Annotated in this window: 45 protein-coding genes and 1 tRNA gene (2 of these 46 cut by a window edge); 12 read left to right on the top strand and 34 right to left on the bottom strand. The window is 39.9% G+C overall.

What is annotated here, in order from left to right; all coding sequences use genetic code 11:
- On the top strand, window positions 1-802 hold the 3' portion of the coding sequence (locus BRLA_RS04885; RefSeq protein ID WP_003335145.1) for a DMT family transporter. Its footprint begins 155 nt before the window's first position; only the last 802 of its 957 coding nucleotides appear in the window; its start codon lies off the left edge, out of view; it ends in the stop codon at window positions 800-802.
- 94 nt (window positions 803-896) lie between these two features.
- Here the strand turns inward: BRLA_RS04885 and BRLA_RS04880 are convergent, their stop codons facing one another.
- Entirely contained in the window at window positions 897-1838 is a 942-nt protein-coding gene (locus tag BRLA_RS04880) for an alpha/beta fold hydrolase (RefSeq protein ID WP_003335146.1), read from the bottom strand.
- A gap of 155 nt (window positions 1839-1993) precedes the next feature.
- Here BRLA_RS04880 and BRLA_RS04875 point away from each other — a divergent pair, with 155 nt between their 5' ends.
- On the top strand, window positions 1994-2377 hold the full coding sequence (locus tag BRLA_RS04875) for a hypothetical protein (RefSeq protein WP_003339056.1): 384 nt from the start codon (window positions 1994-1996) through the stop codon (window positions 2375-2377).
- Window positions 2378-2430: 53 nt separating this feature from the next.
- Here BRLA_RS04875 and BRLA_RS04870 read toward each other — a convergent pair whose 3' ends face one another.
- The 4 genes from BRLA_RS04870 to BRLA_RS04855 form a co-directional block, all read right to left on the bottom strand.
- Window positions 2431-3192, bottom strand: a complete 762-nt coding sequence (locus BRLA_RS04870) for a hypothetical protein (RefSeq protein ID WP_003335148.1) — start codon at window positions 3190-3192, stop codon at window positions 2431-2433.
- Between the two features lie 132 nt (window positions 3193-3324).
- On the bottom strand, window positions 3325-3528 hold the full coding sequence (locus BRLA_RS04865; RefSeq protein ID WP_003339057.1) for an aspartyl-phosphate phosphatase Spo0E family protein: 204 nt from the start codon (window positions 3526-3528) through the stop codon (window positions 3325-3327).
- Window positions 3529-3705: 177 nt separating this feature from the next.
- A complete protein-coding gene (locus BRLA_RS04860; protein WP_003335151.1) occupies window positions 3706-3927 on the bottom strand; it encodes a hypothetical protein in 222 nt (73 codons plus the stop codon).
- Window positions 3924-5243, bottom strand: a complete 1320-nt coding sequence (locus tag BRLA_RS04855; RefSeq protein WP_003335152.1) for a helix-turn-helix domain-containing protein — start codon at window positions 5241-5243, stop codon at window positions 3924-3926. The genes BRLA_RS04860 and BRLA_RS04855 overlap by 4 nt, the downstream gene beginning before the upstream one ends.
- Before the next feature lie 215 nt (window positions 5244-5458).
- Here BRLA_RS04855 and BRLA_RS04850 point away from each other — a divergent pair, with 215 nt between their 5' ends.
- A complete protein-coding gene (locus BRLA_RS04850; protein WP_003335153.1) occupies window positions 5459-5713 on the top strand; it encodes a YciI family protein in 255 nt (84 codons plus the stop codon).
- A gap of 184 nt (window positions 5714-5897) precedes the next feature.
- Here BRLA_RS04850 and BRLA_RS04845 read toward each other — a convergent pair whose 3' ends face one another.
- Window positions 5898-6377 (bottom strand): MarR family winged helix-turn-helix transcriptional regulator, encoded by a 480-nt coding sequence (locus tag BRLA_RS04845; RefSeq protein ID WP_003335155.1) that lies wholly within the window; start codon window positions 6375-6377, stop codon window positions 5898-5900.
- A 203-nt stretch (window positions 6378-6580) separates the two neighbouring features.
- Between BRLA_RS04845 and BRLA_RS04840 the strand changes: the two genes are divergently transcribed.
- Window positions 6581-8035 (top strand): NADP-dependent glyceraldehyde-3-phosphate dehydrogenase, encoded by a 1455-nt coding sequence (locus tag BRLA_RS04840; RefSeq protein WP_003335156.1) that lies wholly within the window; start codon window positions 6581-6583, stop codon window positions 8033-8035.
- Window positions 8036-8151: 116 nt separating this feature from the next.
- On the opposite strand, the gene BRLA_RS04835 is transcribed toward BRLA_RS04840, so the two are convergent.
- The 11 genes from BRLA_RS04835 to BRLA_RS24160 all read right to left on the bottom strand — a co-directional run bounded on the left by BRLA_RS04835 (window position 8152) and on the right by BRLA_RS24160 (window position 17135).
- Window positions 8152-8982 (bottom strand): aldo/keto reductase, encoded by an 831-nt coding sequence (locus BRLA_RS04835; RefSeq protein WP_003335157.1) that lies wholly within the window; start codon window positions 8980-8982, stop codon window positions 8152-8154.
- A 214-nt stretch (window positions 8983-9196) separates the two neighbouring features.
- The gene (locus BRLA_RS04830) at window positions 9197-9793 is read right to left on the bottom strand and encodes a hypothetical protein (protein ID WP_003335158.1); all 597 of its coding nucleotides are present in this window, start codon (window positions 9791-9793) and stop codon (window positions 9197-9199) included.
- A 587-nt stretch (window positions 9794-10380) separates the two neighbouring features.
- Window positions 10381-10620, bottom strand: a complete 240-nt coding sequence (locus BRLA_RS04825; protein WP_003339062.1) for a hypothetical protein — start codon at window positions 10618-10620, stop codon at window positions 10381-10383.
- 257 nt (window positions 10621-10877) lie between these two features.
- Window positions 10878-11477, bottom strand: coding sequence for an undecaprenyl-diphosphatase (locus BRLA_RS04820; protein WP_003335161.1), 600 nt, complete (start codon window positions 11475-11477; stop codon window positions 10878-10880).
- 56 nt (window positions 11478-11533) lie between these two features.
- Window positions 11534-12268 carry an ABC transporter permease gene (locus BRLA_RS04815; RefSeq protein ID WP_003335162.1) on the bottom strand — a complete coding sequence of 245 codons (735 nt, stop codon included), beginning with the start codon at window positions 12266-12268 and terminating at the stop codon, window positions 11534-11536.
- The gene (locus BRLA_RS04810; RefSeq protein ID WP_003335163.1) at window positions 12261-13181 is read right to left on the bottom strand and encodes an ABC transporter ATP-binding protein; all 921 of its coding nucleotides are present in this window, start codon (window positions 13179-13181) and stop codon (window positions 12261-12263) included. Before BRLA_RS04810 ends, BRLA_RS04815 begins: the two co-directional genes overlap by 8 nt.
- A gap of 89 nt (window positions 13182-13270) precedes the next feature.
- Window positions 13271-14311, bottom strand: coding sequence for a sensor histidine kinase (locus BRLA_RS04805; protein WP_003335165.1), 1041 nt, complete (start codon window positions 14309-14311; stop codon window positions 13271-13273).
- A complete protein-coding gene (locus BRLA_RS04800) occupies window positions 14301-15014 on the bottom strand; it encodes a response regulator transcription factor (protein ID WP_003335166.1) in 714 nt (237 codons plus the stop codon). The genes BRLA_RS04805 and BRLA_RS04800 overlap by 11 nt, the downstream gene beginning before the upstream one ends.
- Before the next feature lie 158 nt (window positions 15015-15172).
- Entirely contained in the window at window positions 15173-15310 is a 138-nt protein-coding gene (locus BRLA_RS24165) for a hypothetical protein (RefSeq protein WP_003335167.1), read from the bottom strand.
- A gap of 18 nt (window positions 15311-15328) precedes the next feature.
- On the bottom strand, window positions 15329-16609 hold the full coding sequence (locus tag BRLA_RS04795; RefSeq protein WP_003335168.1) for a helix-turn-helix domain-containing protein: 1281 nt from the start codon (window positions 16607-16609) through the stop codon (window positions 15329-15331).
- Between the two features lie 361 nt (window positions 16610-16970).
- A complete protein-coding gene (locus BRLA_RS24160) occupies window positions 16971-17135 on the bottom strand; it encodes a hypothetical protein (RefSeq protein WP_003335169.1) in 165 nt (54 codons plus the stop codon).
- Between the two features lie 119 nt (window positions 17136-17254).
- Between BRLA_RS24160 and BRLA_RS04790 the strand changes: the two genes are divergently transcribed.
- A complete protein-coding gene (locus BRLA_RS04790; protein WP_272898005.1) occupies window positions 17255-17506 on the top strand; it encodes a sigma factor in 252 nt (83 codons plus the stop codon).
- Between the two features lie 81 nt (window positions 17507-17587).
- Here the strand turns inward: BRLA_RS04790 and BRLA_RS04785 are convergent, their stop codons facing one another.
- From BRLA_RS04785 to BRLA_RS04770, 4 genes are all read right to left on the bottom strand, one after another.
- Window positions 17588-18760: a hypothetical protein gene (locus BRLA_RS04785; protein ID WP_003335171.1), complete on the bottom strand. Its 1173-nt coding sequence runs from the start codon at window positions 18758-18760 to the stop codon at window positions 17588-17590.
- 224 nt (window positions 18761-18984) lie between these two features.
- Window positions 18985-20010, bottom strand: a complete 1026-nt coding sequence (locus BRLA_RS04780; RefSeq protein WP_371807976.1) for an acyltransferase family protein — start codon at window positions 20008-20010, stop codon at window positions 18985-18987.
- Between the two features lie 187 nt (window positions 20011-20197).
- Window positions 20198-21427: a cation:proton antiporter gene (locus BRLA_RS04775; protein WP_041751958.1), complete on the bottom strand. Its 1230-nt coding sequence runs from the start codon at window positions 21425-21427 to the stop codon at window positions 20198-20200.
- A gap of 7 nt (window positions 21428-21434) precedes the next feature.
- Complete coding sequence (locus tag BRLA_RS04770; RefSeq protein ID WP_003335176.1) at window positions 21435-21932, bottom strand: cation:proton antiporter regulatory subunit; 498 nt, start codon at window positions 21930-21932, stop codon at window positions 21435-21437.
- A 315-nt stretch (window positions 21933-22247) separates the two neighbouring features.
- Here BRLA_RS04770 and BRLA_RS04765 point away from each other — a divergent pair, with 315 nt between their 5' ends.
- Window positions 22248-24266, top strand: coding sequence for a methyl-accepting chemotaxis protein (locus BRLA_RS04765; protein ID WP_236867731.1), 2019 nt, complete (start codon window positions 22248-22250; stop codon window positions 24264-24266).
- Between the two features lie 209 nt (window positions 24267-24475).
- On the top strand, window positions 24476-24814 hold the full coding sequence (locus tag BRLA_RS04760; protein ID WP_003335178.1) for a TM2 domain-containing protein: 339 nt from the start codon (window positions 24476-24478) through the stop codon (window positions 24812-24814).
- Between the two features lie 139 nt (window positions 24815-24953).
- Here BRLA_RS04760 and BRLA_RS04755 read toward each other — a convergent pair whose 3' ends face one another.
- Window positions 24954-26303 (bottom strand): methyl-accepting chemotaxis protein, encoded by a 1350-nt coding sequence (locus BRLA_RS04755; protein ID WP_003335179.1) that lies wholly within the window; start codon window positions 26301-26303, stop codon window positions 24954-24956.
- Between the two features lie 297 nt (window positions 26304-26600).
- Between BRLA_RS04755 and BRLA_RS04750 the strand changes: the two genes are divergently transcribed.
- Window positions 26601-26676, top strand: a tRNA-Ala gene (locus tag BRLA_RS04750).
- Window positions 26677-27084: 408 nt separating this feature from the next.
- Here BRLA_RS04750 and BRLA_RS04745 read toward each other — a convergent pair.
- On the bottom strand, window positions 27085-27741 hold the full coding sequence (locus BRLA_RS04745; RefSeq protein ID WP_003335180.1) for a DJ-1/PfpI family protein: 657 nt from the start codon (window positions 27739-27741) through the stop codon (window positions 27085-27087).
- A 353-nt stretch (window positions 27742-28094) separates the two neighbouring features.
- On the opposite strand from BRLA_RS04745, the gene BRLA_RS04740 reads away from it, so the two are divergent.
- Window positions 28095-28817, top strand: coding sequence for a copper amine oxidase N-terminal domain-containing protein (locus BRLA_RS04740; protein WP_041751957.1), 723 nt, complete (start codon window positions 28095-28097; stop codon window positions 28815-28817).
- A 177-nt stretch (window positions 28818-28994) separates the two neighbouring features.
- Here the strand turns inward: BRLA_RS04740 and BRLA_RS04735 are convergent, their stop codons facing one another.
- Both BRLA_RS04735 and BRLA_RS04730 read right to left on the bottom strand, forming a co-directional pair.
- The gene (locus BRLA_RS04735; RefSeq protein WP_003335182.1) at window positions 28995-29546 is read right to left on the bottom strand and encodes a GNAT family N-acetyltransferase; all 552 of its coding nucleotides are present in this window, start codon (window positions 29544-29546) and stop codon (window positions 28995-28997) included.
- 307 nt (window positions 29547-29853) lie between these two features.
- On the bottom strand, window positions 29854-31872 hold the full coding sequence (locus BRLA_RS04730; RefSeq protein WP_003335183.1) for a serine hydrolase domain-containing protein: 2019 nt from the start codon (window positions 31870-31872) through the stop codon (window positions 29854-29856).
- An 822-nt stretch (window positions 31873-32694) separates the two neighbouring features.
- Here BRLA_RS04730 and BRLA_RS04725 point away from each other — a divergent pair.
- Complete coding sequence (locus BRLA_RS04725; protein WP_022584540.1) at window positions 32695-33045, top strand: BLB8/JUQZ-1 family protein; 351 nt, start codon at window positions 32695-32697, stop codon at window positions 33043-33045.
- 176 nt (window positions 33046-33221) lie between these two features.
- On the opposite strand, the gene BRLA_RS04720 is transcribed toward BRLA_RS04725, so the two are convergent.
- The 3 genes from BRLA_RS04720 to BRLA_RS04710 form a co-directional block, all read right to left on the bottom strand.
- A complete protein-coding gene (locus tag BRLA_RS04720; RefSeq protein WP_003335187.1) occupies window positions 33222-33428 on the bottom strand; it encodes a helix-turn-helix transcriptional regulator in 207 nt (68 codons plus the stop codon).
- A 259-nt stretch (window positions 33429-33687) separates the two neighbouring features.
- Window positions 33688-34725, bottom strand: coding sequence for a methyltransferase (locus tag BRLA_RS04715; protein WP_003335188.1), 1038 nt, complete (start codon window positions 34723-34725; stop codon window positions 33688-33690).
- Between the two features lie 207 nt (window positions 34726-34932).
- A complete protein-coding gene (locus BRLA_RS04710; protein ID WP_003335189.1) occupies window positions 34933-35955 on the bottom strand; it encodes an aminoglycoside adenylyltransferase domain-containing protein in 1023 nt (340 codons plus the stop codon).
- A gap of 42 nt (window positions 35956-35997) precedes the next feature.
- On the opposite strand from BRLA_RS04710, the gene BRLA_RS04705 reads away from it, so the two are divergent.
- Both BRLA_RS04705 and BRLA_RS04700 read left to right on the top strand, forming a co-directional pair.
- The gene (locus BRLA_RS04705) at window positions 35998-36624 is read left to right on the top strand and encodes a YdcF family protein (RefSeq protein ID WP_236867730.1); all 627 of its coding nucleotides are present in this window, start codon (window positions 35998-36000) and stop codon (window positions 36622-36624) included.
- A 489-nt stretch (window positions 36625-37113) separates the two neighbouring features.
- Window positions 37114-37833, top strand: a complete 720-nt coding sequence (locus BRLA_RS04700; RefSeq protein WP_051876104.1) for a thioesterase II family protein — start codon at window positions 37114-37116, stop codon at window positions 37831-37833.
- 116 nt (window positions 37834-37949) lie between these two features.
- On the opposite strand, the gene BRLA_RS04695 is transcribed toward BRLA_RS04700, so the two are convergent.
- The 6 genes from BRLA_RS04695 to BRLA_RS04670 all read right to left on the bottom strand — a co-directional run.
- Complete coding sequence (locus BRLA_RS04695) at window positions 37950-43193, bottom strand: SDR family NAD(P)-dependent oxidoreductase (protein WP_003335194.1); 5244 nt, start codon at window positions 43191-43193, stop codon at window positions 37950-37952.
- Between the two features lie 87 nt (window positions 43194-43280).
- Window positions 43281-44294 carry an aldo/keto reductase gene (locus BRLA_RS04690; protein ID WP_003335196.1) on the bottom strand — a complete coding sequence of 338 codons (1014 nt, stop codon included), beginning with the start codon at window positions 44292-44294 and terminating at the stop codon, window positions 43281-43283.
- Window positions 44295-44428: 134 nt separating this feature from the next.
- Window positions 44429-45910, bottom strand: a complete 1482-nt coding sequence (locus BRLA_RS04685) for a hypothetical protein (RefSeq protein ID WP_003335198.1) — start codon at window positions 45908-45910, stop codon at window positions 44429-44431.
- 19 nt (window positions 45911-45929) lie between these two features.
- On the bottom strand, window positions 45930-46652 hold the full coding sequence (locus tag BRLA_RS04680; RefSeq protein ID WP_003335199.1) for an ABC transporter ATP-binding protein: 723 nt from the start codon (window positions 46650-46652) through the stop codon (window positions 45930-45932).
- Window positions 46653-46712: 60 nt separating this feature from the next.
- A complete protein-coding gene (locus BRLA_RS04675) occupies window positions 46713-54188 on the bottom strand; it encodes a non-ribosomal peptide synthetase (RefSeq protein ID WP_003335200.1) in 7476 nt (2491 codons plus the stop codon).
- A 27-nt stretch (window positions 54189-54215) separates the two neighbouring features.
- Window positions 54216-57671: the end of a non-ribosomal peptide synthetase gene (locus tag BRLA_RS04670; RefSeq protein ID WP_003335201.1), read on the bottom strand. The gene runs 4125 nt beyond the window's last position; 3456 of the gene's 7581 nt are visible here — the last part of the coding sequence; the start codon falls outside the window, past its right edge; its stop codon occupies window positions 54216-54218.

The following is a 57671-nucleotide window of genomic DNA, read 5'->3' as shown; positions in this document are numbered from 1 at the left end:
TGGTTTATTAGTCTGGAAAGAGGGTTTAAAAGCCTTACGTTTGGAAGGTCGTGGATGGTCCTTGTGGTTTTTTGGGACAATGGCTTTCACCGGCTACAATCTATTAGTATTTTGGGGACAAAATCAATTAGGGACCTCAGGGGTCATTCTGGCCTCCGTCATGGAAGCATTGATGCCAATGCTGTCTGTGTTGGTTCTATGGATTTATAAATCAAATAAACCAAAACCGTTTACGATCGGTTGCATCGCAGTAGCTTTAGTAGGGGTATTTATGGTAATTACAAAAGGAGATGTAAAAGCCTTTTTAGTTGGTGGAAGCAGTATTTTCGCTGTCCTCCTTATCTTCATCGGAGTGCTAGGATGGGTAATCTACACAATTGGAGGCAATCACTTTACTACCTGGTCCGTTTTACGCTATTCCACATTAAGCTGCGTTCTGGGCACCTTCACTTCGGTAGTAGTGGTTCTATCTCTAACCGGATTACATTTTATACATGTGCCTACAATGAGCTCAATCCTAGCTGCTAGCAATGAATTTGCTTTTATGATTATTGTTGCTGGTGTGGTTGCTTTGATTAGTTGGAACGCTGGAATTAAGCTGTTATCACCAATTAACGGAACCTTATTTATCAACTTTGTACCTGTTACCACATTTATCATTTCCGTTATGCAAGGCTATAACATGACTATTTATGATGTAGGTGGCACAATGCTAATCATTATAGCCTTAGTATGTAACAACATGTATCAACGTAAGCAAGCAAAAGAGCTAGTGCCTACACGCGCATCCGTAGTAAAATAAATCTAAAAAATTTCCCCTCGAATGCTTTGCTAATATGGCAAAAGACAATCGAGGGGATTTGTGTATAACCAAAAAGGAATAACCTAGTAACTGTTTAACCACGAGTACGCTCCACCTGTTTATTGAGCCATTCTAAGCAATCCTGCATGACTTCCTTTCGATTTATGTCATTTAACAGCTCATGTCTACCTTCTTGATATAATTTATAAGACATTTGCTGTAATTGTAGCTCCTCATACCTTTCTACAAGCTTGCGAACTCCTTTGCCTCGCATTCCTACTGGGTCCTGATCACCTGCAATAATAAAGACAGGCAGGTCTTTCGGTATTTGTTGCAGATATGGCTTTTGTTGAATCTCGCGTAGCATTTTAAAAAAGTCCCGATAAAAGCTGGTAGTCGATACCCCGCCACAGTAAGGATCGTCAATAAATTTATCCACTTCAATCGGATCTCTGCTCAGCCAATCAAACTGTGTACGCGGTGACTGAATATGACGATTAAAGCTACCAAAGGCTAAGGAATCGATCCATCTACTGCGGTATTGATCCCCACGCATAGCTGTAATGAGATGGGTAACCCCTAATCCCACAAGTAATTCTACTCCGCGACTGCCATTACTGCCTGATAAAATAATTCCGTCTATCAACTGTGAAAATTCATACATATATTTTTGACCTAAGAATGAACCCATACTATGAGCAAACAAAAACAAGGGCTGATTCGGTTGTTCATCATGAATGATCTGACTAAGCTGAGCCATATTATTGACCATCCATACAAATCCATCGTGTCCCACATAGCCCAATTTCTCGATACTACCTGCTGTTTTACCATGTCCGCGATGATCATTTGCATACACCATATAGCCTGCATCTGTTAAAAATCTAGCAAAACGTTCATATCGTTGGGCTGTTTCTGTCATGCCATGAGCAATTTGCACGACTCCCTTCACTTCTTCCTGATTGTCAGGAGACCAATGATAAACGAAAAGAGTAAAGCCCTGTTTATCCGTAAAGGTAAAGGTCCTTGATCTCATAACTGATCTTCCTTCCTGTATCTGCCTCACTCCAATTAGTGTATCAGGTTTTTAAGGTAAGCGAAATTAAATAAGGTGAAGGCAATAAGCTGTTATGATCGGCTAATATTTTGACCATACTGAAAAGCAAAACGATGAAAAAGGAGCACTCCGCCATGGCACATTTTCAATTTGTCTGGGATGATCCGCTTGTGAAGACCCATCCACAAATCTGGCAGGGAAATCGCTACCAAATTACTATCGAGCCTTACGAGGACCACTCCTATTTATCATTGTGGGAAAACGGACAAATCGTTCGTTGGATCGATCCGTCAGGGCCTGCTTTTCATTATCAATCATTACATTTTCTCCCCTTTTCATCACAAGTGTTAGCCTGGGGGGAACAAACGGTTACCAAAGGTGTAAAGCCCTGCCTTCATTGTCGTAGATACCACTTATTAGACTCCCTAGCAGCAAGAAAAATGCATCCTTATCCCCCGCTATGTCGCAACTGTCGCTGTGCATCTCTTATAACCAAATCCTACTCTACTTATCATTAGCCTTGTCTATAAAGCAGAAAAAGAGAGGAGACAATTGTCCTCTCTTTTTGATGTTACTTTGTTCCCTCATGCTGAAGTCCATTCTTATCTTTCCATTTTTTATTCAATATCTTTTCGATCTTGCCGCTAACCTTGAGCTTTATTTCATCTGCCTTTTCCTGAGAAAGATGTCCATCCTCTACAGCTTTCTCAATACGCTCCATATATGCTTTTTGTAAAAGAGCTGCCACTGCCTGCGTAGAAACTCCTTGGCTTTGGGCAATCTCATTTAGAGATTTTCCGCTTATCCAAGTTAATTTCAATTGCTCCCTATCCATTTTTAGCAACGTAAGAAGCTCCTGATTCTCCCACGGTGCTAGCTTTCCTCTCCTGATATGCTTTCTCTTTTCATCACGAAAGGTACCTTCTACAAGGCGAGTCGCTCTTTTCGTAGCATGTTCTTTTACTTTCTCAGCACGTTCCTTCGTCATGCGGCCATTCTTTACTGCTTCATCGAGCTTGGCCATGTGTTGCATTTTAAGTAGTTGGATCACCTTTGCTTTATCGACACCGCGACTATTAGCTATGTCAGCCAAACTTTTTCCTTTGTTTAATTCAGTAAGCAATTGCTCTCTAGATAGGTGTAATAGGGATTGCAGCGCAGAGTTATCTATGAAGTGATTTCGATGCATGATCTCAGTAGGAAGGGGGACAGGGGCAGCTACAAAATAAATCGTACTAGATGGTAGCATTTCTTGTGTTGCATCAGCAGAGCTTGTGCTAAAAAGGAACGCAGTAGCAGTAAATATCAAACCCCAGGAAGCTTTATATAGCATAAACAAAAACATCCTCTCTAAGAATCAGTAATGGTCTTTAAAACAATCCCATCATCTGGGTTCTTAGTTAGGAATGTGGAATTATCAGCAAAAATATACGATATGTCAGCTTTGATTTTTTCATGGACAGGATCAACAGTGCTCTCTCTCTTCCATTTGTCTACTCTTCTTATACTGCTGAAAGCGTTGACTTTGTAGTTGGAGCACGTATTCATCCAGTTCCTTGCTTAAAGCCACAACCGTTGGATGAGAAAAACTACCTTTCTCTTGAACTAGAACAACCAGTTGTTGTTGCAATGTGATGACCATGTCTTTGATGGGAGGGGCATGCTTCAATATTCCGCTCACCTTATCTCACAAACCTTTCTCCAGCAATTTAAAATTTTATATAATGATAAAGTAACGTGATAAGTTACAGGTGTTTTCCATTTTTTTATCACTTTTTCTTAAAATAGAAGAAAAAGAGCTGCCACCCAATGTCATGAGCGACAGCAACACCTACTTTCCATTTTTCTATTTTGGTCTAGCTCCGTTATCACAAATTCTACCCTGATCTGTGCCATGATTATCTTTTTCAGTGCTATTCTCAGTACAGTTGTTATCTTTCTCTTTATCGTTGTTTCCAAGTCCTGTACCGCTGCTGTAATCAATCGGTTTAGCGCCATTGTCTGCTAGTGCCGCTGTTGGGGCTGTAAACGCCATTACTAATCCAATAACGATTAACACTTTTTTCATGCGAATTCACCCTCCTTCCATTCTTTTAACAAATTCCAATAGAGACGCTGTTGTTCTTGAGTTGCATGAATTCTATGTGTTTCAAACATATAAAGCAACTCCCCTAGTTCTTGTTGCTTCTGAAGAGAGAGTGCTTTATTTATTGCTTTTAACAATTGATCGATTCCCTCTTTATACAAAGCTAGTTCGAAATACATTTGAGAGGCAACCTGAAAAAGATTAAAACGATATTTGTTAATTAATATATTTTCCTCAGGGGCTAAACGCTTGGCAAACATCTCAAAAATATGACGGGCTAACAGTGCTCGATTAGCATCTAATAGCTTCCTGATGACAATCGACAGACCTGATTCTCGCTGATCCTGCTGAGATAGCCAGCTTACATAGGTCAGAAGGTTGTCCAAATCACCTGAGGTAATTTCGATCATCATACGATTCCCGTATCCGACATTCTGAAACGGTTTATACTTAGAATACAGATCGGTTAGACGCATAGCCTCCTGATAGTCCTCTGTTTCCTTTAGGGCAAAGCTTTTAATCATCAGACAGTGATTATAAATGTCAATATTCTGACCTTTTGCCAGCTTCTCTAAGATATCGGCATAATGCAATACCTTTTCCCAATCGCTAGCAATATAAAAATACATCATTACTCGATCATAGGCTTTGATTTTTTCCTGTAGCGGCAATCGATTAATGACAGATAGTAGCATTACTAATTTTTCATAAGATTCTTTTACATCAAAGCGCATAATATAAAAGATTCGAAAATAGCAAATGGCTAATTGCTCCGAATGATAGTCAGCCTCATTGTTTACATAATAATTATAGAGAAAAAGAGCTTGCTGATACTCTGATTCCTTATAAGTGGGAACTCCAGGATATTTTAACTCTGCTTGTTCAAAAATAGAATCCGCAATCGTATAAATCACATCGAGCTTTTTATTATCCTGCTCCAACAGCATTTCCAATAGCTGAAACGCTATATCATACTTCCCAACCTCTAGGCAACGCCTTAGAAACTTTTCGTATTTGTCCTTAATAAATACCAAATGGACACTTTTGAGCCGCTGTTCGATGCACTCTCCAAAAAACAGATGATAAAAAGCCCCTTCTTCCAATTCAAACACTACGGTCAATTTATCTAAGCTCTCCAGCGTAAACGAATGGTTACCATTAATGGCCTTGGTAAATCCGCTTCTTTCAATGGAAATCAGCTGGGCTGTTTCCGCTTGCGTCAATCTTTTTTGTTTCATATGCTTGCGGATCGTATCGCGTAATTCCTCACGCGTCCATTCCAGTTCGGAACGAAACACTGTTCATCCCCCCCAGCTCTCTTTTCCTCCAACATAAATCTACTAACCTAGCCTTAATTTTACAATATTTTACATGGTTTTGCTACCTTTTTTGATGCATCAAACCTGTTTCAAAGCTTTCTTTGTAAATATAAAAATGAAGCCATTAACATCGCAAACCCTGCTGAATTTTGATACAATAAAAAGAAAACCTGTTAGCTAAAGGAGATTTCAAAATGGCTCACTTCGCTGCAATTTTACATATGAAAAATCCAGAGAAAAATCAAGAATTTCGCCCTCATCATCTTGAATATCTCGAAAAGCTAAAAGCAGAAGGCAAAATCTTCGCGAAAGGGCCTTTTGCCGATGGTTCAGGCGGAATGGTAATCTATATTGCTGATACGTTAGAGGAGGCTACACAAATAGCTGAATCTGATCCTTATGTAGTAGAAGGTGTACGCCGTCTGGAATTGCATCAATGGAATATATAGGAAAAGCTACAAAGAAAAACCGCTCAGCAGTCGTTTGAGCGGTTTTTGTGTATGTCCATAGGTAACAAAAAAACAAATATACATGTAAATCGGGATTCTTTTATTTATTCACGGGTTACTTTTAGACCGCTTACATCTTTTTAAAGGTCATCTAGCTTTTTTGGCAATCTTGTTTTCCTGCCGCTTACTCTTTGTCAGCCTCAATACAGCAGTAGGTTTTGTTTTTATTTAATTCATGGATACGTTCTAGCATCGCTTGCATCTGCTCTAGTAACGGTCCAAATTCCTCCATAGAGATCGCCGTACTTTCCACTAGGGCATTTTTAATCCCATTCGCTCTGCTTTGAAGCTGTTTCCCCTTCTCTGTAATTGTAATATTGACGGTTCGCTCATCAGTGGTAGAGCGCTCCCTTTTCACTAGCTCCATAGCTTCCAGTCTTTTTAGCATCGGTGTCAACGTACCTGAATCCAAATAAAGGAGCTGCCCTAGCTGCTTCACCGTACAGGAATGCTCGTCCCATAAAATTAAAAGCACTAAATATTGTGGATAGGTAAGTCCCATTTCTTCTAAATGCGGGCGATACAACCGACAAATCTCACGAGAACAGGCATAAATCGAAAAACATAGCTGTTGATCTAGCGCTAGCATTTTCTTGTTATTCATGATTTGTCTCCCCTCTTTTTACACTTCCAATTCAATTGTACACAATTTAGTTTTTGACAAATTAATCTTATGTCAAATATAATGAACGTGTCAATTCATTAACAGACAATTGACCGCGTTACTAAAGTGGTTCAATTTGTACATTAACACATTTTTGGTATCAACGTACCAAAATATTCAATACATCATGGAGGGTACAGACTATGACTACAAAAGCAGCACCTGCACATATGCAATTACCTTACTATATCAACGGTGAGTGGAGAAACAGCTCCTCTAACGAAACTGTTAAAATATATTCCCCGTATAAAGACGGAGTCGTTGGCGAGGTACAAGCTATCACTCGCGAAGAAGTAGACGAAGCCATCAAGTTAGCGGCTGAAGCACAAAAAGCTTGGGCTGAATTAAGCATTCGTGAACGTGCTACCTATCTCTATAGATGGATTGACGAGCTTTTGGCTATGAAGGACGAAATTGCTGATATCATGATGCAAGAGGTGGGTAAAACCTTTGCTGATGCCCAGAAGGAAGTGGAACGCTCTGCGGATCTCATTCGCTACAACATTGAAGAAGCTATTCATATGTACAACGAAAGCATGAGTGGTGAAAACTTTCCTGGTGGTTCAAAACAAAAAATCGCTATTGTTGAACGTGTTCCACTTGGTGTCGTTTTGGCTATTTCGCCATTCAACTACCCGGTTAACCTGTCTTCAGCTAAAATTGCACCAGCATTGATGATGGGTAATGCAGTAATCTTCAAGCCTGCAACACAAGGAGCTTTGAGTGGTATCAAAATGATTGAAGCCCTACACAAAGCAGGAATTCCGAAAAACATTGTAAACGTAGTAACCGGACGCGGCTCTGTGATTGGTGATTATTTGGTTGAGCATAAAGGAATCAACATGATTACCTTTACAGGCGGAACAGCTACTGGTTATCACATCGCAAGCAAAGCAAAAATGGTACCACTTGTGATGGAGCTTGGCGGTAAAGATCCTGCTATCGTGCTTCCAGACGCTGATTTAAAATTAGCAACGGGTCAAATTATCTCGGGTGCCTTCTCTTATTCCGGTCAACGCTGCACCGCCATCAAACGCGTGCTAGTTCAGGATGAAGTAGCTGATCAGCTAACGGATATGCTAGCATCAGAAGTAGCAAAGCTATCGATCGGTTCTCCGGAAGACAAAGCAACTGTCGTGCCTGTAATCGACACGAAATCTGCTGATTACATTCAAGGTCTCATTGACGACGCGATCGAAAAAGGTGCTAAAGTTTTGACTGGCAACAAGCGTGAGGGCAATTTGATTCATCCAACCCTGCTAGCAGACGTAACGCTTGATATGCGTGTAGCCTGGGAAGAGCCATTCGGTCCTGTTCTGCCAATCATCCGAATTAAAGACGCAGAAGAAGCGATTGAGATTGCAAACAAATCCGAGTTTGGACTTCAAGCAAGTGTCTTTACGAATGATATTAACAAAGCATTCCATCTGGCGAAAAAGCTAGAAACAGGCTCGGTGCAAATTAATGGACGTACAGAACGCGGTCCAGACCACTTCCCATTCATTGGAGTAAAAGGTTCTGGTGTAGGTGTACAGGGTGTCCCAAAAAGCCTGCAATCCATGACACGTGATAAAGTTACGGTCTTGAACTTACAATAATATCCGCTGCGTTTTTACAATCTAGTTTTCATTAGACGCATACAAAAAAAACGCCTCTTTTTGATGAGACATGCTCATCATAAGAGGCGTTTTTTACTTACTTGATATTAATTCCATCAGACTAAAAAGAATTCATCTGGGTTGGGACCAAAACGTTGATTTTGATTCAGATCATTGATTCTGCCCATATCTTCATCTGACAATGCAAAGTCAAACAAAGCTGCATTCTCCATAATACGATGCTCTTTAACCGACTTTGGAATAATAACAACACCATTTTGCAAATGCCAGCGAAGCACGATCTGAGCTGGTGTTTTTTCGTATTTTTGTGCCAATTTAGCCAAAACAGGATGATCTAAATTTCCTTGCATCAATGGGCTCCAAGCTTCGACCTGAATGTTGTTCTGTTTGCAATATGTAAGCAGTTCCTTCTGGCTCAGGAGCGGATGCAATTCGATCTGGTTGACCATCGGCTTCACTTCTGCCGTTTTCATCAATTCTTCCAAATGATGCTTGTGGAAATTGCAGACACCTATTGCCCGTACCTTTCCATCCTTGTATAGCTTCTCCAATGCCTTCCATGTATCTGCATATTTGTCTGTACCCGGCCAATGGATTAAATACAAGTCAAGATAGTCCAGGCCAAGCTTTTTCAAGCTTTCATCAAAAGCAGCTAGCGTCGTATCGTAGCCCTGATCGCTATTCCATACCTTAGTAGTTATAAATAATTCTTCACGGGGAACTCCAGCTTCAGCAATTGCTTGGCCAACCCCTTCTTCATTCTTGTAGATCATAGCAGTATCAATACTTCTATATCCGTGCTGAATTGCTGTTTTCACTGCGTGAACAACCTGAGCTCCATCATCTACTCTCCATACACCAAGACCAATCCAAGGCATTTTCACTCCATTTTGGAGTACTGTACAATCTGCGAGATGTTTTATCACTGCTGTTCCCCTCCTCAGCTTTTTAAAAGTGCTGTATGTAACAGCAACAGTTTCATTGTAGCATGTAGAGAATCCATTTATCACCTATTGTGTGTGTTACCTTCTATATTTTCATACATCGAAACGTGTTTAGCATAATTGCATAGCAAAAAAAGAACCCATTTATCATGTAAACGGGTTCTTGCAAGTTGTTTTATTCGTCAAAACGTATCTATTATTTAGAAATTAGTTTGGTTAATTCTGTTGTCTCCGTTAGACGAATAGGTTTGTCGGTATAGGTTTTACCATCTTCGCTATAGTACATTCTGTCACTATCGTTTCCAGAGAAGACAAAGATATCGCTCTTAGAAGTAACCTTAACCGTAGTATTTACTTTCTTGTCGCCTTGTTTTTCTTTGGCCACAATTTCATGCTCTACTGGCTTATCATATACATATTCAATCGCTAGACCTAATTTGGTTGCTTTCTCAATGCTTAGCTCTGTTTCCTGGGTAGGAACGATTTCTCCCACGATACCTACACGTTTGTTCGTCAATTCAACAATTTTTTTGAAATCCGCATCCGTAGATTTTAAAGTCTTTTTGTTACCGTATTTATATACGTTAATTTGACTAGGTTCAGGTAAGCCTTTACTGTCCTTTATTGGCTCCCCTTTAAAATCATTATTAGCTTTTGTTTCCGCTGGTGCCGGTGCTGGTGCCCCTTCTGGGTTTACTTTAGTAGGTTGAGCTTTTTCTCCTGAGTTATTGGAGCAAGCTGTAAGCATAGCACATGCTAGTAGGACAAGCAGGGTCCCCTTCATTTTTTTCATCTTCCTCATCACCTTTCTTTGGACTGCAACTTCTATAAAGAAAGCTGCTGAATGAAACATGCCTTCTATTTTAACATTATTAGCCTGTAATGTGTAACCATCCAAAAACTGCCTTCCTGATTATGTAATAAAGCATTTTCTAGTTTTCCGGATTTCCGATTCCATTTATTTGATTTACCACCAAAAAACCCCTTTGAATCTGAAAGATATATTCTCTAATGACAGCAACAGGATGATTGGAAGACAATCGAATCATCCTTCCATAAAAAAATGACCCCAATGAAGAGGGATCATTCGTGATGGTTTTGTAAATAAAGATTGATTAGGAAACAATGAACAAATTTGCGGGAACTGGCACAATGGTTTTTAATAGATGTCCGTTTTGTCCAGGCAATGCTAGGCGGCCACTACTCCCTATTAAATTGTTACCGTTGCTTTCGGACAACAACCTGACCTGTACCGGTTTTATCACATACATCCATTGTATGAATTTTCGTGTTTTATCTTTTCAGGCTTGTCTTGCCTTGTAGCAACTAGGATCACCATGTAGCATTTAGATGTAGACTTACCTCATGCTCTTTATTTGTTTAAAAATATGCCCACATACTTCCCACAACATCTTTACCTTTTTTAGGAAATTCCGTGCTACTCTGTTGCTTTGGAGCTTGTCTGTCCCTTACACTAAGATAAGAGAGCGTTTTTTGTTTAAAACGAAGAGATGTTCCTTGGCTTTGGTCGGCGGAAGGGACCTCTCTTTTTTCATGCTCTTTTGATTTCTGGGAAGTTTTATTCCCATCTGTAGGTTCATCTGCCCATACGAGTGCCATCTTGAAATCCTCCATTCTGTCTTGTGAGTTTCGCATTCCGTTAATTTCTACATACATGCTACACAATACTTCCTGTGATAAATAAGATATTTTCTATTTTATCTTTTTATTCTAAAGAATGTTCCGCCAAGAATATATCAATTGAAAATGTTGAAACGTATGACAAATTGTGCCATTATTCGACAAAGCGACATAATTTTCAGTAAACTGTCTCCATTCCCATAAAAAAACCGCAGGATTAGCTCCGCGGTTTTTGCTTAAAAATTCTTGGATTTGTTTTTGGCCGGTAAGAATTGTTGTTCTATCTTTTCATAAAGTGCAAGTAGCCGTTGTATAAAAGCAAGCCTTGGTACAGCCCAATACACAAACAAGGCCGAGACGATGCCTAATAATGCCCCTGTTATGACATCAACTGGATAATGAACACCTACCCAAACACGAGAGAGTCCTACAAATACAGCGAGGACAAGCCATAGCCAGCCTTCTTTTTTACGCATAAGCCAAAAAGAAGCACAGATGGAAAAGAACAAAATCGAATGATCACTTGGAAACGAATTATCGATCGCATGTTCAACGAGCTGATTGACATCCTGAAGTACCGCAAATGGCTGGTAATGCGAATAGAACAGTCCCGCTAATTTTCCAAGTATTTCGGCAATGATGAAGGTAATCATCGCTTGAATGACCATCATTCGATTTCTGTGATTGCGAGTAAACCAATAGACGAGTAAACCCAATCCTAAAAAATACACCATATATTCTGCAATAAAAACCACACCCGGATTTAAAACAGCATACTGTTTCCCTACATCATTAATGGCTCGAAAAACATCAATGTTTAACTCAGAAACGCTCATTTTTGACATTCCCCCTATATAAAATAGCAATAATAGCACAACAAGAGAGACGATAATCAATGAACATCCACCTTGTTAACATACACCGTGGTTATAATGAATCCAAGAATCGATGTAAGCAAAATAGATAAATAGGAGTATACGGGAGCATATTCAGCAACAAACCGATTAATAGCCACTGCATGTACCGCTGAATAAGGAAACAATACCCGATATTCTGAATTTGCAAGTGCGACGTTTGCCATCGTGATAACGGCAGTAAATATAATGGTAGGAACATAATTTTTAAACAGAAAGGTTACAAGCATAGTTGGCGTTGACAACAGAAACAGTAGAAATCCACCCATGATATATTGGGAAAAGGATTGTATTAATAAAGCGGTACTTAAACCTTCAAACTGTCCAATACATCCTAAAATCAAAGTCAGTCCCCAAGTCATTATTGTTAATAGTAAAATCCAAATCAACAGTAAAACTAATTTGCTTAGAATAAAGCTAGTTCTCGATACGGGGATGGTTAGCAGGTTTTTTAATGTATCTTCCACATACTCCCGATTAAAAAGGTAAGCAGTAATCACTCCATACAGAAGTGTTCCTATGAGTAAAAGTGTATACAAATTCGTATTGTAAAAGGCTTCTTGAAATTCAACAGATGCATGAGGATTTTTCATTTTCATATTTAAAAATCCGATAAATACCATAATCGGAGCTGAAGCCGCTCCTATCATGCTGACAAAAAACATTTTCGCTCTCTTAAGCTTTAGAAGTTCAACATAAAGCAAATTACCCAATAGTCCCACCTCCAATTAACTTCGTGAAGTAATCCTCTAGCTTATCTTCGCTCATCGTTATCTTACTTACTTCAATTCCATTCTCTACAAACAATCTGTTCATCTTCCCCTGTTGGCCAAAGTGTGAATACACCCTGATAATTCCGTCTTCGTGCACCCGGTAATCAGATATTTGAAGCTGGTCCTCCATCAGCATAGCTGCTTTATTATCGTTAGATACCTGGAACTCAAGGTATTTCCGATTTCTAACTCTAAGCTCTTCAAAGGAGATTTCCTCAAGCAGTCTCCCCTCATGAATAATTCCGATCTGATCTGCCAGTTGTTCTACTTCTGATAAAATATGACTAGAAATCAAAATCGTTATATTTCTTTCTTGGGCTAGAGATTTAATCAGTCTTCGTATCTCTTTAATGCCAATCGGGTCTAAACCATTGGTTGGTTCGTCTAATAGTAACAGCTCAGGATGATGCAGAATGGCTCTAGCAATCCCTAAACGTTGCTTCATTCCCAATGAATATTTACCGACCAGCTTTTTCGTCTCATGTTGAAGTCCAACGATCTCTAAGGCTTCCTCTATTGCATTTTTCTTATGAACACCCATGAGCTTTGCATTAATAAACAGATTTTCTCTAGCTGTTAAGTTTTCATAGAATCCTGAGGACTCCACAATAGAACCTATTCTTCTTAAAATCTCTTTCTTTTTTTTCAGTAAATTCTCCCCGAATATTTCAATCGTCCCCCGAGTGGGTTTTATTAAGCCTAACAGCATACGAATGGTAGTCGTCTTTCCTGCACCATTCTGACCGAGAAAACCATAAATCTGTCCCTGCCCTACATTCATCTCAAGGTTATTTACAACGATCTGCGTACCATATGCCTTTGTTACATCCGTGGTTTTAATGATTACACTCATGTTGTCCCCCTGCTATTAAACGATTATCACTAGCATTCATAGTTTCATGATAAGCAGACGAATTTAATTGCCTCTTAATTCGTTCTTAATTAATTCTTAAATTCCATTCCATGCTGCTTTTGCTTGGAAATAGAAAAGCCAAAGGTCGTTTTTATTTCCGGCTCACTCTCGACCCATATCTTTCCTGAATGTTTTTCTACAAGGCTCTTAGCTATAGCCAAACCTAGTCCACTACCCCCATGTAATGAGTTTCTCGCGCGATCTGTACGATACATCCTATCAAATACATGAGGTACGTCTTCCCTAGAAATCCCCGGACCCTTGTCCCATATAGACAACTGGTACTCTTTGTCGTTCTCAGTCAATTCAATGCCTAGCACTTTCCCCTTTTTCCCATACTGCACAGCATTTTTGATCATGTTATTCATAATTCGGAACAGACTCAGACGATCAGCCACGATCAGGCATTTCTCTTCAGGAATGCAGACCTTCAGCTCCATCTGATATGTTTTTAGCTCAGGCAAAAATTCAATTAATGATTCCCTAACCATTTCAGCAAAGTCGAGCAATTCTAGCTGTAAAGGGATTTCATCCGCATCTAATTTCGCCATATGGAACATTTCATCAATTACATGTTTCAAACCGCTCGATTTCTTTGAAATGATCTCCAGATATTCTCGTCTCTCCTTGTCTGAAGTAGCCACATTATCCTTTAGAGCATCAACATATCCAATCATAGAAGTAAGAGGAGTACGAATATCATGCGAAATACTAGATAAAAGACTTCTTCTGGCTGCTTTTGATTTTATCGCCTGAACTTGAACTTTTTCTAGCTGGTCAATTAATTCGTTCATGCAAAAGATCATTTCATTAAATAAGTAATCCTCATTAGCCAATAATCTTGTCTGGAAATTTCCATGAGTCGCACGTCTTAGCTCCTCAATCATCCTCTTTACTTTCGTCAGGAATTCGAGCCTTATGACAATAAGAAGTCCTGTTATTACAAATAAAACAGTAAATAACCCTCCTCTCAGGAAGCCTTCAGTGAGTCCCTTTACATCTATAAATAGGAAGCATGTCATGATGATGAGCTGAAGGAGAAGAAGGAAGGTTATTTTGTCATATCTCATTTTTTTCACCTACAAACTTATAGCCAATTCCCCAAACGGTCTGAATATACTTTGGTTCGGATGGATTCGCTTCTATTTTCATTCTCAGCTTTCGAATATGTACCATAACCGTATTGTCATCTTCTACGTATTCACTATTCCAAACCTGACGAAAGAGCTGTGTCTTCGTAAAAACCTGTTCAGGATGAGAAGCAAAAAATTTCAGTAGTTCAAATTCCTTGGCTGTTAAGCTTATCATTTCTCCAGCTAAATGTACGGTATATTTTTTAAGATCAATTGTAATGCCTTTAAACGTTAGTAATGTGTTTTCCTGAGAACGATCATCGCTACCTAGTATTAGAAATCTTCTCATAATAGCCTTAACTCTAGCCACCACTTCATTTATACTAAAGGGCTTGGTAATATAATCATCTGCCCCCATACTCAGACCCAAAATTTTATCAATCTCATGATCCTTAGCAGTGAGCATTAGAATCGGAATGTTCGTTTTATTTCGAAGCCTTCTGCATACTTCGATCCCATCAATCTTTGGCATCATTACATCTAAGATCAGGAGGTTATATTTCTTTTTTTCAAACATCTGAAGAGCTTCTTCTCCATTTACTGCCACATCAACCTGATATAACTCTCTTTCCAAATATTTGCGTAGTAAATCTCTAATTTCTTTTTCATCATCGACAATAAGAACCCGAATCTCTTCCATATTTTCACCCGCTTCTTTTCTCTTCTACGCATTATACCATCTCCGCAGGCAAAGACCTTACTTTCGAGAGGACGAGAAATACTGCGTGATGACATGATTTTTTGGCCAAAAAAAAGAGCGCCTCATTACGATAGCGCTCTTATCGAAAATTCATAATATTAATGACCAGGATCAACTACAGTTGGAATAACTTTAAAAGCAGTTATGTTTGAGTCCGTTGTTTTGTATAAAGGAACCACATTCATCGCGACTAATAAAGTTAAGGATAATACCGTTGCAACAACCGTCTTTTTCACTCCATTTTCCTCCTCTAGTTACCATTTTTTTCTTACAGCCCCATTATACACTTCATTTAATCTTTTTACATATTCAATATCTACTGACATTAAATTTTTTGCAAAATATTCAAAAATATGTTTCATACACTCTGTTAATTCCTGATAGGCATTCACTTTTTTAAATGTACCTAAACTCAACAAATAGCTTTCTTTTCCTTGCTCAGGAAATCCGCTTTCCATCATAAAATTCCCTTTGAATTGGTAGAATGTTCCGATTGAAATATGCTGATAGGGAGTTTGAGGATGATGAAGCATACATTCCTCTTCTTTGGTCAGCAATTCTGCAATAGAATTCATGTCGCTCGTTTGAAAATATACATCAAATAATTCATTCGCCACATGTATTTTAAGGTCCTTGCTAACCTCAGCTAGACAATCCTTTAACATGGGAATCGCTACATCAAATTGCTTCGTTTTTGCTTTCACAATAGCACGAGTAATTTTCGTAGCATCCGGGACAAAATGATACGGGTATTGCTCGAAAACATCCAAATGATGCTCTACTTCATCATAATTTTCTAAAAATAACAGAGAGTTAATCATAGCTAAGTGGGCTCTCGCCTTTAATTCTGTTCCCGGGGTTCCTTCTTTCAGGCCCAACTTACATAACTCGATGCACTCGGCAAATTTCTTCGTGTTATGAGCATGCAATGTCATTCTAAAATAAAAAGTTATTTTCTCTTCATCAGATAAAAAATCCACATAATATAATGATTCTTCTCCTACTCTAAACGATTCTTCCAAACGTTTCAAATCTTCTCTCTCAATTAAGTATTTTTGATATAATCCTTTTGCAATATACATGGGTACTCCATGGCCTCTGGCATAGGTAATAATGATATTATAGAGGGTTAACCGAATGTCTGTATTCATGTTCTTATTCGCAAGCTGGTATAAATGTTCTAATAGTGTATATGTATCCTCCTGAGGAGACTCAAGAAGTTTATTCGCCACTTTTGTGAGTAAGGAAAGGTTGGAAATTTCAATGGATTCTGATAAAAATACATCCAGCACACTCACTCGTTGTTCCATTTCAATACAACATTCAATGATCTCCTCACAAGGGATTTCTAAAACATCTGCGATTGGTTTTAAGGTTCGTAACTCTGGACGCTTCGTCTCACCACTTTCTATTTTGGAAATAACCCCCTTACTAACCCCAGTCACTCTGGATACCTCTGATAAACTGATGCCTAGCTCTGTTCTTTTTGCTCTTATCAGCTCCCCGATTGTTTGGGTAGTTTTACTGTCGACCATATGAATCCCCTTCCTATATGAATAGAACGTAGCATTTTTTATTAATTTTAACCCTTCTGTATATTTCTGTAAATAACAATAAAAAATAATGGATTGATTAATGGTATTTTATTATGCTTAAAGGATTATCCCTGATAGATTCCATTCCTATGAATTGAAGTTAAAAATTGATCACGATTCACTAGTTATAATTCAGCAGGATTTTGGGGTAATACATGTTGCGCTAACGGAATGTCCTGAAGCACGAAAAGGCTGCCGATAGTCCCCCGCCGACAGCCTTTCATTTCAGCACGAGCTAGTACATATTACGTAGGGTACATTCACTCTACTTTGACTGCTAAAAGATAGGTTCTATGTATATTCAAAACAAATCACCGCTTTTTCCAAATCCCGATCGTTCTGGAAACACACACTGTAAATGAATCGAACAAATAGGCAGGAAATGCTTGCGGTGTTGTTCTATCTCGTCATAAAATACGTCTTCATACGCTGGAAAATCCTTGAAAAACGCTTGAGGAATTTTCATTTGATAACGCCGCTCCCTTTTCAAAGTTTGTTTCTCTAGCCGTATATGTACATAAACACGAAACATTTCATTTATTATAAATTCACTAGAAACCACTAGCAATATTCTGTCTTAACAAATTGTTTACAAATGCGATTCAAGATTTAATTCACCAATATGGGGAAAGCGTCTTCCATCTGGTTTGTATGATTGTCAAAAACCATGCACTGGCAGACGATATTACCCAGGAGGTATTTATCAAGGCTTATGGCAGTGTCGAGAGCTTTCGTGGCGAGCTTCCCTGTTCCGAAAAAGCCTCCTATCAAATGAATGTATTTCGCCGCTTTGAAGAAGAACATACATATAGCGGCTCTATCCCCATCATACCGTAATGACAAAAATGACAGACCAAAAGCCAGATATCCGTTACTGGGGACCTCTGGCTTTTGGTTCATTTTGTATAAGCTAGTCCTTTAATTCTGCTTTTGCTTTAGCTCTGGTAGCAGCTTATACACTTGATATAAAATTTCTGTTCTCACCTTAACTAATTCAGAATATGCATACAACGATTTCATTTTCGCGAACTTCTGCTGGCTCTCTGATGTCGTTTCATTTTGGCTAAAATCATGTAGTGTAAACATGGTAAAGGTCTCTGCCCAGTCCTCTACCACGTTGGTTATGGCATATTCGGATACAAATTCCTGATGATAGGTATCGTAGAAGACCCGTTTAGCTGCTGCATCGGTCTCTACATTTGTCTGTTCCCATTCTTTTTCATACATCGACCAGAATTGCTGATAAAATTTATTTAGATAGGAATCCTTTTTCGTACAGCCTTCTTTCACATGTAGGCTGTCACACTTTACGTTATTTTTTGGCTGACTCTGACTCGCCCGCGCTTTTGGTTTATCATGTTCTATGTAACTTTGCATCTGATCCTCTCCTAGCGAGATCAGGTGGGCAGTCTCATGGATCAGTTCTTTAACTAGCTGTGGATCGGCTTTATGGAAATCTAGCGCATCCATCTCCAATCTCCATTTATTAGAACCATCCTCTGATTGAATTAGATTCGCAAGGACATGCTGTTTCCCATCTGTCATCACCGTGAATTCTGTAAGCTGTTTCCGTTGCTCCTTAGGAATTAACGCCTTATAGAAGTTCCACATCTCATGATGCAGCCGAGTATCTTTTTGCCATTTTTCAAGCTCCTCACGCTTTAGATCAGTTGCAAAAGAGTTGCTCCTCCATTTTTGGGTATCCAGCTTTTGCTGATACGGCTCTACTAATTCATCTTGTGCATTAATCTTGTATTTCATCAGCACTTGTGTTTCAATAGCATTTTGTCTTTGTGCGTCGATGGATAAGCCTTTCTCGTTGGCTTTCGACTCAGCGTTTTTATCCTTCTCATACTCTTCCATCGAAAGTAGCTCGGGTATGTTTACACTGATTTCCTTAACCAGTCTATTGCCTAGCTCTATGCAATCTTGCTCATCAGTACAAATGTTTTGTATGTCTGTTTTATTCATCGATTCTAGCTGTTTGGGTTCAGAGTAGGCTTGTTGGGCTTGCTGTTCCACAGACTGACAGCCCAGCAATAATAGGAGCAAGAACGCGGACAGACAAGCTGCCACTTCTTTTTTATTCATGAAAACCTCCATGTATTTGTCTTAGATGATACCCCGCCTATCACAAGCAGAATGCACGTAGATACAAATCTGCTAAGAAGAAGGGAAACAAAAATCACTTATCTATTATAAACGTTACGAATGAAACAAAAAAGAGACGATGAATTACTGGTTGAATATCAGAACCAAACGTCGGAAAATAAAAAATGGTTGATGCATCCTGAACACATGCATCAACCATTTTTTCACATCGAGCCTTCTATTTGTCTAATCTTCCGCCGTTTATGTGTCTCCATCAGGTTCATCATTTTAGACAAAAGCATGGAAATTCCAAAGGTGATGCAATAAATAATGACTAAATAAACTAGCGTATACCACGTGCTTTCAAAAATCCAAGCAATATCACCTAGATAACCTATCAGTGTCTTATTTACTATAATCGTAACAGCCGAGTGTGTTAGGTATATGAAGAAGGTCAGACCTTTACGAAAGGTCAAAGGAATATACTCTGCCCAATCGAATAGAAAAAGTAAGCCAGTAAGCAACGTAACAAGTGTCGCTAATACAAACCGCATATGAACAGCCACGTAGGTTGTTTCAGATAGAACAAACAATATGGCACTAAATAAGGAGATTCCAGCAAAGCCTACCAGAATAGGCTGATTATTCTTCATGAAGAGAATGATTTCTTCCCTGTACCAATATATGATATGTCCTAAATAAAACGTGAAAATCCAGGTCGGGAAAGCATGCCGTGTACTCAGTCCAAGCCAAGGCTGGTGTAGGTAATTAATATACACATATTGAAATATCATAAAAACCCAGATCAGCACAAGAATATTCTTTTTGTTAATAATATTCCTAAAAATGTAAGCGAATACATAATATTGGCACAGCATGAAGATAAAATAAAGCTGTCCGCCTGTTTTACCAAGTATGATATTTAGAAAATCAGTTCCTTGTGAAGGGAGCTGTTCCGTTAATAAATAGTGATACAAAACACCAAATAAAAGGAACGGGATAAAAATATAAGTAATTTTTCCCGAAAAAAAGCTCCAGCCACTCCCCTTTAATCGTTCTAGGGATCTTGCAGTAAAAAATCCAGTAATAATTGCTAAAAATACAGTTCCATAACGGCTGATTTGATTTAAAGCAATAACCCAGAATGGATCAGTATAGTTGAGCACTAATGCGGTATAATGCCCAGCAAATACTAGAAATGATGAGAGCAACTGTAGTATAAACAACGATTTGACGATTCTCGAATCCATATACATATTAGTCTCCGATTTCTGTTTTTGTATTTGTTTTACTCTTTGTTATTATCATTCTATCAAATAAACGTGGAAATTCTGTGGAAAACCAATAAAAAAAAGAACTTAGTCCAATATGTACTGAACTAAGCCCTATTATTTAGCCTTCTCTATACTTTAAGCCGAAGCCTGTATTCTCTTCTCGTTATGAGTTTTCAATCTTCTTCTCTGCCTTTTTTGCTGTTTTTTGACTCCAGCCAAAAATCTTGTTCATAAACTGATACACATACTTAGATTCTTTGGTGAGTAAAGGTCCCAGTATAGCAAGAATCAACACGTATAAGGCAGAAAACGGTTTTAAAATAGGCATTAACCCGCCTGCAATACCAAGATTCGCTACAATAATAGTAAACTCACCGCGAGCCATTATCGTAAGTCCGATATTACTAGATGCCTTATGAGACAGTCCAGAGCGTCTACCTGCAATCATACCGGCAACGTAATTACTCACTACAGTTAAAATAACAACACCTAACGCAAGCCAAATGGCACCGCCTAGTGTTAATGGATCAATACTGAGCCCAAAGCTAAAGAAAAATATGGCTCCAAAAAAATCACGGAATGGAATAACGAGTTTTTCAATGCGTTTGCTGTGCTCTGTCTCTGATAATGCTAAGCCGAATAATAAGGCGCCGATTGCTTCTGCTACGTGAATGGTTTCAGAAAAACCAGCAACAAAGAATAAAGCTGCAAACACCACAATGATAAAAATTTCATCTGAAGCAATATTAAGTAGTTTATTTAAGATAGGGGTTCCCTTACGTGCAATTACAAAAAACAATAGCATATATCCGATTGAAATGAGGACAGATAGAATGCTTCCTCCAATCGATGTTGCCCCACCTAGCAACAATCCTGACATAATAGAAAGGAATACCGCGAGGAAAATATCGTCAAAGAGAATTATTCCGAGGATAAGTTCTGTCTCTGAGTTTCCCGTTCGCCGCAAATCTACTAAGACTTTGGCTACAATCGCACTGGAAGACACTGACACAAAACCAGCAATAATTAATGTTTCTAGCATTGGGAATCCTGTTATAAAACCATAGAGAAGCCCCAATACAAAGTTAAGAGCTACATATATGGTTCCACTAACGGCTATAGATTTCCCTGATTTGATGAGCTTACCGACTGAGAATTCCAGCCCAAGATAAAACAGTAAAAACAAAACGCCAATCCTACCCATAAAATCAATGATCGCCTGGGATTCAATAAAGGTAAAATCAAAAATCCCAATCGTAGGAGCATGTGGCCCTACTATCATTCCCAAAACAATTAAAAATGGAATAATCGAGAATTTTAATCTTCCCGCCAGCAATGCTGCAATCGCTACCAACAAAAGTGCCGTTCCGACCTCAAATACCAAATGATCCATCTATATTTTAGTCCCCCTCGTTCGATAATAATTCACGAATCGCCGCCTTTAAATGAGTTCTTTCCCCACTTAGGACTAACGTATCTCCAGCTTCTATAATCGCCTCAGGTCCCGGATTCAGAACTTTTTTCAAATTCTTTTTCAGAATAGCAATCACAGTCACACTGTACTTATTGCGAATATCCACCTCCAGAATCGACCGATTAACCGCTAAAGCATTTGGTGATACCTTAAACCATTCAATTACTAAATCATGAAATGCCATTTCTACTGTCTCAAGCGCTTTTGGCTTATAAACGACTCCTCCTAGAATCTCAGCCACTTTTCTAGCTTCGGCATCGTTAAAAATAACACTAGAAATACTCTCGTCGTGATCATCTGCATCGAATTGATAAATCTCTCTTCGACCATCATCGTGGATAACGATAACCACTTTTTCATTATTTCTTGTAATCATTTCGAATTTTCGACCGATGCCAGGTAGTTCAATTTCACGAATATCCATTGCTGTAATGCCCTCCTCGCTACATAAAAAATAATGTAGAATCTGTAATCAGTTTACCCTTTTTATTACGAAACATTACTATTGATCATTTTCTTGGGCTGATTACTTTTTTGGTATACGAATCAAGCCCGAAAAAGTTTCATAATTCCTATAGGTTTACTTATTTATAAATAAAAGCACTTAAATAGCTTGCGTATTTTTTTATTTTTGCTATTTTACACATCTGTAACAAATTGTCCATAAATTTTTTAATGTTAAAGTACGAAAATGTAAAGACATGCTTGTTTTAACAAGTGTAAAAATGGAGGGATTATTTTGAAATTGAAAGGAATCTTTCAGTTTAAATCGATTAAAGGGCAGCTATTATTTATGATTTGTGGCTTGCTGATCATCACCTGCTTAGGACTTACAAGCCTTTCTTTTTTTGAAGCGCAAAAGCAAATGGTCACAAGTGCAGAGGAAATGCTTTTGCCTCTTGCCCAACAAGCAGCGGGAAATTATCAGGCTCAATTGACAGATGACATAACATTTGTAGAAAGTTTAGCAGCTAGAGAAGCAGTTAAAAAATATCAAACAGATTCAGCATCAATTAAAAAGAATCTTGATACCCTAGTAAAAGAGCATGGTGCAATAGATTGGGGTATTGCAGACGCTACAGGTAAGACCGTGATTGGTAGTAATGAAGGGAAAGATGTTAGTAAAAAGGTCTATTTCCAAAAAGCATTGACCGGAGCTTCAAATACATCAGACGTATTTATCGCCAGCCAAACGAAAGAACCTATTATCGTGTTTGCTGCACCTATCCGTACGGGAAATCAGATTATTGGTGTTGTATACGTCGTTCAATCTGCTGATGAATTGGTAAAGTTTTTGTCTACGCTTAGTTTCAGTGAAACAGGACAAGGCTTTGTTGTAGATAAAACCGGAACGATTGTCGTCACTGATGATATTCCAAAAATGAAAGAACAAGAAAACTTGATTGTGATGTCTCAGACCGATGACAGCTTTAAGGAACTCGCTACCATTTTGTCCGATTTGATTACGGGAAATGCTGGTTCTGGCTCTTATCATTATCAAGGAATAAAAAAATATGTTGGATACGCCCCGATCCCTCTTACAGGCGGTGGAATTGTGATCTATATCAATTCCGACGATCTACTTAGTGGCATTACTAGCATGCGAAATTATTTAATGGTAATTTCTTGTTTATTCTTGTTAGCTTCTATTGGTGTTGCCTATTGGTATGCTTATACGCTAAGTCGTTCCATCCACTCCTTTAAAGACATTCTAGGAAGAATGGCACAAGGTGAGCTAAACACATCAATCGATGACAAGCTACTCAAGCGTAAAGACGAGTTTGGTGAGCTGTCTCATATGCTCCAAAATATGAAAAACTCCTTTAGTAATTTAATTGGTGTCGTACAAAAGCAATCGACGGAAATCGATCAATCTTCTCAGAGCTTAAGTAACGTTTCCAATGAAATGAGCACCGCTACGGAAAGTGTATCGATCTCCATTCAAGATGTAGCAACGGGTGTTACTTCCCAAACAGAAGATTTGATTGAGATCGGTGAGACTCTCAGCTCGTATGGTACACAATTAGATGAGATGGTGCATGCGATCGAAGAAGTAGACACTAACGGAAAAAATATTCATACGTTAGCAAATGAAAGTAACGAAAACCTGAATCAGCTCATCACATCGGTCGATGAGGTTAATCTGGTTTTCCAGGATTTCATCAATAATATTGTCACAGCCAACGATAACCTAAAGGATGTTCATCATATCACTACTGTCATTAATCAAATTGCTGAACAAACAAATCTATTAGCATTAAACGCAGCTATTGAAGCAGCAAGAGCAGGGGAATCTGGCAGAGGCTTCGCTGTTGTGGCCGATGAAGTACGTAAACTAGCAGAGCAATCCCGCCAATCTTCTCAAATGATCGCAGACATGATTAGCGCGGTATCTGCCGATTCAGATCAAATGCTTATGAATGCAACATCAATGAAAGAAGCTATCTCCGGGCAAAAATCAGAAATGGACACAGCCACTGCCTCTTTCCGTAACATCATGGCAGAAATTGACGTCATTAATCCTAAGCTGGAGGAACTTAGCTTATCTGCACAGCACATGCAGCAGCAAAAAGAAGATATTATCTCGAAAGTGGAATCAAGCTCCAGTATCTCGCAGGAAGTCGCTGCCTCCTCAGAGGAAATTGCGGCTACGTCCGAGCAAGCCTCCGCTTCTGCTCAGGAAGTACATGCTACCGCTAGTACGTTGGCTAACATGACGAAGCAGTTGCAGGAAGAACTGAAGCGATTTAAAGTTTAATTTGTAATGAAAGCACCATTCCTTATGTATTTTGTGGTTTATTTTGCGATTTTGAATATTTTTAGACATCCACCACAAACAAGCAAATTTATTCATCCCCCCTCATAGAATAGATGCATATGCCCAAAGAATTTGACAGCCACGAGCTGTCTATTCTTTTTGATGTTATAAAAGCTTGGGTATGTGCTCATTCTGTCGGGAGGAATGTCATGGATAATTTGACTGCAAGGCGAAGCTTAACTACCAATCAACAACTTATGGTAAACGCAGAATTTGAAAAACGAAAAAAATCAAAACTGATTACCTATCTTCTGTGGATTTTTTTAGGCATCTTCGGAGGTCATCGATTTTATAGCGGTGACAATGGAATTGCTATTGGTATGCTCGTTGTTTGTGTCATCAGTTGGTTTCTTATGTTTATTCCAATTACTGTTTGGGCCATTATTGATGTTTTTCTCATCGGAAAACGCATTGATAAGCTTAATGAACAGTTGGAAACAACGATTATTCAAAAGGTAAAAATGATTCACATTGTAACAACTACATAAGGTTGTGCAGGCACTGTATAGGAAATGAAGGCAAATAATCAGGTTTAGTGATAATAAAAAGCTCTCTGGACGTTTAATCGGCCTAGAGAGCTTTTTTGAATATAGAGATTTATAATAGGAAAATATGGCGTTTGTGCTGTTACATCATTTTCTCAATAAATTGTACAACTTCACTAGAAGCCCGCTCTAGCTCTACTTGATAAGCTTTAGCTCGATGTTTATCGCCATTCTGAAGTGCGACAGCAATCTCTTTTGCTAAGCGATGGACATTGTGATGCGCTTTCTCAAAACCAGGCTTTAATGCTTTTGGAACACGATCTTGCTCTAGCTTATACCAACGCCCTAATCGACATGCCGTATGATCTATCACTTCATGAGGATTTAATACCTCAAATCCATAAATCGCATTGTATACCTTCCACACCCACCAAAGATGATCTTGAATGACGACCTGCTTTAACAAATCAGGATGGTCATGCCAATCATGTTGCTTCCCATACTCCTCAATGTTGTATAGCCTATTCTGATTTATTTTTTGCGAAAGCGCATTCACTTCTATTCCCATATTTCGCAAGGATTCACTAGATTCTGAAATCTGTTCCACGATATTATGTATATGCTCGTCAATTTCGCGAGTAGCTGCGGCTTGTTCCTCCGTAATGGATGCGATATTACTGGTCTGTGTCTCAATGCTGCGCATCTCCTCAATCATATGCCGCAATGAAACCTCCGCCTCCGTAGCCTGATGAGCCCCTACTGCCACCTGCTGTTGTGTTGCTTGCACCTGTTCACGCATTGTCAGAGATGTTTTCATGACCTCTTCCATATGAGTAGAAATATCCGCCAGAGCACGCTTCGTCTCCTCAGCCAGCTTTCTCACTTCCTGCGCAACGACAGCAAAGCCTCGCCCGTGCTCACCCGATCTTGCTGCCTCAATCGAAGCATTCAGCGCTAGTAAATGGGTTTGGTTAGAAATACTCTGAATGGTATCGACAATTTTATGTGTTGAGATAATACCCTGTTGCAAGCTGTCGAAGGTATTGTTCATAGAACAAACGGAATTTTCTACCTCACGAAAGATAGCCAGAGATTCACTGATACTCTTGCCACTTTGATATGCCTTGTTTGTTGTCTCTTCGGTAAACTGCGCCATTTTGCTTGTACTTTCGGCTACGTCGACTACCGAACAAGCTAATTCCTCGGAGGATTTACTCACGTGAATGGCCCGCTTCGTTGTCTCTTGTAGATCGTCTAAAAGCTTGCCGCTTTGACTTAGCTTCATATTTTGTTCGTAGAGACCAATGCTTGTAAGCAAGTGATTATGTGTATCAGCTTCTATCAATGAATGTGTACAGGAAACAGAATTCATATTGGTAGATGCTATAGCTGGTGAAGTGCCTGAAGAAAAGCGGGTTTTCGTCTGCTGCTTATCTACTTCTGATGATTCATGTGCTGGTGATGGTTTTTTTTTATTCCAAATTGTAAACAAGGTAACTCCTCCTTAGGCTTGTTGGGCTTGGGCATGATCGATATTCGATCGTATAACGGGGTAACTCGTTTAAGTGTTTTCTGGATTGGAAATCGGAATTACTGGTCGATTGTAGCAAATAAGTTAGTAAGAGGTATATTTCCGTTCCTTTCCAGTTGTCATCAATGTTATCGGAATATTTTAGTCTTATATTTATAATATGTACATGTTTGAATGATAAATGGCAAAATTTTAAGTTTTTTTGTTGCATAAGAAGAAGACACTATGCTATACTTTTTCCATAAGTTCACTAAATGTGGGCCCTTAGCTCAGCTGGGAGAGCGCTACACTGGCAGTGTAGAGGTCGTCGGTTCGATCCCGATAGGGTCCACCATCATTTTTTATCATAGCCAAGATTAATCCAGATTCTTATCCTTGGTAATCGCTAAGTTCAGAGGAGAACGATCGGATCATTCAACGGCTTACACGCTTTTATAAAACGTTTCTTTTCGGTGTTAGTTCACTCTCTTCACTCACCCGTGAATATACCGAAAAGGAGCGTTTTTGTTTTGGCAGTAAGGGACTTACTCCTATTGCCCCCAGCTAGGCCAAAAAAGCATCATCCTTTCTATGAGTATAAAGAAAGAATGATGCTTTTTTTGTATGTAGATATCTGTTTTCATGATAATGACGATAAGCTGGAGCTACATCGATACCACTTAACATTGGTATACTTTACACAGTAACTGGCTAAGGGAAAACTCATTAAGCTCAGCTAGATTACTTACGTCTTATATGTGATTTATAATTCAGGCTCTTTGTTTTCAAGCTTTTGAAGCATCGCTCGTAATTGTTCTACCATGGAAGCTGGGGCTTTCTTTAGTGATCCAGTATCAAACGGAGGCATAGGATCGTATTCCATAAGCAGTTGGATTGATTTGCTCATCTCTTCTCCCGATTCCCATGCTACTAGCTGGAGGGCCATGTCGATACCGGAGGAAACACCGGCCGCTGTAACGATTTTGCCCTGACGAACCACTCTCTCATCAGTTGGGATAGCACCAAGGGACTGAAGTAAATCTAAGGAACTCCAATGACTGGTTGCCTTCAATCCCTTTAGCAAGCCTGCCGCACTCAAAATCAGAGAACCGGTACACACCGATGTGGTCCACTTCGTCGTCTTATGTATTTTCCGAATCCAGTTCAATGTGTCTTCGTCATTCATCAAAGACTTATAGTTAGGAGGGCAACAACCAGGGACGACAAGAATATCAGCCGATGTAACCTCAGAAAAACTAAAATCGGCATGCAAATACCCCATTTTAGAATCAAGCTTGATTAAACCCTTATCTTTGGCGACAAACTTCACTTCGTTGCCCTTTACACCAGCAAATACTTCATACGGCCCTATTGCATCTAGCGCAGTAATCCCATTGTAAAGCATAATTGCGACTTTCATGATATCTCTCCCCCAACATAATGATTTATCAACTCAAAATCATTGTACTATACCCCTCTACAGTATATTAGTGTCGGTTTTGTGAAGAGCACATTTCCACGTTTGGGCTTCTTTTGTTGCTGATTACTCAATCCCGACTCCATCATTGTCATAAATTCCCTAAAAAACATTTTGTTTTGACATCTGCATGACTTCTTTCTTTTGTAAAATGACAAGGGTTAGCCAAGGAGTTGAGGTTCTAAATTGTTAGAACCGGAAAGAATTTCAGCATTTTTCTATTCTTACAACAGACAAACTTCTTGCTTTGGTACAAAATTCAGCACTAGAAAGAACGATTACTTGGAGGGATCATGATGTTTAAAAAGAAGGCAATTCTCGTATTATCCTCTGCTCTATTAATTGGAGCACTACCTGCGACAACTGATGCAGCTGTTATGAAAAAAACGGTACAAGCTACGTATAATAATGTAAAGGTAAAACATAACGGCTATGAGGTTTCAACTCCAACCGAACCATTTATTGTGAATGGCACAACTTACATTCCAATTCGTATGATGGCAGATGTGTTCAACAAAAACGTTGATTGGGATCAAGCAACCTACACAGTATCTGTAACAGACCGTGAAGACCCAACCTTCTCTTCATTGAAATCTCAATTGGCTACCAAAGACGCTAAAATTGCTGATTTGGAAAGAGAATTACGGGATGCTCAAGATGAATTGGATAAAAGCAAAAAGAGTAGCAAAAGCGACGATTTAGACGATCTTGAATATGATATCCAGAAAAAATACGCTGACTGGGAAGATATTGACTGGGATATTACCCTATACGGTGATGAAGATGATATCGAAATCACGATTGAGTTCGATAGGGACGCGGACGGAGACCTGTACGATGATCTAGATGAGGATGATCTAAAGGATTTTGTAACAAAGATTTGTAAAATGGTATGGAAAGATTCTACCTTTGAAGATGCAGACATTACAGGTACCATTACTGATACCGATGAAGATGAAGATTTGTATGATTTCAAAGGAAAAGCATCCACTGGTAAGATTACGCTTACGGAAAACTAATAAAGCTAATATGAGAAAGGGCGACCTATTAGGATCGCCCTTTCTCATGTTAATTTCTACTTCCCATTATAATTCCCCTTTAAGTAACAGCAAGGTATTTCTCTTCCTGGTTACGTAAAGGGGATCTTACTCATTATTCAGGATACTAACTATATGCTCTATCTCAAGAGAAATTCTTTATTCCTTTTCAAGATACTCTTTTTTCAGTAACGAAAACATGTGTAAATCAACATACTTTCCTTTTGATTTTTGGTGTTCTCGTAGCAGTCCTTCGTGAACAAAGGAGAGCTTATTTAGAACCATCTTTGAATTGACATTCTCTGGTTCAACCTTTGCCTCAATTCGATTAAGCTTATGGACATCAAATCCATAGCGAACCAGCGCCTCTAGGCCTTCTCTAGCATAGCCCTTCTTCCAAAATGGTCTCCCCAAATCAAATCCAATCTCAGCTCGATTATCTTCACGATCTATATAATTAAACCCGCAAGTTCCAATGACTTGGTTTGTTTCCTTTACTACAATGGAATAACGATATGCTTTCCCTTCCTTCCCTAAATCAAGGAGGAGTTGTATCATTTCTTTAGCTTGATCAACCTGTGTAAAGGAAGAGATGTTCATATGCTTTGTTACTTCGTCATCTGACCAATAGCGATATAGAACCTCTGCATCTTCAAGCGTCATTTCTCTTACTACTAATCTGTCTGTTACAATGATTACTTCTGTTTTCATGGTCTTACCTCCAATGTTTTATACGTTGAGTAAGAAAAGACCATCAGCTACCTGGCATAACTCATTCCCTTCATAAGAAAAATATAAAGCTACAGACATTATTACGTATTTCTTCTTTTATAACAAGATATTTTTCTAAATAATCCCAGCTTACTTCCTGAACTTTCTCATAACCTGACTACAAATAAAACTCCACAGAGAATCCTACTGTTCTCTGTGGAGTCATGTGTATCCTCTGCTCCTTAGACATACAGTCCTTCTTAGGCGTCAAACCTTGCAAAGGTAGCAGGGCTTTATTTCTCCTTTCCTATTCGCTCGAAACAAAGCGTTGTGCAAATAAGCTGATCAGTGCAGCCGCCTCCTGACGAAGCATTGGCTGCTTGGATTTATAATCGATTTCTCCTCGACTATTTGGTTTAACCTCTGGACCGTACAAGCCCTTTGAGACTACATAGTTAACTCCATCCATAGCCCAGGAATCTGTTTTGCCGCTCAAAGACACTTTTGCAGAAGGAGGTACCTGTTTTTTATTGGCCACCCGCCAAACGAGTATTGCCGCCTCTTCTCTGGTAATTGGTCTATTTGGCTCAATTCGTTGATGATTTGGTTTTTCTACGAGCCCGTAATCTAGAGCGCTTTGAATTTCCCCAGCGTATTCATTACCAGGTAAATCCTTAAACATTGGCGGTTTTTTAGAAGGCGGAACTCCTATAACGCGTAGTAATTGAGCAATAAATTCTCCCCGAGTAATTGGCTTTTCGGGGTGAAACTTATTGTCGGGAGTTTCAACTAGATACCCAAGCTGTTTAGCATCGTAAATATATTTGGCAAATTCGTGGTCTTTAGCGACATCACTATATGGTTTTGGCTCTGGTCTCTTTTGCGCCCAGCTATCCACCTTATTGTAATAAAAATAGTCAACTGAGCCATTCGGATTTGCTTTAAACGCAGCTTTCATTCCTTGCTCATCTTCAAACAAAAACGGGTCCTTTTGCCGAAACTTATGATTACCTAAAGGGTCTTTAACCATCAGTTGTCCGTCGTCTAATACATTGACTCGAAACACCCAATACGGGGAGCGTAAATCCTGATAAACGCCGACAAACCGTTGCAGCCCTTTTTTGGTGGTTTGTACATCTACCTTATCTTCTACTGGTTTTGGATAGTAATGATCCATAAACGCTTTGAACAGCTCTTCACGAAAATTCGCCCCATCTCCATTAAAAACAACAAATCCCCCCACCTTCTTTTCGGGTAAAAGCCACATCCAAGAATGGTATCCAGGCAAATCCCCTCCCTTACCTATTACAGCTTGTTGATTGTAATGGTTTTGGAAAAATGTTTCGAATCCGTATGCGCCATTTTGAATTTTTGGGTGAAGATTATGGCGAACCTGATGCATGGTTTTTGCCGTATTTTCCTGCAAAATCTGTTTCCCTGCAAGCTTACCACCATTAAGATGAGCGATCATGAACTTCGCCATGTCACCTGCAGTCGATAGCATACTCCCGTCTGGTGCATCTGTAGGAATCGAACCATATTCAGGAATTGGTTTTTTTGCGCCATCATATGGAGTAGCCAGATTAGCATGTATATCGGGTCTCATGATAAAACTACTGCTATTCATGCCTAGAGGTTTAAAAATATGATTCTCCACATACTGATGAAATGGTACACCGGTCATGCTCTGTACAATGTATCCTAGCAAGACGAAAGCATAATTGTCATACCGAAACACCTCTCCAGGATTGGATACAATGCTTGGAGCATTCTGTTTAACAAATTCATCCAATGGATAATACTTGTTGGGTGATTCTGTATCCATAGAAGGAAGATCGGTATACTCAAAGCCAGTCATATGTGACATTAAGTGATCCAAGGTGAGCTTTTTGCCTGTTTTATTGTTGAGAGTGAAATCCTTCAGGTACTCCTGAATGTCCTTATTTAGGTCTAGCTTATTTTGTTCGACGAGCTGCATGGCTGCTGTGGACGTGAAGATTTTAGAAATCGAAGCGATACGAAATACAGTAGAGTCTGGATCAACAGGCCGCTTCTTCTCCAGATCAGCATATCCGTAGCCTTTCTTGAACAATACTTGGTCATCCTTCACGACAACAAAAGCAGCACCGGTGAGCTTTTCTTTGATTTTGGGACGGTTGAAAAATTGATCAGCAAACTTCTCTACTTCTTTTGCATTCGTGGGCCCAGTCGGGTTTACTTTCGTCTCCGCTGCATAAATCATCGGTGTAGCAATCAGTGAAAAAATAAGCAGGGTCAGACCTAATACCTTACATATTTTTAACCGAAGCATTTCATGGATAGGCATAGATACTCTCCTTTTGGTTTTATTTTCACGTACATGGCCGTTTCGTCCGACATTCCATTCGTTCTGAGTTCGTCTAGAAGATCACAAGATCACTCCTTTTGTAAGAACTGACATGCGTTATCCTTTTGTGAGCTGTGAGATTTCTATCACGAAGCTACAAAAATAGCTGTCGTAACCAATAAAGCTTATTCCCGTTCGTTGTATGCTGATTAGAGTCATAAAAATGTGTTTTATTCTACATCACTGTGGCTTTGGTGAGGTGATGGCATAGGCTTTTTCTTGCCTATCCTACGGGGTATAAGTCGAGGTAAACATTAGGTTGTGCTCCCTGCTCTGTATTCTTAATCTGTTTGAATGCCAGTGAATCACTTTTCCTTTATCGCGAGCACATTAACAAGAAACACTCATGGCAATTCGAGACGAGGAGTCATTTCCCGAGAGGAAGCGAGGGCCACACCCTCATGCTTAAGAGAGACGGCTTCGCAATCAAACGAATGCTTTTATACAAATCAAAAATTCCTCCATCTGTTCTCAGGCTACAGGTCAAGGATTTGCGAAGAAGCTATGGTAAAAGGTAAAAAATCTATTCCTTAGTTTGCTAAAAGAGTAAACGGCATATGCGTAGTAGCTTGCCACTCTCCAATAGACATCAAGAAAATCCTTATAGAAGCTTTTCATACTTCTTGGTCGTAAACAAAAAGCTAGAATAAAAAGTAATCGGATTATAGAGCTTTCCGATTTCCATGGATTTAATTTACATAATTTGATTTTAAAGGTAACATAGTTGTTGTACTATTCAAAAATGTAAGGAGGGCTTCCTTGATGAAAAAAGCTGTCTCAACATTATTTGCTTTCTCTTTAGCTCTTGGGATCACAGTAACACCATTTTTACCAGCATCAAGTGCAATGGCTACACCAGCCAAACACTCTAGTAACGTCTCAGCATCAATTCGCACCTCTAATGAAACATGGAATCTTGGCTCACATATCAGAATAAGCACGAAGGATGGCTGGTCGCAAAAAGTATTTCAAAGTCGTGAGGTTATCAGGGTTGAATACGATAGTAGTACTCAGTTTAATAAATTTACCGCAGTTCAGCCTGGCAATGCGTCCATTTATGTCTACAAAAACGGGATGTTGAACTATATCCGAAATATAACTGTGCCCTACTAATCAGTATTAGATACAGGACTGCATACAAAAAATCTCTCTGATCGATTAGAGAGATTTTTGGGTTCTACTATAAAATAACTCTGGAGATATCCACACAATGGTATCCTACTACCTGCCAATCTTTTCATGATAAATCCACACTAAAGGGTCGCTGCGAAATCTTCTAGAGACTACTCTTATGGCTTTTCATTTTTTCTAAACATAAAAATAGTATCAACAGTCCCGCCCAATACATAAGAAAGCTGGAAAGCAAGAACCAGACTGGGATCGTATTTGTTATTTTCAATTGCATTTATCGTCTGCCTTGAAACATCGCATGCTTTGGCTAAATCATCCTGGGACAGCCCAAGCGCTTTCCGATATTCCTTTATCTTATTCTCCATGAAATCCCCTCTCAAAAATGTAAAACACATTTGACATCATCTTACTAGGAAAGGATCACAAATGTCAAATATATTTTACAAAACACTTTACCCCTGCCTGCTCCCTCTCAATCATAGGATGAATCCAGATTGACTACACAAAAAAAATGCCTGAGAGCGAACATTCCTTCGCTTCAGACAGCATTATCAGCCCATCAGCTCGCATCTAAACATAGGGGCCGTTCTATTCCGATATTTTTTCCATGCTAGATAAAATACTCTACTTTGGATAAATCTCCAGTAAAGACATGCTCATCGGCAGTTTAATCGCCCTGTGAATAAACAATCCGCTTGCCTCGCATAATTGGGAGTATTCTTCCTGCGTCCGTTCCTTTCCTCCCAGTAGAAGTAGCATTTGTAAATCAAGGAATTTCGCCAAATCTTTTGAGTCTCCTTCTTCAATGACGGAATCAATCACTAAGAGTTTACTGCTATCCCCCATTGCTTCTCTACATTGCGTAAGAATTTCAAGCACTTTCTCATCATTCCAATTGTGTAGGATATGCTTGAGAATATATAAATCTCCGCCTTTTGTAATCTCTTTGAAAAAATCACCTACTACAAATTCGCATCGATCGGATACTTGTGCCTTATTTAGGTTAGCTAAAGCGAGTTCACGGGCATAAGGCTGATCAAATATGATCCCTTTACTATCCGATGCTTCCTTTAAAATCGCTGTAAGTAACTGCCCATGATTACCTGCCACATCTATGATTTGATGATAAGAGGAAAAATCGTAATTGGTTAGGATTTGTTTAATCTGTCGTTGTGTATTATGAGACATCGCTAGATTAAAGATATCTCCAGCTTTTTTATTCTCTGATTGATTTAAATATTCATAAAAGGATTGCTTGAAGGTTTTCTCGAAGGATGATTCGCCTGTTTTTATACTCGTCAGTAATTCCGGTAATAGGTTCCACATTGGTTGTCCACCTAACATCAATGCCATGGAATGTAGTGAACCCTCCACATCACTTCTTAACCATTCAGCCATTGGCGTCAGCTCAAAGATTCCCTTTTCGCTTTCTTTGAAAATATCCATGCTAGTTAAGGAGCGTAGTAGACGATAAAGAGCTGATTCATCTGTCTGTGTTACTTGAGCTAGTTCACCGATACTTTTTGCCCCATCCTTGAGATGATCAGCAAGGTGTAAATCTGCGGCTACATAGATCGCTTGAAACATGAAGGGCATAAATAGTTTCTCAAGAAGAGCTACATGTGCCGGCATTTCGGCTGTATCCTTTTCCTTTAAAAACATGAACAAGCACCTCCCATTATTTAGATGAAACATTCATAATTATAACTCTTTTGGCACTAAATGTATATTTGTAAAACAAAATAAGACGCACAAAAAATGTGAATAGTAGCTTCTCCATGCAAAATCCACGTTACATGTTTTTTTACATAAAGACGTTACGTTCATCATCTATGTTACGTCTTACTATTTGTGAGAGATTGATTACCTTTAATCCACTGCAAGCTTCTTTACAATCGAAACAAACTCTAGAAGCTTATCCTTTGGAGCGAGATCTGTACCGGTTTTTGCCATCCTAACTGCATCTGGTCGTTTTTCCCATACACGTAGCGCTCTCTTGATGATGACCTTTCCGAGAGCTGGCAACTGAGACAATACCGATTCAGCAGCGGCTTGCTTACTCACAACTTCACCGGTGCGCATCGTATATAGAATCCGGCACAGCGTTAGTACCGCAAAAACCTGGTCATGTAGACCTCGATTAAAATAATGCTCCCTATTTATTTCAAAATACAGTAGGTTCCCAATCATGTTATTCGCTAACTCTGAGGCAGAAACCTCTGGTATTATTTCAGTTGTAGCTGGTCCTAGCAAAGGAATTCCATGATTACGTAATAATAGTAATGTAATGGCGTTCCAATCTCGGGGCGATTTGACTAAATAAGCCCCCTCAAAACACTGGGCGCATTCGCAGCGATTATGTAATGGTAGCCGATGTGCCGCGAGGAAATTTCCTTCTAGCTTAGCGAGAATTGGATATATAGCCATCTGATCGAAAAATAGCTTTTCGATCAGCCACATATCCACCTCTTGTAAATCGCCATCTGTAACACAGAGGAAATCAATATCACTCTCGCCAGGAACATACGCATCTAACGCAATAGAACCATATAGATAAAAGCCGATGAGCTGTGATCCAAGGAGATTTTGCAGCCCATTCAGAAAGCTTTGAAGAGGGCGCTCAATTTCGTTTGGCAGCTTTTGTACTCTTTTAGAAGAGTGAGACGCAGCAAGCCGATCATCAGAATGGCAAGAATCAAACGAATGGTTAGCGTTTCGATAGGCCGCTGAAGATAAAAATCCTTTTCTTTTGTTTCCACGTATCAATTTATCAAAACCGACATTCGTAGGCGCAGAAGAAGCATATACATCATCTGGTGCCGACTGATCGGATAAATCTTGAAGTACGCTTGTGGTTACATATGCAGTTTTACTAGGTTTTGACCAAGTCATTTCCATCATCCTATAATTCTATTGAATAGTGAGGCGAGTAAATTGTTACTGTTCCTAAAAAAAGGGATGCTACGCGTGGGAGTCCCTATTTTTGTATTGGCCATCCTATGGTTTAGCTTCATCTTTTATAGAATGGCTCAGGTAGAACGTTCGGCTGTGCCACTGCCTGCCGATGTTGCGATTGTGCTTGGCGCCGCTGTCCATGGTGATCAGCCCAGTCCCGCCTTGGCAGAACGTTTAGAAAAAGCATTCGAGCTTTATCAGCAAAAATACATAAAATCCATTATTGTTTCTGGCGGACTTGGAAAAGGGAAAGAGCATAGCGAAGCTGATGTTATGAGTACTTATCTTATAAAGAAAGGGGTCCCTGCCTCCAGCATCTACCTAGAAAACAAGGCTGTAAATACGCTAGAAAACCTCAGCTTCAGCCAGAAAATCATGCAGGAAAATGGCTATCACACAGCATTGATCGTAAGCCATAATTATCATTTAATGCGTGCCATGGAAATGGCCAATGTATTAGCAATGGATGCATACCCGGTTGGAACCGACTCAGCAAGCATCTATATCCCTTACTATCGTGTGAAGGAAGGCTTTGCGTATACCAAATGGATCTATCATAAGCTTTTGGTACTGCCTGCCCAAGAAAAGGCGAAGGGAAATAAATAGTTTCCCTTCTTTCATTTTCGGTCAGATGTTTTAAAAATAACAGAGACTGAATTCCCATGAATTCATGCAAAAATATCTATATATTGCTAGATGATTTTTCATATTCTTTTAGAATACCGTACTTTTTTTACATTAGCCGCTATTTTTTTCACTAAAAGTGTATTTCACCTAGTTCTTTACTCATATTACCTATTCATTTAACTAAAAAGTCATAGTCTTTTTGGATTATGTGTCTGATATCCCTTCCATTGCGGAACTAAGCCGTCTTTTTTTAAAAATGTATTCGTATTTGATGCTTCCAATTGGCATACATTTCTTACCGGCATTTTCACTTTTGTTCCCTCCGCTTCTGATTGCATCATATTTTAGGGCACAAAAATGAGCAAAAAAGTAAAAAATACCCTTCATTTATTGTATAATGTAAAAATACTGACTTATCAAAACATACATCCTGCAACTAGTACTGGTAGGAAAACAAGGAGGTTACAAGTGTCAACCAAAATGAAATTATTTTGTATCCCTTATGCCGGGGGATCTGCTAGCGTATACACCAGTTGGAAAAAAGCTTTTCTCCCAAATATAGAGCTAATCCCTATTGAGCTTGCCGGGAAAGGAAGTCGGTTTAACCAGCCTCTGTACGAAAATATAGAGCAAGCGGTGTCCGATATTTTGTCGTTCTTACAGAGTAAATTAGATTCCAGCCCGTATGCATTGTTTGGTCATAGCATGGGGGCCTTGCTCGTTTTTGAAGTGCTTCATGCTTTAAAAGAGCAAAATGCTCCTATGCCAATCACCACTTTTTTCTCTGGAAAGAATCCTCCCCATATCGCACCCACAACGAATCGCCACAAGCTTGAAGGCAAAGCGTTTTGGGAGGAAGTTAGATCAATGGGCGGAACTCCAGCCGAACTGATGACAAGCACAGAGTTAATGGACATCTTCACGCCTATTCTTAAAAGAGATTTTAAATTAGTAGAAACGTATGCACCTAATCTGAATAGAGAGCTTATTACCACACCGGTTACGGTTCTCTATGGGACAAAGGATGACACCGTATCTGTAGATAAAATGACAGAATGGAGTAGACATACAAGTGAAGATATCAGCTTTGCCACCTTTGACGGCGGGCATTTCTTCATTCAGGAGCACGAGCAGGCTGTGATCAGCCTAGTTAATCAAACCTTGCTGTCAACTATGCTCAAGGTATAAACGATACGTTAGCTATCTCATCATACCTATAAAAAAGGCATTTCCTACCCGATCTGGAGGAAATGCCTTTTTACCGTTATAGAAGCAGATATTGTTGAGCGTTTTTGCTTTCTGGATTATCCTGTGTGTACCTTATCGTTGGTGATCACTTGAATAAAATTCAGGTAATGTCCCAACAAGGTTTTCATTGCTTCTTCTTCAAATAAGTCGGTATTGAATTCCAGCTTAAGTCGCAATTGGTGCTCCTCTTCATAAACATGTAAGCTTAGATCGTACTTAGAGGTTTTATTGGAAACAATGTCCAAGTAGGTTTTTATTTGTTCATTTTGATAGAGATGCTGTACCGCATTTTGCATTGTGAAGACAATTTGGAACAAAGGCGCCATATCGGCAGTATGCCTTACTTGTAACTCGCGTAAAACAGTTTCTAGTGGGACATTCTGATTATCATGCGCTTCTAACGCCATTCCTCTTACCTTATCTAGTAATTGGTCAAAAGTGAGCTCTTCCTTGAAATCAAAGGATAGTGTCACCGTATTGGCTAGATAGCCGATAATCTTTTCTGTTTGCGGCATGTTCCGATTCGCTAAAACCGTCCCAAGACGGAAGGTATCCTGCCCGGAATAGCGGAATAATAGCGCCGCAAAAGTAGAAAGTAAAAACATATACGGTGTAGATTTCATATGTTTACTTGCTTCCATGATGTTTTGTGTTAACTCCTGGGTCACAAGCTGTTCAATGGTCATCCCTTGATAGCTTTGAATAGCTGGACGTGAGAGTTGAATAGGCAGGGTTAATGGTGCTGTTTCAGTTGCCAAGTTCTCTTTCCAATAATATAGTTGATCAGCATATTCTGGGTTCTCTTTTGTCAGCCATTCCTTTTGGTCTAGCAGATAGTTTGTATAGGTATAATCTAGCTCTTTCCTATCAATCACACCGTTTTCTTGTATTTCCTTATAAAAACGTAATAGCTCTTTGGTAAATACATGTATTGACCAGCCGTCTGAAATAATATGATGCATGCTTCCTAATAGGATGTGTACATTGTCGCCAACATGAATAAGGGTAAATCTTGACAGAGACTCCTGCATCATTTGAAAAGGAGTGTTTGCTTCCGTATCAATCAAGGCTTCCAGTTTCTGTTCTTTTTGTTCCAAAGGATAGGAGGATAAATCGATAATCGGTATCCCCACTACATAGGTATCGTGGATAAATAGCTTTGGATCATCCTCGATCATTCTGATTTCGGAACGTAGTGCTTCCTGTGATTGAATAACCGCCTGTATGCTTTTTAATAAAGCTTGTCTATTCACATTTTCCTCAAAGGTAAGAGTGAAGGTGATGTTATAAAAAGGACTGTCAGGACGCGTTTGATATAAGTACCATTGCCCTCTTTGCGATGAAGATAAGTCGATGATCTTTTCCCTCTTTTTAGCTGGCTCATAGATTCGCATGACGTTGGCCTTGGTCCCAGCTACATTTCCCATGCGATGGATTAATCCCTTAATTGTAGGATTTTCAAAAAATACCTTTAGAGGAATGGCTACACCAAAACGTGACTGTACAGAGGAGAGTAATTGCGTTGCCTTTAGTGAGCTTCCTCCCAAATCAAAGAAACTATCAAAAGCCTGAAGCTGGTCGACCTGTAGGATTTCAGACCATAGCTGCTTGATTTCCTCTTCCACTCTTCGGTTATTACTTACAAGGTGATCCTCAGCCTGATCTGAGTGGAGCTGATCGACCTGTCTAAAAATAACCTTTGTGGAATGGCCCTTTTCATCAATGGTGTGTAATCTAATAGTGTTGTACATTTCAGATAAGGAGAATTGATTATGGGTAGTGGAGAAATAAACCGTCGTTACTAGTTCCTTTTCTACCACCTCAGAACATAGCGTTGCAATTTCGGAAACCCCTTTATTCAGCCCGATATACAGCATGTTATGTTCAAGCATCAAGCCTAATTCAAATGAAAAGATTCCTTTTTGTGCAGAGATCGGTTGATGTCCTTTTCTTATCAATAAATCTTTCATATCTGTAAATTGTTGCCCTAAACCGATATCATTCCATAAGCTCCATGCAAAGCACTGTACGCCATCACGTTTTTGTGCTACATAATCCGTAAATGTCTCCACAAACATATTGGCGGAAGTATAGGCTCCCACTCCATAGCCTGATAACAAGCCACTGGAGGAAGAAGAGGTAACCAAAATAGCTTCAGGGTATTTTTCAACCAATTTGCCTAATAGATAGGTTCCAGCTACTTTAGATTCATACATATGTTCCAGTGATTCAATAGATTCTTCCAATAATGGTTTTTCATAATAGACGCCAGCTAAATGAATAATGCCATCCACTTTTTCCGCATTCATACCTAACATTGATTCATGAATTGCCTCTTCCAATACTGTTGCATTTGATAAATCCGTGCTTTTATAGATGATTTGATTTTCTCTAGTAGTCAGCTTCTCTAATTCGCGAAGTGCTCGATAGCGCTCACTTTGTGTACCAGTATTTGTGTCAGTTGCACCTGGAAGCGCGGTCTTTCCGAGTAGTAGAATATTTGCATCTAACTTTTGAATCAAATAGTGAGCAATTTGCTTGCCGACCCCGCCAAGACCACCTGTAACGACGTAAAATCCTTTTTCTACCAGCGGCAATGGTTTTTTGTTAGCTTCTTGAAGATTTACCTGTTGCAGTTTCGGGACAAATCGTTTGCCCTTTGAATAAATAACCACGCTTTCCTCGTCCGGAAGCCCCTGCTCTGCTTGTAACGCTTGCAATGGATGATAAGGAGGATGGTTCGTGTCTATATCTACAAATTTAGCGATTGTATTAGGAAATTCATGCTTCATTGTCTTAATGATTCCTGGAATTGTTGCTTTCTCGTAAGCTGAATGTTCAGGATTTTCTAACGAGAATACATTGGAAGAAACGAATGTCAACGTTTTTGGCATACCTACTTCTTTATGTAAAGCTTGTAACAAGAAAATAAGGCTAAAGCTACCTAAAAATTGACTTTCTTTTAGATAGGACAGCTCTTTTTTTGCTTCATCCAAGTCCTCCTGATATGTCCATAGATGTAGAACATGATGAATGGTTACTGATTCTTTTTTTAGTTCCTCACATAGTAACTGATAATCCTTTTGCTCATGCTGGTTTATTTCGTAGTGGAATTCTCCTCGCTTTTTAAAGCTTTCTCCCTGATCCACTATAATCATCGTGCTAGAACCATTCTGAGACAAGGCTGACCATTGATCTCCCAGCCCTAATTTATCGCGGAAAATAAGATACGTTTCTTGCGGAAGCGGGGAGGCTAGTACAGAAATAGGGCGTTCTTCCCACTTTCTTGCATACATCCATTCTGGAAAGGTTTGATGCGGGTCCTCATTTTGTGTCTCTATTTGCTTCATAATCTCATCAAATTCCCCAGCATATAGTCTCTCAGTGAATTTATTTCGCTGAATTTTTCCAGATTCCGTTTTCGAAAATGTTTCCTTCTTAATCGGAATGATGTGTTTCGGTGTTATACCTAAATTCCTACTGACTGTTCGTCTAATTTCTGTAATGATAAAACCTAGGAATCTTTCATCTATATCATTTATAGGAGTAAAAAAGATCGCTAGCTCCTCAACGCTTTTGGAGGTATCAATAAACGCTGCGGCGGCTACGAACGTAGATTGAACCCCGTAAACACTTTCTACTAATGATTCAATTTCGTAATTATAATAATTTTTGCCGTTCATAATAATGATATCTTTTTGACGACCTGTAACGGTTAATCGACCTTCATTGAGGAATCCTAGGTCCCCTGTGAAAAACCAGCCATCTCCAATAAAGGCCTCCTGATTGGCCTCTTGATTTTGATAATAGCCTGCCATGATTGTAGGGCCTGTGACTTGCACGCGGCCAATATGATTTTCATGTAGCAATTGGTTATTATCGTCAACAATTCGAACACTTACACCCGGGATAGGTCCTCCTACCTCTGTAAAGCAAATATGTTCTTTTTCCGTATCATTTACAAATCGAAGTAGGGTTTCAAATGAAATCTTATCTACATAATGAACGCCGGATTGAGGCTTACTGCGGAACGTTTTGGAAAATACAATACCGGAAGAGGTTTCAGACATTCCAAAAGAGGGGTACATGCAATCGTCACGGAGTTGATGTTTACGCAATATGGATAAAAATCGCTTAGCTGTCTTAGCAACAATTGCTTCTCCACCATTTAAGATATGTTTGACACTGGATAAATCCCAGCTACCTTCTTCAATAGCCTTTTCTTGGTCATTTACCAGAGAAAAGGCGAAATTAGGAGCCCATGTTAAGGTAGCCTTATACTTGTCCATCCAATGCAACCAATTCAGCGGCTGAGAAATAAATGAATCTACTCGTGGTAATATCTGTTGGCAGGCTAAATAAACACCTAAAATATGATACATGACCAATCCGCCAACATGCTCTAATGGCATCCAGCATAAAAGAACCTCTTCGCTGTCAAATTGGTTAAATTGTGCTGTGGCCATTGATCGAGCCACCAGACTGGCATTTCTATGCTGCACGCATTTAGGTAAACCAGTACTACCCGATGTTAACAAATACAGGACGAAATCTTCCTCTTGATACGTATAAAATTCTTGTTCCTCATCATTATTCATTAACTGCTCAGCCGTGCTGATAACAAACTCATCTGTTTCCCAAACTGCCGATAACTTGTTAACTTCCTCCAGTAAATCTTCATCCGTTATGATGACTGGCTTATCTAACATGTTCCAGATATTGTATAGCTTCATCGTATCAGCATTCTTTTCTGCATACGAGGTAGACGTAGCAATCGGTACAGTAATAAACCCACCTAATACGCAAGCCCAAAACATAGGAACATAATTTTGATTTTTTTGAAATTGGAAAATAACCCGATCTTGAGGCTTGATCCCCATGTTCCGCAGTCCCTTTAATAGGCGCTTAGCTTGCTCAAATAACTGTCGATAGCTCGTTTCAATTTCATCTCCGTTATCCAAAACATAGACGATTCCCTTATCCTCCAGCTTAGCAGCATCGAGTAATACATCAATTAACGTAGTAGGACTGCTAGCCGTTCTCTTTAATTCATCCCCATGACTAATTGCTAAGGGAAGGGAGCTTTCAATCCGTTCGTTCTGCCGCAGCAGCTCTGATTTTGGTGTATCTACTTTTACCCTGTCCGGTTTCATCATGGTTGGGATTAAATCTTTTGCATGCAATATTCGGTTGCCTATATTTTTTTCTTCCTGTACCACACGAACTTCATCGATATATTCTAGGCCTTTGAGACTCTTCTCCATATCCAAAACGATCTGAGATTGCTTTTGTATACTCATTGTCTCCTCCTGCTCTATGTTCGTATCATGAAAATTCTATACAGAAATACCTTAGTCCATGAAGAAGAACTAAGGTATTTTCTTTTTTTACAGAACTCCCATCTCCTGCCACTCTTCCTTAGTAGGTGGCCCCAATGTCGGATCATGGAATGGATCATGCAGAGATTCTTTTATGATTTGATCAATTTGCTCTACATCTTGTGCTGAAAGAGACCATCCCATTACTCCAGATACCTCGTCTAACTGAGACGGCTTCCTTGCCCCCCAAAGAGATATGCTTACTCCAGGGTGATCTAACGTCCAACGTACAGCCAGTTGTGCCATTGTTTTTCCTTTTTCTTGAGCTATTTCTTTTAAACGATCCACTGCTTGTAGATACTGATCAAAATATTCTGGCGCAAATAAAGGATATCCATGGCGTAAATCGTCTTCAGCAAATGTGGAGTCTTTCGTGAATTTTCCTGTCAACAAGCCTTGTGCCAATGTTCCCCACGTAATGGTGTTAATATGATTCTTATCGCAATAAAGGAAGGTATCCTTATGTTCTGTTTGAAGCAGATTAAGTCTGTTTTGGCTACTGTGAAGCGGAGCTACTTTTTGCCACTGTTCTATTTGTTCAATGGAAAGATTACTTACCCCAATCGCTCTAATTTTGCCTTCCTTATGAAGCTGGGCAAAAATTTCTGCTGTTTCTTCAAGCGGTAAGCCCGGATCAGGCCAATGAAGCTGGTATAAATCAATATAGTCTACTTGCAAACGGCGTAGGCTATCTTCGAACTCTTGAAGAATACGCTCTTTAGAGGAGTTGCACCAGTAAACGCCTTCTTCTCCTACCCACTCTACGCCAGCCTTGGTGGCGATATGAATTTTGTCTCTTTGACCATATTGCTTAATAGCTTTACCGCATATTTCTTCTGATAAACCAAATCCATAAATGGGAGCTGTATCTAACGTATTTATCCCGATATCGAAAGCACGATGGATCGCATGAATGGCATCTTTTTCATTGGTACCTCCCCAAGCCCAACCGCCAATGGCCCAGGTTCCTAATCCAATACGGGAGCACTTTAACTCAGATGAACCTAATTGTACATAATCCATAAAACGACCTCCGCTATCATATTTTTCACTCTTGACAGATAAGTAGACAAATGAAGTAGAACACAACTTATTTTAATATTTACATTTTTGACCTTCAAAGTCAATTTATGACACAAAATTACATTATTCTCTTTTTATCTCGCGCTATAACGAACTCCAACCAAACTCAATAGCAAGGTAAGCAGCACGATTGTTGCTAGAATGGGAATGCCAATATTGATCCAAAATAACCAAAGACATACGCCTAGATAAATCAATCCCATAATAGACGATACAATGGCAATTGGCTTTTTCGGGGATTGCTTAAGCATTTCCTCTTCTTCCGAGCCTTCTTTAAGATTAACTCCACCTCTCCCCTTCTTATCAAGGGAGGCTATACTTAATTGAACGATTATGGAGCCAAAGGTAAAGCCAAGAATAAGGAATCCACCTAGTAGCCACTCCATGAAAGAGAATTGCAGGACAATGGCTAGAATGAGATGACCTATAATCGCTGGGGCTACCACCAAGAGCGAAGCTATCATTGTTTTTGCCCAGAAAATCGTACTTCCCTTTACAGCCGCTACATAATAAAGAATGTAGTTTTGTTCTTCAAATTGGTAGAGAGCTGATACAATCTCACCAAAAACGAGTGCTGTAAGCAGGGAAACGAACAACAGGACATAATAGGCTTGGTTCGCTTCCGTTAAAAAGGAACTGGCCACGCCCGACTTCGCTACAACTGCTCCAGTAATAATAGCAATCACCCAAAACCAGAAACGGATTTTTGTGATGGGGTTTCTTATTAATAGCGTTATGTCTTTAAAAACGATGGCATCATGAGCGTTTTTGACCAAATTCGATAGATTTTCCTGTGTTTCTGGTCTGGTCCTATCTTGCGACTCCGCATGGTTCAGCCAGCTTTCGTAATAAAACCTTCCAATTTGTTCAGAGAATAGAAACAACGCTCCAAGACCGACCGCGAAAATGCACAAAACATATACCATAAAACGCTCTAAGCTCTGCCAAGCTTCTGGAGAAATTGTTTCAACCTCAATCAATGCCCAAACCAATAGGCCAATTAAAGCAACATAGGCAAGTGAGGAGATACCTACGAATGTTTTGACAATAATAGGGAAAAACCGCATGGTCAGAACCATTAAAAATCGGCTTAAGATGTCTGTTAACCAAATCATCAATAGAGAAACGACTAGGAATAACAAAACATACAGAACTCTTTCCATGGCGGAATAGCCAATCGTTAATGGAATAGCAATCATAATGGATGACCACGTGTACAGAGGTAGACTTGAAGTAGATTGCCCAAGGATCATCCGAAACGGAGAAACTCCCGATACATAAAACAATGTCAGTAATCGATCAGCGTACATTTGTTGTGTCAACGTATTCATGCCACGAAGCAAACCGACAAAAATACATTCCCCTATGAGAAGCATCAATCTAGCACTGAGACTGGCATGTAAGAGAAGCTGCCCAAAATTCTCCGAAAAGTACATGGCAATAGCAATGGTTCCCAAGCCCACATAAATGATCCATTTAGAAGGACTATGGATAAAAAAGCGATTAAAGAAGGGTCTTGTGTAAAAGAAACTAATCCATTTCGTTTGTGCCCACATACAATTCTGTCACCTCCTACTACTCGATAGCGGATAAAAAGATATCTTCCAATCGACCTTCTTCATTGCCTGCCACATGGCGCAATTCTTCCATGCTTCCCGTCACTTTGATTTTTCCTTTATGCAAGATGGAAATGGTATCGGCTAATTCTTCAACAATGTCCAAAATATGGGTCGTAATAAAAACAGTACCACCCTCTTCTTTGGCAAAATGTCGAATATAATTTTTCACTTCACGGGTCGCCTTTGGGTCCAATCCATTCGTAACTTCGTCTAATAGCAAGATTTTAGGGCGATGAATCAATGCGCAAGCAATCGAAACCTTTCGTTTCATTCCTAATGAGTATTCTTTAATAAGCTGGTCTGCTTTATCTGCCAGCTCAAAATGTTCTAACAACGTGTCAACACGTTTATTCAGATCTTCGTCACTATCATAAAGAGCCCCCACAAAGCGTACCATTTCTCTGGCTGTCAATCCTTCATGAAGAAGTGGAACGTCTGGAGCATAGCCCGCAATTCTTCTTGCCTCACGATCCTGCCAAATATTGCGCCCTAGAAATAGAACCTCTCCCTCTGAAGGGTTCAATTGGCCCGTCATCATTTTAATTGTGGTTGTCTTTCCCGCCCCATTGCTACCTAAAAACGCATAAATATGTCCTTGAGGTACTTCTATATTTAGATGATCAACAGCATAGACCTCATTATACTTTTTCGTAAGGTTTTTTAGTTCAATGACTGCCATGGGTTCCCTCTCCTTCCTTTAGCTATTCATTTAGGTTGGGAACCAGTCGCTAGCATAGCGCTAACGACTAGTTCCTATCTTTTCAGCAACAGTATGATTAGGAGTAACAAACCCAACTTTGATCATATGCATAGCCAGCTTGCGCAAATACTCATCATCAGGAACAGGATAGGTAAACGAGGTATCCTCTAATAGCTGCATTGTCCTACTTGAATCGACTGCAACATTAAATTGTTCAGCACGCTCTACATCATCCAACATCGTGGTCAGAATCCCAGCCAAAAATAGCTTTTCATTACCCTGAGACATCATTACATCTAGTTCACGTGTAACATCTTCTCGACTTTGTACCCGTCTAGAAAAGCCAAGCCCTTCAAATACACGATACATATCATCGTATGTTACCAAGTGCGGATTCTGTAAATGGAAGACTCTTTCCTCAATTCCTTTGCTGTTGATGATGTGTATAATAGCTTGTGCACATATATCAATAGGGGTTAAATCAACCATACCCTGCATAATTTCCTGATCAAAACCTCCAAGCTCAAGGAAGGCTTTCGATAGGAGATAAAACATATTTTCATTGATATTTTCCTGGAACCATCCATCCTGAAAGCGTCCTGTTAAATTGCCAACCCGGTAGATACGTGCATCGAGTCCGTTTTCCATTCCGCCTACAAGTACGGCTTCGGCTTCAAATTTACTTCTCAGATATACATTTGACTCATAGTTTTGACCAACATAAAAGTCCTTCTCGGTAAATTCTACAAGCTCTGTTGCTTCTTCAACGGTGGTTCCCGAAACGCTCAGTGTTGAAACATAGTGCATTGGTAATTTATTGTTCAAGCAAAAGGTAACTACTTGCTGAGTTCCATGTACATTTGCTCTTTCAAACTCTTCATAGTGCCCGTAGTGCTTCACCAATGCAGCCGTATGAATGACAGTGTCAACGATAGCTCCTAGCGACTCGTAATGTTTTGCCTCTAATCCAAAATTGTCTTGCGTAATATCACCGTGAATGATTTGGATGCGGGTAAACCACTCATCAATTTGGGAGCTACTGTACTGTGAGGTAAAGTAAAAATCAATTTTTTTGCGTAGTCGTTGCATAGCAGCCTCATCATTTTCTGCACGAATGACGCAAAGAATTGTCGCTTCTGTTTTCTGTAGTAGCTCATGTAGCAAATGAATACCTAAGAAACCAGTGGAGCCGAGCAATAAAACATGCTCCATCTCTTTTTGTCTATCGTGGACGGGTACTACCGGGATTGATTTCTTCCCACCCTTTTTAAAGACTGAGCCACTGCCAGACAGATTTTGATTTTCCTGCATATCAGTTGCCTTGCTTGCTATTTCCTCAAGGTTCTTGCAATTATAGAAGTCTTTCATTTCAAGCTTCCAGTTACATGTATGAACCTTAGCAAGGATTCTCAGAATCGTTAGGGAATGTCCACCTAGCTCAAAAAGATTATCGGTAATACTTATTTCACTAGCTTCTAGTCCCAGAACCTCAGCAACAATTTCAACTAACTGTTTTTCAGTTTCATTGCGTGGAGCAACAATTTCTCTAGTCAGTTGCAAGCTGCCCTCTGGTTCTGGCAATGCTCGTTTGTCGACTTTACCATTGGAGGTAAGTGGAAGTTTGTCTAAGCCAATAAAATAAGAAGGCACCATGTGTTCTGGCAAAGCATCTCTTACATGCTTGCGCAATTCTTGTACATTCCATTGGCCATGGGCAACAATATAAGCGCACAGGTATGAGCTGCCTTGCTCATTTCGCTTGGCTAGCAGAACCGTTTCACTGATCGTAGGATGCTCCAATATCCTTGTTTCAATTTCACTAAGCTCAATGCGATGTCCGCGAATTTTCACTTGTTCATCCTTGCGTCCTACATATTCAAGAACCCCATCCGGTAACCAACGAGCTAAGTCCCCTGTGCGGTACATTCTTTCACCAGGTCTAAATGGATTTTCAACAAATCGCTCCATCGTCAACTCTGGTAGATTAAGGTAACCGCGTGCCAATCCTTCACCGCTTACGCACAGTTCTCCAATGACTCCAATTGGCTGTAGCTTGTCATCAGCGCTTAAAATGTGGACCGTGGTATTATGTAGCGGTCGACCAATCGGTATAATCCCCCATTCCTTTATGCGCTCATCCACAGTGTAGGTTGTAGCAAAAACGGTTGTTTCTGTGGGACCATATCCATTCACCAATCGTCCATTTCCGAGGAAATCCAATGCCTTTTCCACATGCTTAAAGGAAGCCTTTTCTCCTCCAAATGCGATCTTGCGCATGTTTTGGAAACTGCTTACATCCAGTTCCACTAATGCATTAAACAATGAGGTAGTCATAAACGATACAGTGATCTGCTGTTCGCGTATCAATGTAACCAAGTCTGTTGGATTCAGGATCACTTCTTTTGGTACCAGTACCAGCGTTGCTCCGTGTAATAACGAGCTGAATATATCAAAGGTAGAGCCGTCAAAAGCATAATTAGATAACTGCAAAAGACGATCCTCAGTCGTTATCTCAATATATCCGTTATTGCATACCGTTTTGATAATGTTTCGATGAGTAGTCAGGTTCCCCTTTGGTTTACCTGTAGAGCCAGATGTGTACATGACATAAGCCAAGTCTTGCGGCTGATTGATCAATTCTATGTTAGCTACTTGTTCATCTGGACTTATCTCATCCTCTATTATCAAAACCTCTCCCTGATAACCTGCTGGAACCATGTCTCTGTGTTGTACCAACAATAGGTGAGTTTGACTATCTTCAAGCATGTATTCAATTCTTTCGGTAGGATAGGTCGGATCGATTGGCAGATAGCCCCCACCTGCTTTTATAATTCCAAAAATACCTACAATCATCGACAGCGATCGATCCGTAATAAGCCCTATTACCTGATTGGGTTGAACGCCTTCTCTTCTTAATACGTGAGCTAATTGGTTAAATTTCACATTTAATTGTTCGTAGGTAAACTGTTGCTCTCCACATATAAGCGCGATTTGATCAGGGTTTTTGTCCACCTGCTCTTCAAATAATTCTTGAATTGTTTTTTCTCGTGGATAGTCGACTTTTGTCAGATTAAAGTCTTCCAGTAACATTTTTCTTTCGGCATCTGCTACTAACTCCAGTTGGCCAATGCGCGCTTCCGGTTGCTCAACAATTTGGGCTAGCAGTTGTTCAAAATGACTTGCCATGCGTTTAATGGTTTCTCGCTTAAAGCATTTGGTGCTGTATTCGATTGTTACATAAAGGGACTCTCCTTCTGCTATTAACCAGCTAAGAGCGAATTTTGCATTCTTTTGTCCCGTTTCATAAGGAAAAATCTCTAGATTATTCATTTGGAACTCAGATATTTCCATATTTTGCAAAGAGAACAAGGTATCAAATAGCGGATGACGGCTCATATCTCGTTCTAAATCGAGTTTTTCAATCAACTCTTCAAATGGATATTCTGCGTTCGCGTATGCTTGGAATACGGTCTCTTTTACCTGTTTTAAATAGGAGAGGAAGGATTGATCTGCCTTTGGCTTACCGCGCAATGCTAATGTATTGACAAACATACCTATCATGTTTTCCAAATCAGCATGAGAACGTCCAGCAATTGGAGAACCTACAATGATATCCTCCTGCCCGGTATATCTGGCTAAGAACACCTGATAAGCAGCGAGAAGCGTCATATATAACGTCGTGCCTTGGCTAGAGCAGATCTGTTTGACCTTCGCTAAAAGATCAGCATTCATTTCAAAAGCCCATTCATCTCCGTCAAATTGCTGTATAGCAGGGCGTGGAAAATCTGTTGGCAATTCTAAGGTAGGCAGCTCTCCAGAAAAATGATGTAACCAATATTTTTCCTGCTCTTTTAATCTAGCTCGCTGCTTGTCTGATTGTTGCCATACGGCGTAATCCTTGTATTGAATAGAGAGCGCTGGCAATGCTTCTCCCTGATAGAGTGTCATGAATTCCTGTAGGAACAGGTTCATGGATACTCCATCTGAAATAATATGATGCATGTCTAAACTCAAAAGATGATGCTGTGGATTCAAGCAAATTAAACGAGCTCTGAAAAGCGGAGCCTCACTTAAATGGAACGGTCTGATAAATTCCTCCAGTTTTACTTCTATCTCTGACTCCTGAGCTTCTATTACTTCTAAATCCCATGAAATATCTTTATTCACTTTTTGAACGAGATTTTCATCAATCATATGAAAGGATGTACGCAGACTTTCATGTCGTAGAACCAAAATCTGTAACGCTTCTCGCAGCTTGTCCAGATGTAGCTTTCCTTTTAGCTCAAACGTAAACGGCATGTTATAGCTCGTCGTTTCACTATCTCTCATTTGCTGTACAACATACATTCTTCTTTGGGCAAAAGAAACAGGATAATAAGACTGCTCCTCCGCTGGCTGAATCGCTGTGTAAGCAGTGCCGTTCATCTGATCTATGTAAGCAGCTAGGTCTTTAACCGTTGGACGAGCAAACATCTCATTTAACTGCACGTCTACACCTAGCTCCTTGTGCATACGAGACACAAGCATCATCGCTTTCAGCGAATGTCCCCCTAATTCAAAGAAGTGATCTTTAGTACCAATACGCTCAAGTCCTAAAATCTCTTGGAACAGTAGAACTAGCTTTTCCTCTGTCTCTGTTGCAGGTGCCACATATTCGTTCATTCTTTGCCTATCAGGCACTGGTAACGCTCGCTTATCTACCTTTCCGTTTGCAGTAAGCGGCATTTTCTCCACTTCCATCATGTAAGCTGGAATCATATATTCGGGCAATGTTTGGATTAAATGCTCACGTAATGAAGATACGCTCCAGGCCCCAGTCGCTACCACATAAGCGCATAGATAGGTATAACCTTGCTCGTCATTTCGAGCCACAACGAGCGCCTCACTAATGGAAGGATGCTCAAGAAGCTTTGTTTCGATCTCACCTAACTCAATTCTGTATCCTCGAATCTTGACTTGCTCGTCAATCCTTCCCAGATATTCGATGCTGCCATCGATTCTCCAACGAACTAAGTCCCCTGTGCGATACATTCTCTCTCCAGGTACAAAAGGATTATCAACAAAGCATTCTACGGTGAGTTCAGGCTGATTGAGGTAGCCTCTAGCAAGCCCTGCACCACTGACGCACAGCTCGCCAGGTATTCCGATCGGCTGAAGATGTCTGTTCTGATCTAAAATATAAACGCTGTGATTGGTGATCGGCTTTCCAATAGGGAAGACATCCTGCTCAGGATACAGTTGGCCGCTCGTCGTTACTACTGTATTTTCGGTTGGACCGTAGTTGTTTATGATTTGATACGCTGTCTTTTTAACCTTTTGAGCTCGGTCACCGCCAATGAGTAACACACGTAATGTACTGCTTGTAAGCTCCATAAATTGTTCGGCTAATTGAGTAGGCAAGAAGCTAATGGTGATCGCATTCTTTTCAAAGTATTCATGCAGCGCATAAATATCTCCACGTCTCGATTCCTCTAACACATGAAGCGTCGCTCCCTGTATAAGCGGAGGGAAGGTCTCCCACACCGACGCATCGAATCCAAATCCCGCCAATTTCGTGCATTGATCAGTCATGGTTACGCCAAATGCCTCGTTATGCCACATAACTAAATTAACCAGGGCTTGATGCTCAACCAAAACTCCCTTCGGCAGTCCTGTTGAGCCTGAGGTATAAATCATGTATGCTAGATCATTTGCGCTCGTAGCAAGCGGCAGATCGGTCGTACTCTCCTTCGCCCAGCTCTCTTCTGTTAACCATAAGGCACTTCCCTTAAAGTCCGGTGGCATATGCAAATGAGGCTGGATAAGTAGTTGCTCCGCTTTGCTATCTTGTAGCATATGGGCGATTCTTTTTTCTGGGTAGGATGGGTCAATAGGAAGATAGGCCGCACCTGCCTTTAAAGTCCCAATCACCCCAACCAGCATCTCTAGGGAATGCTCCGCCATGATCGCAACGATCTCGTTAGGTCTTACCTCCCGTTTTCTTAGCACCCATGCCAATTGATTTGCCTTTTCATTTAACTCGCGATAGGTGAAGGACTCCCCTTTAAAAACGACCGCGATCTGCTCTGGTGTCCGTGATACCTGCTCCTCAAATAGCTGATGAATGGTTTTATCCATTGGAAAATCTGACTTGGCTGGAGTGGAATAGCGTAATAGTTGTTTCTTCTCTTCCTTAGAAACAATAGCTATCTCATTTATTTGAATATCTAGGTTATGAATGATAGACCCGGCAATCTGTTGCAGGTGATGAAAGATATTTTCAATAAAGCTTCTATGATAAAGATGTTGATTATAAGAGATTTTTACTAGTAACTCTGTATCAAGCTGAACTTGCACACTAAAATCAAAGTTGGTCTTTTCATGATCATCTATGACGTTCACAATTTTCAATTCTTCTGAATCGGACTCGCTCGAATCTACGAAGCTGTCCGAGGCAATCGGGAAATTTTCAAATGCCACAATATGATGGATAAGTGCATGATTCGATCCGGTAATTGCTTGAATATCAGCCAATGTTAGATAATTATATTTTTCAGAGTTGACAGATGCCTCCTGAACCTGGATCAGCAATTCCTTGAAGGTTTGCTTGTCCAATGTACGAATGCGAACAGGAATGGTATTAATAAAAATTCCAACTATTTTTTCCACATCAGGAATCTCTGGTGATCTTCCTGAAATAACCGATCCAAATATAGCTTCCTGCGAGTTATTATACTTTTGGAGCAGGATGCCCCACATTGTTTGAAACAAGGTACTTATTGTTACTTGGCAAGCTTTTGCTACCTGCACCAGTTCCTCCGTCAGCTTTTTATCAAAGTGGAAGGTTACCTTATCAATGGAGCATACTTCCTTCTCTCCCTTAGCGTTTTGCTTAGGGATAACAGATGCCCCCTCGAAATCTTGTAGATATTCACCCCAATAGGCTTTTCCTTCCTCTTCATCCTGTTCTTCAAGCCAACGAATATATCTGCTATACGGAATCGATTTCTCAGCAGGGATAGGTTGATTTGCTACGAAGCATTGATAAAAATAGAACAGCTCCTGATACAAAATTCCTGTACACCATCCATCAATGATAATATGGTGGCTACTGATCACTAATTCGTATTGGTTAGGGGCGACTTTTAATAAAGATAACCGCATGAGGATGTCCCGGGAGAGGTCAAAGCCCTCGTCCCGGTCCCTCTGTTTTGCTACACGAAGAGCCTTTGCTTTATCCGACTCGCTCTTCATAGAGAAATCCTCATAATGAATGTTTGCTGTTCTCTCCTTTAACACAACCTGCATCGGCTCTTTTAATTTCTGATATAAAAAGATCGTACGCAGAACATCATACTTGCGAATCAGCTCGTTAAAACTTTTCTCAAGGGATTCGACACATATGTCACCTTCTATTTGAAAAGTTGTCTGATCAAAATAGGCAAGGTTTTCTTTGTCTTTTAATGTATGAAACAACATTCCTCGTTGCATCGGGGATAAACTATAAATGTCTTTGACGTCTGAGGTATTAATCAAGTTAATCTTCTCCTCCTCAGGATACCTTTATAGATTTTTAAGTGTTGCAAACACGTCGTCTAAGTCCTCTAAAGAAAGCTTCTTCGTACTAAAATCACTAGGTGTTCGCTCTGTCTGCTCTCGTTGAACACAATGATCGAGGACTGCTTTTAAATTGCTCTTATAACGATCTGCCAGACGTTGAATTGTCTCCTGTTCGTAACGTTGCGGATTATAATCAAAAGTAACAAGCAACGTATTATTCATTACAAGGCAAGTCATATTAAGCGAGCCCGGATTTGCGTTCATTGGGCTTATCTGGTCTCCTGTATTGATAAGGACTCCATTATCCGTCTCAGACTGACTAGCGGAATCTTCTCCCATCTGACCTAGGTAGTTGAAGCTTATGTGATGAGAACTTAATTGGCTCTGGCTTACATCAGAATGAGACATGTGTTGTAAGATCCCAAAACCAATACCATTATTCGGTACATTGCGCAGCGTTTCTTTTACATGTTTAATCACGCTGGAAAGTTGATGGTTCTCTACTTCAAACAGAACTGGATAAATTGTAGTAAACCAGCCAATTGTACGGCTCAAATCAATGCCTTCGCCGATCGTCTCACGGCCATGACCTTCCAAATTCACTATGATATCGCTTTGCTTCGTCCACTCATTTATGCTAAGAACCAACGCTGCCAGCAATAAATCATCCGCTTTTGTCTTATAAGCATGGTGGGCATCCGTAAGCAGGTCTTGGGTTTCATTTATATCAAAGGTAAGCTGTACTTCTTTTGTATCTCCAAAGAGGAATGTATCGCTTGATTCCTTATCCGCAGGCAGCTCTCTTACCGATTTATTCAACAACCCTTTCCAGTAGCTTGCCTCGTCTTGTAGCTTTTTGCTGCGAGCATACCCCTCCAGTTGTACAGCCCACGCCTTAAAGGAAGTGGTTTTCGCCGGCAACTCACCCTTTTGCTCATAAAGTGTCTGGAAATCCTCCAGCAGGATGCGCCATGAGACACCATCAATTAAGAGATGATGTACAACAATCAGAAGATAATCGCCATATGCCGTATGGTATAAGCCAAGCTTTACAAGAGGGCCTGTTGTCAAATCAAAGCTTGCTTGGAGTTGATTAGCTTCTTGTTCGATGCGCATTTGCCAGTCTCTTTCCTTGGTTACATCCACCTCATGCAGGGTAAAAAACTCTCCCTCGATACCCTGATTTTCTTGAATGATCTTCTCTCTAAACTGGTACTTCATTCTTAAGGCATCATGGTGTCTAACAATGGTTGTAAATGCTTGTTCTATTCGTTGACGATCCCAGCCTTGTTCATTTGGTAGAAGCATAGATTGATTAAAGTGGTGTGGATGCACAAAGGGTTGTTCAAAGAACCAGGATTGAATCGGTGTAAGCGGCACTTCGCCTTCAATTGAATCTTGTTCAATCAAAGCACCTCTTTGTTCAAGGTAAGGAGCCAGCATGGAAATCGTTGGATTTTTAAAAATATGTCTACTATCCAATTTCCGATTATATTTACTAAGTCTAGCTACGATTTGCAATGCCTTAATGGAGTCTCCGCCTCGTTCAAAGAAGTTGTCCTCTACCCCAATCGGTTTGAACTGCAGGACTTCTTCCCATACCTGAACCAGTATTTCCTCGTCCTGAGAAGAAGGGGCAACGATTTCATGGCCTGTTTGTGCTGAAATGAATTCGGAAGGGTCAGGTAATGCTTGTTTATTTACCTTTCCGTTTCCTGTCAATGGAATATGATCTACTTTAATAAAGTAAGTAGGAATCATAAACTCAGGTAGAGCTTTAGCCAAATGATGGCGCAAATCGTTGACCTTCACTTCTTTATCCTCGATGAAATAGGCGCATAGTGTCGTTGCTCCATGTGTATCGACTATTGGTACAACAACAGCTTCTGTAATCGAAGGATGCGTAAGTAATTGGCTGGTAACCTCCCCAAGCTCGACCCGATTTCCGCGTACTTTAACCTGATCATCCATACGACCGGCATATTCGATATTGCCATCAGGCAACCAGCGAGCTACGTCTCCTGTTTTATACATACGCTCACCAGGTGCAAAGGGGTTGTTTACAAATTTTTCCTGTGTCAGCTCTGGACGATTCAAGTACCCACGGCTTAATCCAGCCCCTGCTATGCAAAGCTCACCTGGAACCCCGATTGGTTGTAGCTGTTGATTTTCATTGATGATATAGACCTTTTGATTAGGGAACGGTTTACCAATCGTGATACGCTTGTCCTCTGCTGTCACCACACCAAAGGCACTGCAAACAGTTGATTCTGTAGGGCCGTATCCGTTTATAAAGGTGCGGTTTTGCCCCCAAGTTTGTACAATGTCAAATGTGCAAGCTTCTCCGACACTAACTATGCACTCTAAAGCTGGCAGTTCCCTATAAGGAACGGATCTTAATAAAGATGGCGGCAATGCTACTGTTGTTATTTGATTCTCAAGTAAGTAGGGAACTAAATTGGTTAATAGCTCCTCTTTCTCTTCTATATATAAAGTTGATCCAGTTAAAAGAGCTGGAAAGATCTCTGCTACCGAGGCATCAAAGCTGCTAGAGGCAAATTGAAGGACTCTGCTTCCTGCTCCCATTTTATAGGGGTGAGAAATATGAATCAGATTATGTAATGAACGATGCTCGATCATTACTCCCTTGGACTTTCCAGTAGAGCCTGATGTGTAAATAATATAGGCCAAATCCGCAGGCTGATTCATACTAGATAAATCCGTAGCATCCTCATGATAAATATCAGCTTGATCAACGAAGAGAACTTCCCCTGAATATCCTGTAGGTATTTGGATTTCTTTTTGAGTTAACAGCATTGCAGTCTGGCTATCCTCTAGCATGTGTTCAATCCGATCAAGCGGGTACGTTGGATCAATTGGCAGGTATGCTCCTCCTGCCTTTAATACGGCTAGGATACTAATGATCAGCTCATGTGAACGATTAATCATGACCGCAATTATTTGATCACGCCCGACCCCATGCTCTCTTAATGTACGAGCCATCTGATTTGATCTTTGGTTAAGCTCACGATAGGTTAACTCCTGACCTTTATATACAAGTGCCACTGCATCAGGTGTCTTCATAGCCTGTTCTTCAAATCTGTTTTGGATTGCCTGATCGTAGGTTATTTTTGTTGGTTGATGATTGAATTCCTCTAAGATTTGGATTCTCTCATCTTCTGTCGTCAACTGAATATCAGCTAAACGAATTTGAGGATTTTCCATAATCTGCTCGATGATATGTTCAAAGTGTCCGATCATTCGCTGAATCGTATTGCGCTCAAATAGGCTTGTGCTATACTCCACGCCAATTTCTAGACCGTCTGCTTCAAATACCATCCAGCTCATATCAAACTTGGAGTTAGTCCAGTCAATATCCAATGCTTCTATACCCCAATCGGGTAGCTCCACGTGGGATATCTCCAGATTTTGTACACCAAACATTGTGTCAAATAGCGG

Origin of the sequence: Brevibacillus laterosporus LMG 15441 (assembly GCF_000219535.2) — a bacterium.
GTDB classification, from domain to species: domain Bacteria; phylum Bacillota; class Bacilli; order Brevibacillales; family Brevibacillaceae; genus Brevibacillus_B; species Brevibacillus_B halotolerans.
The sequence above is the reverse complement of the archived record's forward strand: the minus strand, read 5'-3'. Positions and strand labels throughout refer to the sequence as shown.

Excerpts from the sequence above, each read along its gene's own strand:
- BRLA_RS04880 (WP_003335146.1), bottom strand. The coding sequence starts at position 1,838 with ATGAGATCAAGGACCTTTACCTTTACGGATAAACAGGGCTTTACTCTT.
- BRLA_RS04875 (WP_003339056.1), top strand. The coding sequence starts at position 1,994 with ATGGCACATTTTCAATTTGTCTGGGATGATCCGCTTGTGAAGACCCAT.
- BRLA_RS04870 (WP_003335148.1), bottom strand. The coding sequence starts at position 3,192 with ATGCTATATAAAGCTTCCTGGGGTTTGATATTTACTGCTACTGCGTTC.
- BRLA_RS04860 (WP_003335151.1), bottom strand. The coding sequence starts at position 3,927 with ATGAAAAAAGTGTTAATCGTTATTGGATTAGTAATGGCGTTTACAGCC.
- BRLA_RS04850 (WP_003335153.1), top strand. The coding sequence starts at position 5,459 with ATGGCTCACTTCGCTGCAATTTTACATATGAAAAATCCAGAGAAAAAT.
- BRLA_RS04845 (WP_003335155.1), bottom strand. The coding sequence starts at position 6,377 with ATGAATAACAAGAAAATGCTAGCGCTAGATCAACAGCTATGTTTTTCG.
- BRLA_RS04840 (WP_003335156.1), top strand. The coding sequence starts at position 6,581 with ATGACTACAAAAGCAGCACCTGCACATATGCAATTACCTTACTATATC.
- BRLA_RS04830 (WP_003335158.1), bottom strand. The coding sequence starts at position 9,793 with ATGAAAAAAATGAAGGGGACCCTGCTTGTCCTACTAGCATGTGCTATG.
- BRLA_RS04825 (WP_003339062.1), bottom strand. The coding sequence starts at position 10,620 with ATGGCACTCGTATGGGCAGATGAACCTACAGATGGGAATAAAACTTCC.
- BRLA_RS04820 (WP_003335161.1), bottom strand. The coding sequence starts at position 11,477 with ATGAGCGTTTCTGAGTTAAACATTGATGTTTTTCGAGCCATTAATGAT.
- BRLA_RS04810 (WP_003335163.1), bottom strand. The coding sequence starts at position 13,181 with ATGAGTGTAATCATTAAAACCACGGATGTAACAAAGGCATATGGTACG.
- BRLA_RS04805 (WP_003335165.1), bottom strand. The coding sequence starts at position 14,311 with ATGAGATATGACAAAATAACCTTCCTTCTTCTCCTTCAGCTCATCATC.
- BRLA_RS04800 (WP_003335166.1), bottom strand. The coding sequence starts at position 15,014 with ATGGAAGAGATTCGGGTTCTTATTGTCGATGATGAAAAAGAAATTAGA.
- BRLA_RS04795 (WP_003335168.1), bottom strand. The coding sequence starts at position 16,609 with ATGGTCGACAGTAAAACTACCCAAACAATCGGGGAGCTGATAAGAGCA.
- BRLA_RS24160 (WP_003335169.1), bottom strand. The coding sequence starts at position 17,135 with ATGAAAATTCCTCAAGCGTTTTTCAAGGATTTTCCAGCGTATGAAGAC.
- BRLA_RS04785 (WP_003335171.1), bottom strand. The coding sequence starts at position 18,760 with ATGAATAAAAAAGAAGTGGCAGCTTGTCTGTCCGCGTTCTTGCTCCTA.
- BRLA_RS04780 (WP_371807976.1), bottom strand. The coding sequence starts at position 20,010 with ATGGATTCGAGAATCGTCAAATCGTTGTTTATACTACAGTTGCTCTCA.
- BRLA_RS04775 (WP_041751958.1), bottom strand. The coding sequence starts at position 21,427 with ATGGATCATTTGGTATTTGAGGTCGGAACGGCACTTTTGTTGGTAGCG.
- BRLA_RS04770 (WP_003335176.1), bottom strand. The coding sequence starts at position 21,932 with ATGGATATTCGTGAAATTGAACTACCTGGCATCGGTCGAAAATTCGAA.
- BRLA_RS04760 (WP_003335178.1), top strand. The coding sequence starts at position 24,476 with ATGGATAATTTGACTGCAAGGCGAAGCTTAACTACCAATCAACAACTT.
- BRLA_RS04745 (WP_003335180.1), bottom strand. The coding sequence starts at position 27,741 with ATGAAAGTCGCAATTATGCTTTACAATGGGATTACTGCGCTAGATGCA.
- BRLA_RS04740 (WP_041751957.1), top strand. The coding sequence starts at position 28,095 with ATGTTTAAAAAGAAGGCAATTCTCGTATTATCCTCTGCTCTATTAATT.
- BRLA_RS04735 (WP_003335182.1), bottom strand. The coding sequence starts at position 29,546 with ATGAAAACAGAAGTAATCATTGTAACAGACAGATTAGTAGTAAGAGAA.
- BRLA_RS04730 (WP_003335183.1), bottom strand. The coding sequence starts at position 31,872 with ATGCCTATCCATGAAATGCTTCGGTTAAAAATATGTAAGGTATTAGGT.
- BRLA_RS04725 (WP_022584540.1), top strand. The coding sequence starts at position 32,695 with ATGAAAAAAGCTGTCTCAACATTATTTGCTTTCTCTTTAGCTCTTGGG.
- BRLA_RS04720 (WP_003335187.1), bottom strand. The coding sequence starts at position 33,428 with ATGGAGAATAAGATAAAGGAATATCGGAAAGCGCTTGGGCTGTCCCAG.
- BRLA_RS04715 (WP_003335188.1), bottom strand. The coding sequence starts at position 34,725 with ATGTTTTTAAAGGAAAAGGATACAGCCGAAATGCCGGCACATGTAGCT.
- BRLA_RS04710 (WP_003335189.1), bottom strand. The coding sequence starts at position 35,955 with ATGACTTGGTCAAAACCTAGTAAAACTGCATATGTAACCACAAGCGTA.
- BRLA_RS04695 (WP_003335194.1), bottom strand. The coding sequence starts at position 43,193 with ATGAGTATACAAAAGCAATCTCAGATCGTTTTGGATATGGAGAAGAGT.
- BRLA_RS04690 (WP_003335196.1), bottom strand. The coding sequence starts at position 44,294 with ATGGATTATGTACAATTAGGTTCATCTGAGTTAAAGTGCTCCCGTATT.
- BRLA_RS04685 (WP_003335198.1), bottom strand. The coding sequence starts at position 45,910 with ATGTGGGCACAAACGAAATGGATTAGTTTCTTTTACACAAGACCCTTC.
- BRLA_RS04680 (WP_003335199.1), bottom strand. The coding sequence starts at position 46,652 with ATGGCAGTCATTGAACTAAAAAACCTTACGAAAAAGTATAATGAGGTC.